This is a genomic window from Embleya sp. NPDC050154 (genome assembly GCF_044460165.1).
GTDB lineage: Bacteria > Actinomycetota > Actinomycetes > Streptomycetales > Streptomycetaceae > Embleya.
Genome location: NZ_JBITJP010000018.1, coordinates 173,014 through 230,684, shown reverse-complemented (window position 1 = coordinate 230,684; position 57,671 = coordinate 173,014). Strand labels below are relative to the sequence as shown.

At 72.6% G+C, this 57,671-nt stretch carries 50 protein-coding genes (2 of these 50 only partly in view); 25 read left to right on the top strand and 25 right to left on the bottom strand.

What is annotated here, in order from left to right:
• The 6 genes in view from ACIBSV_RS33005 to ACIBSV_RS32980 are tightly spaced (each overlapping or abutting the next) and all read right to left on the bottom strand, a layout consistent with a single transcriptional unit that may run on beyond the window.
• Positions 1-690 carry the 5' end (the start) of a methyltransferase domain-containing protein gene (locus tag ACIBSV_RS33005; protein ID WP_395869586.1) on the bottom strand. Its footprint begins 1,200 nt before the window's first position, so 690 of the gene's 1,890 nt are visible here — the first part of the coding sequence; it begins with the start codon at positions 688-690; the stop codon falls past the left edge of the window.
• Complete coding sequence (locus ACIBSV_RS33000; protein WP_395869584.1) at positions 684-1,847, bottom strand: glycosyltransferase; 1,164 nt, start codon at positions 1,845-1,847, stop codon at positions 684-686. The genes ACIBSV_RS33005 and ACIBSV_RS33000 overlap by 7 nt, the downstream gene beginning before the upstream one ends.
• The gene (locus ACIBSV_RS32995; protein WP_395869582.1) at positions 1,844-2,689 is read right to left on the bottom strand and encodes an alpha/beta fold hydrolase; all 846 of its coding nucleotides are present in this window, start codon (positions 2,687-2,689) and stop codon (positions 1,844-1,846) included. Before ACIBSV_RS32995 ends, ACIBSV_RS33000 begins: the two co-directional genes overlap by 4 nt.
• Positions 2,686-2,997, bottom strand: a complete 312-nt coding sequence (locus ACIBSV_RS32990; protein ID WP_395869580.1) for an acyl carrier protein — start codon at positions 2,995-2,997, stop codon at positions 2,686-2,688. The genes ACIBSV_RS32995 and ACIBSV_RS32990 overlap by 4 nt, the downstream gene beginning before the upstream one ends.
• Entirely contained in the window at positions 2,994-7,523 is a 4,530-nt protein-coding gene (locus ACIBSV_RS32985) for a beta-ketoacyl synthase N-terminal-like domain-containing protein (protein ID WP_395869578.1), read from the bottom strand. Before ACIBSV_RS32985 ends, ACIBSV_RS32990 begins: the two co-directional genes overlap by 4 nt.
• Positions 7,520-14,602: an SDR family NAD(P)-dependent oxidoreductase gene (locus ACIBSV_RS32980; protein WP_395869576.1), complete on the bottom strand. Its 7,083-nt coding sequence runs from the start codon at positions 14,600-14,602 to the stop codon at positions 7,520-7,522. The genes ACIBSV_RS32985 and ACIBSV_RS32980 overlap by 4 nt, the downstream gene beginning before the upstream one ends.
• A gap of 509 nt (positions 14,603-15,111) precedes the next feature.
• On the opposite strand from ACIBSV_RS32980, the gene ACIBSV_RS32975 reads away from it, so the two are divergent.
• Entirely contained in the window at positions 15,112-15,999 is an 888-nt protein-coding gene (locus tag ACIBSV_RS32975; RefSeq protein WP_395869575.1) for a LysR substrate-binding domain-containing protein, read from the top strand.
• A gap of 75 nt (positions 16,000-16,074) precedes the next feature.
• Here the strand turns inward: ACIBSV_RS32975 and ACIBSV_RS32970 are convergent, their stop codons facing one another.
• A complete protein-coding gene (locus tag ACIBSV_RS32970) occupies positions 16,075-17,799 on the bottom strand; it encodes a beta-galactosidase family protein (RefSeq protein ID WP_395869614.1) in 1,725 nt (574 codons plus the stop codon).
• A gap of 414 nt (positions 17,800-18,213) precedes the next feature.
• Between ACIBSV_RS32970 and ACIBSV_RS32965 the strand changes: the two genes are divergently transcribed.
• From ACIBSV_RS32965 to ACIBSV_RS32950, 4 genes are all read left to right on the top strand, one after another.
• Positions 18,214-19,614, top strand: a complete 1,401-nt coding sequence (locus tag ACIBSV_RS32965; protein WP_395869573.1) for an ABC transporter substrate-binding protein — start codon at positions 18,214-18,216, stop codon at positions 19,612-19,614.
• Between the two features lie 189 nt (positions 19,615-19,803).
• Positions 19,804-20,670 carry a carbohydrate ABC transporter permease gene (locus ACIBSV_RS32960; protein WP_395869612.1) on the top strand — a complete coding sequence of 289 codons (867 nt, stop codon included), beginning with the start codon at positions 19,804-19,806 and terminating at the stop codon, positions 20,668-20,670.
• On the top strand, positions 20,667-21,581 hold the full coding sequence (locus ACIBSV_RS32955) for a carbohydrate ABC transporter permease (protein ID WP_395869571.1): 915 nt from the start codon (positions 20,667-20,669) through the stop codon (positions 21,579-21,581). The genes ACIBSV_RS32960 and ACIBSV_RS32955 overlap by 4 nt, the downstream gene beginning before the upstream one ends.
• Positions 21,582-21,627: 46 nt before the next feature.
• Complete coding sequence (locus ACIBSV_RS32950) at positions 21,628-22,446, top strand: AraC family transcriptional regulator (RefSeq protein WP_395869569.1); 819 nt, start codon at positions 21,628-21,630, stop codon at positions 22,444-22,446.
• Here ACIBSV_RS32950 and ACIBSV_RS32945 read toward each other — a convergent pair.
• On the bottom strand, positions 22,437-23,312 hold the full coding sequence (locus tag ACIBSV_RS32945) for a ribonuclease BN (RefSeq protein ID WP_395869567.1): 876 nt from the start codon (positions 23,310-23,312) through the stop codon (positions 22,437-22,439). The genes ACIBSV_RS32950 and ACIBSV_RS32945 overlap by 10 nt on opposite strands.
• Positions 23,309-24,538, bottom strand: a complete 1,230-nt coding sequence (locus ACIBSV_RS32940) for a hypothetical protein (protein WP_395869565.1) — start codon at positions 24,536-24,538, stop codon at positions 23,309-23,311. Before ACIBSV_RS32940 ends, ACIBSV_RS32945 begins: the two co-directional genes overlap by 4 nt.
• A 255-nt stretch (positions 24,539-24,793) precedes the next feature.
• Between ACIBSV_RS32940 and ACIBSV_RS32935 the strand changes: the two genes are divergently transcribed.
• On the top strand, positions 24,794-25,294 hold the full coding sequence (locus tag ACIBSV_RS32935) for a hypothetical protein (protein ID WP_395869563.1): 501 nt from the start codon (positions 24,794-24,796) through the stop codon (positions 25,292-25,294).
• An 88-nt stretch (positions 25,295-25,382) separates the two neighbouring features.
• Entirely contained in the window at positions 25,383-25,868 is a 486-nt protein-coding gene (locus ACIBSV_RS32930; protein WP_395869561.1) for a DUF1269 domain-containing protein, read from the top strand.
• A 46-nt stretch (positions 25,869-25,914) separates the two neighbouring features.
• Here ACIBSV_RS32930 and ACIBSV_RS32925 read toward each other — a convergent pair whose 3' ends face one another.
• On the bottom strand, positions 25,915-27,558 hold the full coding sequence (locus tag ACIBSV_RS32925) for a tetratricopeptide repeat protein (protein ID WP_395869559.1): 1,644 nt from the start codon (positions 27,556-27,558) through the stop codon (positions 25,915-25,917).
• An 18-nt stretch (positions 27,559-27,576) separates the two neighbouring features.
• Positions 27,577-28,539, bottom strand: coding sequence for a DMT family transporter (locus tag ACIBSV_RS32920; protein WP_395869557.1), 963 nt, complete (start codon positions 28,537-28,539; stop codon positions 27,577-27,579).
• A gap of 207 nt (positions 28,540-28,746) precedes the next feature.
• On the opposite strand from ACIBSV_RS32920, the gene ACIBSV_RS32915 reads away from it, so the two are divergent.
• Positions 28,747-29,514, top strand: coding sequence for a rhomboid-like protein (locus ACIBSV_RS32915; protein WP_395869555.1), 768 nt, complete (start codon positions 28,747-28,749; stop codon positions 29,512-29,514).
• Here ACIBSV_RS32915 and ACIBSV_RS32910 read toward each other — a convergent pair.
• Positions 29,505-29,981 carry a hypothetical protein gene (locus ACIBSV_RS32910; RefSeq protein WP_395869553.1) on the bottom strand — a complete coding sequence of 159 codons (477 nt, stop codon included), beginning with the start codon at positions 29,979-29,981 and terminating at the stop codon, positions 29,505-29,507. The two genes, ACIBSV_RS32915 and ACIBSV_RS32910, sit on opposite strands and share 10 nt — an antisense overlap.
• A 336-nt stretch (positions 29,982-30,317) precedes the next feature.
• Between ACIBSV_RS32910 and ACIBSV_RS32905 the strand changes: the two genes are divergently transcribed.
• The 6 genes from ACIBSV_RS32905 to ACIBSV_RS32880 all read left to right on the top strand — a co-directional run bounded on the left by ACIBSV_RS32905 (position 30,318) and on the right by ACIBSV_RS32880 (position 36,678).
• Entirely contained in the window at positions 30,318-30,521 is a 204-nt protein-coding gene (locus tag ACIBSV_RS32905; protein WP_020554660.1) for a cold-shock protein, read from the top strand.
• 379 nt (positions 30,522-30,900) lie between these two features.
• Positions 30,901-32,469, top strand: coding sequence for a DEAD/DEAH box helicase (locus ACIBSV_RS32900; RefSeq protein ID WP_395869552.1), 1,569 nt, complete (start codon positions 30,901-30,903; stop codon positions 32,467-32,469).
• Between the two features lie 249 nt (positions 32,470-32,718).
• Positions 32,719-33,957, top strand: a complete 1,239-nt coding sequence (locus ACIBSV_RS32895) for an Ig-like domain-containing protein (protein WP_395869550.1) — start codon at positions 32,719-32,721, stop codon at positions 33,955-33,957.
• Positions 33,958-34,354: 397 nt separating this feature from the next.
• Positions 34,355-34,810 carry a tellurite resistance TerB family protein gene (locus ACIBSV_RS32890; protein ID WP_395869548.1) on the top strand — a complete coding sequence of 152 codons (456 nt, stop codon included), beginning with the start codon at positions 34,355-34,357 and terminating at the stop codon, positions 34,808-34,810.
• A 117-nt stretch (positions 34,811-34,927) separates the two neighbouring features.
• Positions 34,928-35,518, top strand: a complete 591-nt coding sequence (locus ACIBSV_RS32885) for a hypothetical protein (protein WP_395869546.1) — start codon at positions 34,928-34,930, stop codon at positions 35,516-35,518.
• Complete coding sequence (locus tag ACIBSV_RS32880; protein WP_395869544.1) at positions 35,515-36,678, top strand: PrsW family intramembrane metalloprotease; 1,164 nt, start codon at positions 35,515-35,517, stop codon at positions 36,676-36,678. The genes ACIBSV_RS32885 and ACIBSV_RS32880 overlap by 4 nt, the downstream gene beginning before the upstream one ends.
• 446 nt (positions 36,679-37,124) lie before the next feature.
• On the opposite strand, the gene trxA is transcribed toward ACIBSV_RS32880, so the two are convergent.
• Positions 37,125-37,493 carry a thioredoxin gene (gene trxA, locus ACIBSV_RS32875; protein WP_395869542.1) on the bottom strand — a complete coding sequence of 123 codons (369 nt, stop codon included), beginning with the start codon at positions 37,491-37,493 and terminating at the stop codon, positions 37,125-37,127.
• Positions 37,494-37,758: 265 nt separating this feature from the next.
• Here trxA and ACIBSV_RS32870 point away from each other — a divergent pair, with 265 nt between their 5' ends.
• On the top strand, positions 37,759-38,019 hold the full coding sequence (locus ACIBSV_RS32870) for a hypothetical protein (RefSeq protein WP_020554669.1): 261 nt from the start codon (positions 37,759-37,761) through the stop codon (positions 38,017-38,019).
• 56 nt (positions 38,020-38,075) lie between these two features.
• Here ACIBSV_RS32870 and ACIBSV_RS32865 read toward each other — a convergent pair whose 3' ends face one another.
• From ACIBSV_RS32865 to ACIBSV_RS32845, 5 genes are all read right to left on the bottom strand, one after another.
• A complete protein-coding gene (locus ACIBSV_RS32865) occupies positions 38,076-39,020 on the bottom strand; it encodes a hypothetical protein (RefSeq protein WP_395869540.1) in 945 nt (314 codons plus the stop codon).
• Positions 39,021-39,220: 200 nt separating this feature from the next.
• Positions 39,221-40,033: a serine hydrolase domain-containing protein gene (locus ACIBSV_RS32860; RefSeq protein ID WP_395869538.1), complete on the bottom strand. Its 813-nt coding sequence runs from the start codon at positions 40,031-40,033 to the stop codon at positions 39,221-39,223.
• Positions 40,034-40,044: 11 nt separating this feature from the next.
• Entirely contained in the window at positions 40,045-40,578 is a 534-nt protein-coding gene (locus ACIBSV_RS32855; RefSeq protein WP_395869536.1) for a hypothetical protein, read from the bottom strand.
• Between the two features lie 160 nt (positions 40,579-40,738).
• The gene (locus tag ACIBSV_RS32850) at positions 40,739-41,224 is read right to left on the bottom strand and encodes a (4Fe-4S)-binding protein (RefSeq protein WP_395869534.1); all 486 of its coding nucleotides are present in this window, start codon (positions 41,222-41,224) and stop codon (positions 40,739-40,741) included.
• A 43-nt stretch (positions 41,225-41,267) separates the two neighbouring features.
• Complete coding sequence (locus ACIBSV_RS32845; protein ID WP_395869532.1) at positions 41,268-41,573, bottom strand: GNAT family N-acetyltransferase; 306 nt, start codon at positions 41,571-41,573, stop codon at positions 41,268-41,270.
• A 229-nt stretch (positions 41,574-41,802) separates the two neighbouring features.
• On the opposite strand from ACIBSV_RS32845, the gene ACIBSV_RS32840 reads away from it, so the two are divergent.
• Both ACIBSV_RS32840 and ACIBSV_RS32835 read left to right on the top strand, forming a co-directional pair.
• On the top strand, positions 41,803-42,624 hold the full coding sequence (locus tag ACIBSV_RS32840) for an SDR family NAD(P)-dependent oxidoreductase (protein WP_395869530.1): 822 nt from the start codon (positions 41,803-41,805) through the stop codon (positions 42,622-42,624).
• Positions 42,625-42,803: 179 nt separating this feature from the next.
• On the top strand, positions 42,804-43,481 hold the full coding sequence (locus ACIBSV_RS32835; RefSeq protein WP_395869528.1) for a restriction endonuclease: 678 nt from the start codon (positions 42,804-42,806) through the stop codon (positions 43,479-43,481).
• A gap of 275 nt (positions 43,482-43,756) precedes the next feature.
• On the opposite strand, the gene ACIBSV_RS32830 is transcribed toward ACIBSV_RS32835, so the two are convergent.
• The 4 genes from ACIBSV_RS32830 to ACIBSV_RS32815 form a co-directional block, all read right to left on the bottom strand.
• On the bottom strand, positions 43,757-43,969 hold the full coding sequence (locus tag ACIBSV_RS32830) for a zinc ribbon domain-containing protein (RefSeq protein WP_395869526.1): 213 nt from the start codon (positions 43,967-43,969) through the stop codon (positions 43,757-43,759).
• Between the two features lie 23 nt (positions 43,970-43,992).
• Positions 43,993-44,313, bottom strand: coding sequence for an antibiotic biosynthesis monooxygenase family protein (locus ACIBSV_RS32825; protein WP_395869524.1), 321 nt, complete (start codon positions 44,311-44,313; stop codon positions 43,993-43,995).
• Between the two features lie 114 nt (positions 44,314-44,427).
• On the bottom strand, positions 44,428-46,722 hold the full coding sequence (locus ACIBSV_RS32820) for a collagenase (RefSeq protein ID WP_395869522.1): 2,295 nt from the start codon (positions 46,720-46,722) through the stop codon (positions 44,428-44,430).
• Between the two features lie 232 nt (positions 46,723-46,954).
• Entirely contained in the window at positions 46,955-47,239 is a 285-nt protein-coding gene (locus ACIBSV_RS32815; protein WP_395869520.1) for a hypothetical protein, read from the bottom strand.
• A gap of 18 nt (positions 47,240-47,257) precedes the next feature.
• On the opposite strand from ACIBSV_RS32815, the gene ACIBSV_RS32810 reads away from it, so the two are divergent.
• The 3 genes from ACIBSV_RS32810 (at position 47,258) to ACIBSV_RS32800 (ending at position 49,654) form a co-directional block, all read left to right on the top strand.
• Positions 47,258-47,449 (top strand): hypothetical protein, encoded by a 192-nt coding sequence (locus tag ACIBSV_RS32810; RefSeq protein WP_395869518.1) that lies wholly within the window; start codon positions 47,258-47,260, stop codon positions 47,447-47,449.
• 247 nt (positions 47,450-47,696) lie between these two features.
• A complete protein-coding gene (gene adh, locus ACIBSV_RS32805) occupies positions 47,697-49,214 on the top strand; it encodes an aldehyde dehydrogenase (protein ID WP_395869516.1) in 1,518 nt (505 codons plus the stop codon).
• Positions 49,214-49,654 carry a DUF779 domain-containing protein gene (locus ACIBSV_RS32800; RefSeq protein ID WP_395869514.1) on the top strand — a complete coding sequence of 147 codons (441 nt, stop codon included), beginning with the start codon at positions 49,214-49,216 and terminating at the stop codon, positions 49,652-49,654. The genes adh and ACIBSV_RS32800 overlap by 1 nt, the downstream gene beginning before the upstream one ends.
• Positions 49,655-49,709: 55 nt before the next feature.
• On the opposite strand, the gene ACIBSV_RS32795 is transcribed toward ACIBSV_RS32800, so the two are convergent.
• On the bottom strand, positions 49,710-51,026 hold the full coding sequence (locus ACIBSV_RS32795) for a prenyltransferase/squalene oxidase repeat-containing protein (protein WP_395869512.1): 1,317 nt from the start codon (positions 51,024-51,026) through the stop codon (positions 49,710-49,712).
• 96 nt (positions 51,027-51,122) lie between these two features.
• Positions 51,123-52,163, bottom strand: a complete 1,041-nt coding sequence (locus tag ACIBSV_RS32790) for an MBL fold metallo-hydrolase (RefSeq protein WP_395869510.1) — start codon at positions 52,161-52,163, stop codon at positions 51,123-51,125.
• A 310-nt stretch (positions 52,164-52,473) separates the two neighbouring features.
• Between ACIBSV_RS32790 and ACIBSV_RS32785 the strand changes: the two genes are divergently transcribed.
• Both ACIBSV_RS32785 and ACIBSV_RS32780 read left to right on the top strand, forming a co-directional pair.
• The gene (locus ACIBSV_RS32785; protein ID WP_395869508.1) at positions 52,474-53,937 is read left to right on the top strand and encodes an aldehyde dehydrogenase; all 1,464 of its coding nucleotides are present in this window, start codon (positions 52,474-52,476) and stop codon (positions 53,935-53,937) included.
• A gap of 81 nt (positions 53,938-54,018) precedes the next feature.
• Positions 54,019-54,249 (top strand): ferredoxin, encoded by a 231-nt coding sequence (locus ACIBSV_RS32780; protein ID WP_395869506.1) that lies wholly within the window; start codon positions 54,019-54,021, stop codon positions 54,247-54,249.
• 161 nt (positions 54,250-54,410) lie between these two features.
• On the opposite strand, the gene ACIBSV_RS32775 is transcribed toward ACIBSV_RS32780, so the two are convergent.
• Positions 54,411-55,016, bottom strand: coding sequence for a TetR family transcriptional regulator (locus tag ACIBSV_RS32775; RefSeq protein ID WP_020554687.1), 606 nt, complete (start codon positions 55,014-55,016; stop codon positions 54,411-54,413).
• Between the two features lie 197 nt (positions 55,017-55,213).
• On the opposite strand from ACIBSV_RS32775, the gene ACIBSV_RS32770 reads away from it, so the two are divergent.
• From ACIBSV_RS32770 to ACIBSV_RS32760, 3 genes are all read left to right on the top strand, one after another.
• The gene (locus tag ACIBSV_RS32770) at positions 55,214-56,629 is read left to right on the top strand and encodes a glycosyltransferase family 4 protein (protein WP_395869504.1); all 1,416 of its coding nucleotides are present in this window, start codon (positions 55,214-55,216) and stop codon (positions 56,627-56,629) included.
• A 65-nt stretch (positions 56,630-56,694) separates the two neighbouring features.
• The gene (locus ACIBSV_RS32765; RefSeq protein ID WP_395869502.1) at positions 56,695-57,462 is read left to right on the top strand and encodes a class I SAM-dependent methyltransferase; all 768 of its coding nucleotides are present in this window, start codon (positions 56,695-56,697) and stop codon (positions 57,460-57,462) included.
• Positions 57,459-57,671, top strand: partial view of a prenyltransferase gene (locus tag ACIBSV_RS32760; protein ID WP_395869500.1) — the start only. 921 nt of this gene lie beyond the right edge of the window; only the first 213 of its 1,134 coding nucleotides appear in the window; it begins with the start codon at positions 57,459-57,461; its stop codon lies off the right edge, out of view. The genes ACIBSV_RS32765 and ACIBSV_RS32760 overlap by 4 nt, the downstream gene beginning before the upstream one ends.

Below are 57,671 nucleotides of genomic sequence, written 5' to 3'. Positions count from 1 at the left end.
GTACGGTTGCGCCCACATGACCAGGAAGACCAGCGCGCCCCAGAACGGCGTGGTCACGCACGCCCCGGTGTAGGCGGCGGCCTCGCCCAGCCGGCCGATCAGGTTGGGCCACACCGGCACGCCCTCGGCGCGCAGTCGGCGCTTGCGCAGGGCCGGATCCGGCGGCGTCGCCGTCAGCTCGGGGGCGACCGCGTGGCCGGACTCCAGCGCGGCGAACGGACGCAGCCTGGCGGTGAGTTCGATCAGACCGGGCGGATCCAGGCCGACCAGGTCGGCGGCCGGGACGGCGGCCCGGCGCAGCACGTCGTCGTGCACCACGAGCAGGTGGCCCGCGCCGCGGCCGCGGGCGAGCGGGTCTCGGTGGGTCCGGTCCGGGTCCAACCGGCCGAGCAGGGTGAGCAGTTCGTCGGCGGGCAGGTCGCCGGGGACCAGGTCGAGCAGCAAGAGTCCGGCGTGCTCGGCGTGCCCGACGGCGGCGCGCACGGTGGATTCGTCCGGGTGCACCCCGAGCGCGGTCACGCACGTCCACCCGCCGACGGGTCGATCGACGGGCGGCGCGGGTGCTTCGGGTCCGACGGGCAGTACGGGCAGTGCGCGCAGTCGGCGGCGCAGTGTGCGGGTGCCGCCGGCCAGGCCGAGGCCGATCAACAGGGCGAGCCACGGGAACGGTCCGGCGACAGGGCTCAGCACAGCTTCTCCAGACGGTCGGCGGCGGCGTGGGCACCGCCCGCGGCGGCGAACGAGGCGCGTACCCGGTGGGCCCCCGCGCGCAGGTCGGGGCGGTCCAGCACGTCGGTGACGGCGGCGCGGATCTCCGGGACGTGTGCGCGGCCGAAGCGCACCCGGACCCCGGCGCCGGCGGCCACCACCTGGCGGGCCACGATCGGCTGGTCGTCCCGGATCGGCGCGAGCACCAGCGGCAGGCCGAACGCGAGCGCCTCGCACACGGTGTTGTGACCGCCGTGCGTGACCACCGCGTCCAGGTGCGGAAGCAGGTCGAGTTGGGGTACGAACTCGCGGATCAGGACGTGCTCGGCCGGTTCGCCGGCCAGGCGCTCGGGGGCGGCCAGGATCACCTGGAGCCGATCGGCGAGCGGTCGGGTGGCCGTGACCACGGCCGGGTAGAACCGGGCGCCCGCCTCGCGGTTGAGCGTGCCGAGCGAGACCAGCACCCGGTGCCGGCCCGGGTCGAGCCGGTCCCACGGGAAGTCCACCGCCGCCGGCCTGGGCCCGAACGCGGGTCCCACATAACAGTGATGGGCAGGGGCCGGCTCGGTCAGGCCGACCAGTTCCGGCGTGGAGAAGACCAGCACGAGGCGCGCGGAGAAGCGCGGATCGCAGTCCGCCGGCACGCCGGCCGCGATCGCGGCGCCGGCGATGCGGGTGCGAACCCAGTCGGCGACCTTGGGGAAGCCCAGCAGCGGCCGGGTGAACTCGGCCGACGTGGTCGCGGACGTGGCCCACGGCACGCCGGCCCGGACGGCGGCGAACGCGCCGGCGAAGGTTTGCTGGTCGGCCACCACGACGTCCGGGCGGTATGCCGTGACCGCCGCCGTGACCCCGGGCAACATCGCGTGCGCGAGTGGCACCAGAGTCTCCTCGACGAGGAAGCGCAGCGCGGCCACTCCGCGTAACCGCTGCCAGTTCGTGTGCAGCCGGGCGTAGCCGCCTGCCTGGTCCGGGGCATCGCCGGTGGCGAACAGCCGGGCCCCCACCGGAAGCAGGTCCAGGATCTCCGGCGGTCCGCACCACACCGCGTCGTGGCCGCGCTCGGCGAGCGCGGCGGCGACCGCGACGGTGGGGTTCACGTGCCCGGTGAACGGCGGGACCACGAACATGAATCTCATCGGCCGACCTCGGGCCGCGTCGTGGCCGGCTCGTGCCCGGGCAGCCAGTCGAGCAGCGCGCTCAGCACGGGCGCGGTCGCCTCGCGCAGCACGGTGTGCCCGACGCCGGGCAGCACGGTGAGTGTGCAGTCGGCCAGCAGCTCGGCCAACTCTTCAGCGGGTGGGCGGAGTTCGGAGAGTTCGCCGTACAGCGCCAGGACCGGGCAGGCGAGGTCGGCCAGTTCGCTCGGCGTCGGTGCGCGGAGCAGGGTGACGTCCTCGATCAGCGTGGTGCCGTTCAACAGCGCGTCGGCGCCGGCCCGAAGGCGGGCCACCTTGCGGGCGGGCCCGGTCGGCGGCCGCTCCGGGCCGCGATGCGACTCCAGGCCCAGGGCGGCCAGGTTGAGCGTGTTGGCCAACTCCTCGACCCAGCCGCCGGCGTACGGCTCGGCGCCGGCCGGGGTGTCCAGGCACTGCCCCTCCAGCAGCACCAGACTCGCGACCAGGTCCGGCCGGGTACGCGCGGCGTGCAGCGCGAGCAGGCCGCCGAAGCTGTTGCCGACCAGGTGCACCGGAGTCGCCAGGTCGCACGCCTTGAGCAGCGCGGCCAGGTCGGCGACCGCGGTGTCCGGGTCGTAGCCGGTCCTGGGCCGCTCGGTACGCCCGTGACCGCGCTGGTCGTAGAGCAGCACCTCGAACCCCGCGCGGGCGATCGGCGCGGCGAGCGTGTAGTAGAAGCTGGAGAGGTTGTCCAGGACCAGGCCGTGCAGGAAGACCACCGGAGTACGCGGAGCCGGTCGGTCGGCGGGGGCCCGGAGCCGTTGCACGTGAAACCGCAGCCCGTTCGCGTACACCTCGCTCACCGGGCACCGCCGACGGCCTCGGTGCGGGTGTGCGCGGCGATGAACTGGACGAGTCGACCCACGGTCATCGCCATGATCTCCTCGATCTCCAGGTCGGCGAGGAAGGCGATGAAGTCGACCCGGTCCCCGTAGCGCTCCTGGAGTCGCCCGGCGAGGGCGACGAACTCGATGCTCTCCAAAGCGAGATCGTCGTCGAACCCGCTCTCGGGGGTGATCTCGGCGGCGATCAGCAGCTCCTCGCCGACGATCTCGGCGAGCATCTCGGCGACCTCGGCCAGGATCCGGTCGGCGTGCGGGTCCGCGCTCATCGGCTGCTCCCATGTGAGGTGGTGGGGAATTCGTCGGGGTCGAGCGGCCGCGTGCTCGTCCACGCGACCACGTAGCGGTCGATCCGCGTGCCGTCGGGCGCCGGATCCTCGACGTCCCGGGTGCGCACGAGGTGTTCGGCGCCGCCGGGTGCGCGCGAAGCCACCGACACCTCGGCGTCGTGGGTGCCCACGGGCCGGGCCGAGGTCACCACCCGATCCGTCGGGCGGCCGGCCGGGCCGGTGCCGTCCGCCCGATCGGCCGCGTCCTTCGCACACCGAAAGCGCAGCGTCCACAACCGGTGCTGCTCGGGCCGGCCGCCCACGAGCGCGTCCAGCAGCCGGCGTTCGTCGTCGGTCGACGGCGCGCGCCCCGGCGCCGTGGAATCGGGCGACGAGTCGGGCGCCGGGTCGAGGAGTTCGATGGCGATGCCGGCCGCGTTGGCGCTCGCGACGGCCACACCCAGCCGATGGCTGTGCGCGAACGAGAGGTACGGCGAGACCGGCTCGCGGGCGCCGGGCGCCACCACCACGCGCGCCGGCGGCCGATCGGTGCCGGCGGGGGTGATCCGGACCTGCGCCGGATACAGCGGCCCGTGCCCGGACGCCCACAACCACTGTCGCACCGCGTCCTTGGCCGCGACCCGGCCGAGCAGCCAACTCCGGCGCTCCCTGGGTGGCTTGGCGGCGAATTCGGCCCGCTCGGCGGTGTCCAGGTAGCGACGGGTGACCAGTTCCTGCGCCGCGGGATCGGGCCAGCGGGTGCGCAGCAGACACCAGCCCTCGGGTTGTGGCTCGGCGATCCCGGTGGTGTGCGGGGTGAACTTCATCGGCCACACCCGCTCGTCGGCGGCGAATCGGCGGTAGATCCAGTCGCGTACCCGGATCCGGACCGCGCCGGTGGCCGGGTCGACCAGTTCGACGTCGCCGCGCACCGTGGTCGGCCCGATCTCCCGGATCCGCGCGGTGGCCAGCAACCTCGCGCCGGGCTCGGTGGGCGGCCCGTATCCGTCGATCGCGGCCACCGACATCGGGAACACCAGGCGATCGGTGCTCAGCCGCAACTGCATCCAGTGGCCCAGGAGTTGCCCGGCGGCGTCGAGCAGCGCACCGGGAGCGGGCAGCGCACGCAGGACGCCCCGGATGCCGTCGTCGGCGACGGTCAACACCTGCTCGACCCCGGCGAAGCCGGGGCCGTGGAACATCCAGCGATCCCGGTACAGATCCTCGGCGCGCACCGGTGCGGGGCCCTCGCCGGTGAGCGGGGTGCGGTCGGGAGCCGGGGCCGGCCGAGCGGCGTGCTCGTCGGCGAGAAGCACCTCGGTGGACATGTACCGGCCGAACTCGATCCGGACCCGGTCCTCGGCCAGGGGTGTGCGGATCAGTTCGGTGTCGGTGGCCGGGGCGACCGGCAACCAGCGCAGGGACCGTACGTCCCGATACCCGACGACCACCCGCCCCGGCCCGGCCGCCGCGTGGGCCTGTTCGCCCGCGAGCCGGATCAGCGTGGTCATCGGCAGCACCGGGAAGCGGTCCGCCGCGTCCGGCCACCACTCGGGCTGCTCGTAGACGCAGTGGTCGCGGACATAGGGGTGTTCGGCCAGGGAGAACCGGTACGCGCGGCGCTCCGAAGCCCCGGTCGGCGCCGGCGGGGAGGCGGCCGAGGGGGGAAGGGCCAAGTCGGCGACCTCGGTCAGCGAGCGGTCCGCCTCGGCCAGCGCCGCGTGGAAGGCCGCCAGGACGGGATGCCCGCCGACCACCGGGGCGGGGCGGTGCCCGCCCACGAACCGTAGCGGCCCGGCGGCCGAGCCCAGCGCGACCAGCGGCGACCCGAGGTCGAGCCGGACGATCGGCCCGACGGGCGCCGGAGCGGATACCGCAGGCGGCGCCGGCGCCGGGCCGGTCGGGGCCGCCGGGTCGATCGCCGCACCCTCCACCCACAGCGCCGCCGCCGCCCGCCGGAATCCCGCCAGGCCCGGCCGCAGCGTCGAGTGCGCCGCGACGGCCAGCGCGTCGCGCCCGCGCAGCGTGTCGTGCACGAACCCGACCAGGCTGCCCGCGCCCGGCTGGACGAACACCCTTACCCCGTGCGCGTACAGGGCCTCGACCGACTCCCGGAACCGGACCGGTTCGAGGAGGTGGCGGACGGTCAACTCGCGGACCGCGGCGGCGTCCCGAGGGTAGGGGCCGACGGCGGTCGCCGACCACACCGGCACGCGCGGCGCCCGCAGCGGGAGTCGCTCGAACGCGGCGGTCACCTGCCCGAGGTAGGGCGCCCACATCGGCGTGTGGAAGCCGGAGCGGAACGGCAGTTCGCCGCCCACGACGCCGGCGCCGCGCAATTGGCCCAGCACCTCGGCGACCGCGTCGGGCGGGCCGCACAGCACGCTCTGGTTCGGGCAGTTGTCGTGCGAGACGACCACCGGACCGGCGCCGACCCGCCGCCGCGCGAGGTCCGCCCCGCAGCCCACCGCCGCGTAGACCAGGTCCGGCACGGCCAACGAGTCCGGGCGCAGCGAGCCGAGGAAGCCGTCCACCGCGGCGCGCGGGTACATCCCGGCGACGACCATCGCGGTCCACTCGCCCATGCTGTGCCCGGCCAGCAGATCCGGGACCAGGCCCGCCCGTTCCAACTCGGCGGCCAGGAAGCGACCGGCGGTCAACGCGTCCACGGCCCGCCCGACCAGATCCTCGGCACCGGTCAACTCGGGCCGGGGCAGGCCGCACGCGTCGGCCAGGTCGTCCAGGCGCGGCGAGGTCTCGGGTTCCAGACCGGGGAACAGGAACGCGACCCGACCCGGCGTCGGCGCGTACGGGCCCAGCAGCGGGCGCGGGGTGAACCAGATCTCGGCCCGGCCGCGCCACGGCACGCCGCGGTCGAGGACGCGGGCGGCCAGCGCGAGGCGCTTGGGGGTCGGGTCGGCGATCGCGATTCGGCACGGTCCCGCCCGCCCGGTGGGGGCCGGCCGTCCGGCGGTGACCTCGGCCAGCAGCCGGGCCAGCTCGGACACCGAGTCGGCCGCCAGGGTCAGGACGTCGGGCACGGCCGGCCGACCCGGTCCGGTGGGCAGCGCGACCGCCCGGCCCGCGGGCGGCTGTTCCAGCACGGCGTGCGCGTTGACGCCGCCGAAGCCGAACGCGTCGACCGCCGCCAGTCGGCTTCCGCGCGGGTTGACCGGCCACTCCCGGGCCTGCCGTTGAGGCCGCATCCGGGTGCCGGCGAAGGCCGGATGCGGATCCTCGACGTGCAACGTCGGCGGCAGGGTCCGGTGATGCAGCGCGAGCGCGGCCTTGATCAGACCGGCCATCCCGGAGGCCTGCATCGCGTGGCCGATGTTGGACTTGACCGTGCCCAGCGCGACATCGGCCGGGCCGTCGCCCGCGCGCGGTCCGAAGACCTTGCCCAGCGTGGTCAGTTCGGCCTCGTCGCCGACCCGGGTGCCGGTACCGTGCGCCTCGACCAGGCCGAGCAGGCCCGGTGTGGTGGGATCGAGCCCGGCCACCCGCCAGGCCTGCTCCAGGGCCCGTACCTGCCCTTCGACCAGCGGACTCATCAGGCTCGCCGCGCGGCCGTCACTGGAGACGCCCACGCCGCGGACCACCGCGTACACCCGGTCGCCGTCGCGTTCGGCGTCGGCGAAGCGCTTGAGCAGCACCGCACCGGTGCCCTCGGAGATCAGCGTGCCGTCCGCCGCCCGGTCGAACGGCCGGATCCGCTCGCTCGCACTGAGCGCGCGCAACTGGGTGAACACACTCCACAACGTGGCGATGTGGCAATGGTGCACGGCGCCCGCGAGCACCGCGTCGCAGCGCCCGGAACGCAACTCTGCGGCGGCCTGGTCCAGCGCGAGCAGCGAGGTCGCGCAGGCCGCGTCCAACGTGTACGCGGGCCCGCCCAGGTCGAGCCGGTTGGCGATCCGGGACGCGGTGAAGCTGGGCACCAGGCCGATCGACGCGTCCGGCCGCTCCGGGCCGATCGCGTCCCGGAACGCCTCGCGAATCAGGGTCAGTCGGGCATGATCCAACTCCGGGGCCAACTCGCCCAACAGCGAGATCAGTTGGTGCGCGGTACGGACCCGTTGGTCGAGCCGGGCGGTGGCCACGCCCATGTAGCCGCCGCGGCCGAAGACCACGCCGATCCGGGAGCGGTCAGGCAGCCGCGCCTCGCCGCCCGCGTCCGCGATCGCCTCGGCGCCGGCGCGCAGCGCGAGCAACTGGTCGGGTTCGGCACCGGCGACGACCGCGGGCATGATGCCGAAGCGCACCGGATCGAACGTGGCCAGATCGTCCACGAAGCCGCCGCGTCGGCAGTAGAAGCGATCGCTGCGGGCGGGCTCGCCGGCCGTGCCCGGCGCGTAGTAGAGCGCCGGGTCCCAACGGTTTGGCGGCACGTCGGTGATCGCGTCGACGCCGGCCTCGATCAGCCGCCAAAAGCCGTCCGGGTCGGCCGCCCCGGGGAAGATCGCGCCGATCCCGACGATCGCCGCGTCGTCCGGCCGCGGGCCGGGTCCGCCGGTGTGGGCGCTCACCCGGACACCGGCCCGGCCACCGGGACGCACGCGTACACGGCCTGCCGGTCCGCGCCCAGCGCCAACTCGGCGAGCAGCGCGTGCACACCGTGCCCGGGATCGATCAGCGGGACGCCGCGCCGCGCGTATTCGCGGGCCAACTCCGGCGTCACCATGCCGCCGCCTTCGGCTGCCCACGGACCCCAGTCGATGGTCACCACCCGCTCCGCCACCGGCGCGAGCGTGTCGCCCGAGCCCGCCGACCAGTGCCGCGCCAGGGTCGCCAGCGCGTCGTTGGCGGCGGCGTAGTCGCTCTGACCCCGGTTGCCGTACACGCCCGCGACGCTGCCGAACATGGCCAGGAACGCCGGTGGCGCCAGGGTCGGCCGCAGCGCGCGCAGGGCCGCGACCAGGGCCCGCGCGCCGGTCACCTTCGTGCCGAACACGGCTCGGAAGGATTCCGGCGTCTTGTCCACCAGGAGCCGGTCGGCCAGCACGCCCGCGCCGTGCACGATCCCGTCCAGCCGACCGTGCCGCTCGGCGATCTCGGCCAGGACCCGGCGGACCGCGTCGGCGTCGGTGACATCCGCGACGTGCAGCCGTACCGAGGCCGCGTGTTCGGCCAACTCGGCCAGCGTCGCGCGGACCCGACGGCGATTGAGCACCCGGGTCAGCTCGGCCTCGATCCGGGCCGGCTCACGCACCCCGGACGCGATCAGCGCGGCCCGCAGCGCCGGCGCGTCGGTCGCGGCGGCGAGCGCGGCGGGCTCCGGTTCGCCGCCGTCGCCGGTCCGACCGAGCAACGCGATGTGACAACCGGTGGCCCGGGCCAGGCCCAGCGCCGCCCGGGCGGTGATTCCCCGGGCGCCGCCGGTCAGCAGCAGCACCGCGTCCGGACCCAGCCGCTCGCGCAGCAGCGCGTCCCGATCGGCGGAGGAGATCTCCGGCAGCGGCGCCGGCCGGGTGCGCAGGGTCGTCCGGCGGCCGTCGACCAGGCCGAGCAGCACCGGCGCCCCGGGCTCGGGCCGGTTCGTGGTGCGGGCCAGTTCGATCAGGAGACGGTGGGCGGGCCGGGCGGGTTCCTCCTTGGGATCCACGTCCAGGACGCGCACCACGCGGTCCGGGTATTCGAGCGCGGCGGAGCGGGCGAACCCGGCCAGGCCCGCGCCCGGCACCGGGTCGGGTCCGGCGGCGGGCTCCGACGAGCGGCCGAAGTCGCCGCCGCCGGCGGTGCCGAGGAACACCTGCCGTACGCCGCCCACCAGCGCGGCCCGCAGCAGCGGGAAGGCGTCCGGGAGGACCGGGTCCGGGCCGTCGCCGAGCGCGGCCAGGTGGACCAGCGTGTCGACGTCCGACCACGGGACGTGCGACCGCGCCGGGTCCGGGTGTTCGTCGGCGGGTTCGGCCCGATCCCGGGCGCGGACCTCGACCACGGCGCCGTGTGCCTCCAGCAGGTCGGCCAGCGCCCACGCGATCCCGCCGCCGTCCTCGACCAGGACCACCCGGCGACCGCGCAGCGCCTCGCCGGTCGGCGGGTCCGTCGATTCGCCGGGCGGCGGATCATCGATCGGCACGCACTCGACCAGGTGCCGGGTGGGGCGGTCACCGATCGGCGGCGAATCCTCGCGGGAGGACGCGGTGGGCTCGGCGACCTCGGCGGGCCGTGCCGCCTCGCCCGACTCGGAGCCCGCCTCCAGGACGCCGGACACGATCGCGTCGATCGTCTTGACCTTGGCCAGCCGCTCGACCACGGCCTCGTCGACCGCGCCGACCGCACCCGGCAAGCGCAGCCGCAGGGCCAGTTCGCCGATGATCTCGGTGCGCTTGATCGAGTCGACGGACAGGTCCGCCTCCAGGTCCAGCGTCGGGTCGAGCATGTCCTTCGGGTAGCCCGTGCGGGTGCCCACGATGTCCAGCACCACGGCCAACACGTGCTCGCGCGTGATCGGTCCGGCCGGCGCCTCGGCCGGGAGAGCCGATCCCCCGGGCGCCGTTTCCCCGGGCGCCGCCTCCCCGGGAGTCGCCTCGGGGAGGCCCGACGGCACTCGCGCGGGAGCCGGCCACGCCACGGGAGCCGGCGACGGTGCCTCCGGCACGCCGCCCGGAACACCCAGGTAGCCGAGCAGCACCTCGCGCTGCGCGGCGACCGAGGCCCGGGCACCGGCCAGGTATTCGAGCAGCACCGCATCCCGCGCGGAGCCGGTCGGCTCGGCCGTGCCACCGGCCGCAGGCCCCAGGGGCAGCGCGGCCACCGGGGTCGCCGGGCGCAGCCCACCGGGCACCGGGCGACCGTCGGCGGTGCGCACCAGGTGGCCGTCCACGGTCCAGGCCGGGCGGGCACCCGGTTCGACGTCGATCGGCCGGATCCGGCCCGCCAGGCCGCCCGCGACCCGGACCGGCACGCCGGCCACCGCGAGTTCGGCGAGCGCGGTGAGCAGTCGGCGCAGGCCGTCCTCGCCGGGCACGTCGCAGGGCACGGCGGTGTGCGGCCGGTCGCCGAGGATCGCCCGCACCATGCCGGTCAGCGCCCTACCCGGCCCGACCTCGACGAAGATCCGCACACCCGCCCCGTACATCGCCTCGATCTGCTCGGCGAACCGCACCGGCTCGGCCACCTGACGGGCGATCAGCGCACGTACCCCGGCGGGCGTGTCCGGGTAGCGCGCGGCGGTGCTGTTGGACCACACCGGGATCCCGGGCGGGCGTACGTCCAGGTCCGCGAGGGCGGCCGTGAGGGTGTCGGCCGCCGCCGCGACCACGGGACTGTGGAACGCGCACGCCACGGGCAGGCGACGCGCGGACAGCCCGGCGCCGTCCAGCGCGGCGAGCGCCGCGGTCAGGGCTCGTTCGGAGCCGGAGACGACGGTCTGGGTCGGCGTATTGCGGTTGGCGAGCACGACGCCGTCGACGCCGGCCAACACCTCGGCCACGTGGTCCGCACCCGCCGACACCGCCGCCATCGCGCCGGGCTCGGGACCCGCGGCGGCCAGCACGGCCGCCGCCCGGATCTCGCCGAGCCGACCCAGATCGCGCGTGGACAACACGCCCGCCGACCACAGCGCGGCCACCTCGCCGTAGCTGTGCCCGGCCACCTGGTCCGGCCACACCCCGAACCGGTCGAGGAGCCGGGTCAGCGCGACCGCCGCCGCCCCGAGCGCGGGCTGCGCGTGCCGGGTGTCGGTGATCCGGGCGACCTGCTCGGCGCGCGTCGCGGCGTCGAACGCGGCGGGCGGGAACATCGCCCGTACACACTCCGGCGAGATGTCCCGCAGGCCGTCACACAGTTCGGGAAACCGGGCGAACAGGTCGGCGAGCATTCCGGGCCGCTGGCTGCCCTGCCCGGGATACAGGAACGCCACCCGCCCGGCCGGACCGGCGTCGGCCCCGGTCTCGACCCTTGCCCCGGTCCCGACCCCGGCCCCGACTCCGGTGCCGCTCCTGTTCTCGCTCACCGTCCGGTGGAAGATCTCGCCGCCGGGATCGACCGCGCCCGCCCGGGCCAGGGTGAGCTTGACCCGCAGATCGGCGTGATCGGTCGCGACGAAGGCGATCCACACCGGGTCCGGGCCACCGGATCCGACGTCGGTCCCGGTCCCGGCGTCGAGCTCGGTTCCGGACTCGCCGCCGACACCCACCCCGACGCCGACCCCCGCGTCGGCGTCGGCTTCCGCGAGCGCCGCCAGCCCGCGCAGCGGCACCTCCTGCGCCGCGTCCAGCCGAGTCGTCAACCGGTCGAGCGCCGCGTGCGCCGCCGCGAGATCCGCGCCCCGGAAGCAGAACAGCTCGGCGGGCCACGCGGCGTCCGCGCCGCCCGCCCCGGCCTCGCCGGATCGCGGCGAACCGGCGAGCACCGCGTGGAAGTTGGTCCCGCCGAAGCCGAACGCGCTGACCCCGGCGACGCGTTCGCCGACCGGCGTGTGCCACGGACGGGCCCGGTCGTCGAACACGAACGGGCTCGGGTGCGGCGGTCGACGCAGGTGCAGGGTCGGCGGGAGGACCCCGAAGTGCACCGCCAGCGCGGCCTTGGCCAGTCCGGCCAGGCCGGCCGCGCACTTGGTATGCCCGATCTGGGACTTCACCGAGCCCACCGCGCAGGCCCCGGGGGTCGCGCCGTTTTCGGCGAACACCTGGGTGAGCGTGTCCAGTTCGGCGTGGTCGCCGACCACGGTGCCGGTGCCGTGCGCCTCGACCAGGCCGACCTCGGCCGGTGAGACGCCGGCCGCCCGATACGCGCGTTCCAGCGCCCGCCGCTGGCCCTCGGGACGCGGCGCGGTCAGCCCGAGCGAGCGGCCGTCGCTGGACCCCCCGACGCCCTTGACCACCGCGTACACCCGATCCCCGTCGCGTTCGGCGTCGGCGAGCCGCTTGAGCAGCACGCACACCGCACCCTCGCCCAGCGCGATCCCGTCCGCGTCGGCGTCGAAGGTCGCACACCGTCCGGACGGTGAGAGGGCTCGCACCGAGGAGAACATCAGGAAGTCGTTGATCCCGTTGTGGGTGTCCACGCCACCGCACAACACCAGGTCGCTCGACCCGGTGTTCAGCTCCTTGCAGGCCAGATCCAGCGCCGCCAACGAGGCAGCGCACGCGGCGTCCACGGTGTAGTTGACGCCGCCCAGGTCGAGCCGATTGGCGATCCGACCGGCGATCACGTTGGCCAGGACACCGGGGAAGGAGTCCTCCGTGGGGGAGGGCAGCTGTCGATCCAGGTCCTCGGGCAAATCGCCGAACCAGCCCGGGAACAGCGCGCGGAAGCCGTACGCGCCGGCCAGGTCGGTACCCGCCTCGGCGCCGAAGATCACCGATGTGCGCTCGCGCGCGAAGGTCCGCCCCGGTCCGTATCCGGCGTCCGCCAGCGCCCCCGACGCGACGTGCAGCGCGAGCAGTTGGGCCGGTTCGATCGAGGCCAGCGAGGCGGGCGGGATGCCGTACCCGGTCGCGTCGAACCCGATCGCGGGCACGAATCCACCCCACTTGGACGGGGTCCGCCCGGCCGGGACCGCTCCGGGGCCGGCGCCCTTGACCGAACCACGCGCGGTCGCGCCCGGCTCGGAGCTCGGCGCGAAGTAGCGCTCCACGTCCCAGCGTTCGCGCGGCACCTCGGTCACCGCGTCGACGCCGGCCAGGATGTTGCGCCAGTAGCTCGCCAGGTCCGGGGCACCCGGGAGCACACAGGCCATGCCCACGATCGCGACATCCTGCGGTCGGGGCGCGGCCGATCGCGGCGACCCGCCCAGCTCGCGCACCCGGCGGGCCAGCCACGCGGCCGATCCGGTGGTGATCTCGTGGTGCAGCGTGGCGACGTCGGTCGGCGCCGATCGCAGCACCGCGGCCTGGCCCAGCATGAACATCCCGTCCCGACGCTGCACCTCCGCGTCCACCGCGACCAACTCGCCCGCCTCGCGCCGCAGACCCTTGCTGGCGATCCGCAAGCGGCCCAGGTTGAGCTGCTCCAACTCGGCCCAGACCTGCCGGGGCGGCACGCCACGCGCCTCCAACTCACGCCGACTGTCCTCGAACGCGGTCACGAACGGCGTGCCGGCGCAGCGGGTCGCGTGCCCGGGCGCGGTCCGCACCAGCGCGGTCGACGCGCACTCGATCGCCGCGGCCTGGAAACCGGGCAGGATCGCGCCACCTTCCACCGCCTCGCGGGTGAACAGGTACGCGGTGCCCATCAGCACGCCGACCGAGGCGCCCAGCTCGACCAGCGGGGCCGCCGCCGCGGCGACCATCGCGGCCGAACGCGCGTCGTGGATCCCGCCCGCGAACAGCACGTCCAACCCGGCCGCGCCGCCGTGCCGTTCGGCGTACGACAACAACTCGTCCAGTTGCGCCTCCCACAACGGGAAGCTCGCGCGCGGCCCGACGTGCCCGCCGCACTCGGTGCCCTCGAAGACGAAGCGCCGGGCACCCTCGCGCAGGAACTGCGCCGCCAGTCCGGGGGAGGGCACATGCAGATAGGTGCGGATCCCGGCGGCCTCCAGGGGCGCGGCCTGCCCCGGGCGACCACCCGCGATCAACGCGTACGGCGGCCGGGCGGCGAGCACCGCGGCGAGCTGTTCGTCGCGCAGTGCCGGCGGGGCGAATCCGAGTAGGCCCGCGCCCCACGGCAGGTCGCCGAGGGCCTCGGCGGTCTCGGTGAGCAGCGCGCCCACCTCCGGGCCGCGCAGCAGGGACAGCGCCAGGAAGGGCAACCCGCCCGCCCGGGCGACCGAGTGCGCGAACGCGGCCCGATCGCTGACCCGGGTCATCGGCCCCTGTACCGGCCTGGGACCCACACCGCGCCGGGCGGCCGAGGCCACGTGGTCCACGATCGCCTCGCGCACCGCGTGCAGCACCCGGCCGGCCGTGCCGTAGCGGTCGGCGAGCCGGCCCGCCAACGCGCCGTCCTGGCCGACCGGGAGCAACTCCCGGCGCAGTCCGCCCGCGCCCGACACGGCGGCCGGATCGCCCTCCGGTCCGGCCAGCCGCGAGATCGGCAGGTCCGGACGCCGATATACCCGGTGGCCCCGGATCACCACGGTCTCGCTGCCGTCCATCGCGCGCACCGCCGCCGCGACGTCGGCGGGCACCGTACTCTCGGCCACCAGGGCCAGTTGGGTGTCGAGCAGCACCCCGGCGGCCCCGCCCGCGACCGCCGCCGCGGCGGTGTGCGGGCCGATGCCACCGGCCGCCCACACCGGGACCGACACCCGCTCGTCCGCGAGCAACTGCTGGAGCAGTACGAACGTGGTCAGCTCGCCGCACCGTCCACCGCTCTCGGCGCCGCGCGCGATCACCCCCTCGGCCCCGGCCGCGACCGCCGCGTGGGCCTGGTCGGCCGAGGTGACCTCGACCAGGACCCGCCGCCCCGGCCCGACGGTCGCGGGCGCCCACGGCGCATCGGGCGCCAGCAGCACGACGTGCACGTGCGCGGGTAGTTCACGCGGTTCCAGCGGACAGCCCACCGGTACCCGGACCCCGAAGGACGGGACCGCCGACGCTTCGGCCAACTCGCCGAGCGCCGCGTCGCGATCGCGGCCGAGGTCGAGCACCCCGAGCGCGCCGGCCCGGTGCGCGGCGATCACGAGTCGGGCGTTGGGACGACCAAAGGGGCTCACTGCGAGGACCTGATCGCGACGTGGGGACTGCGACGTCATGGGGGCGTGCCTCCGTTCGGAAACCGTGCGGCAGGATGAACGGTGCGGTGGAGAGAACACGCGAACCCGGCTCCGGGCACGGCGAATCGCGGCGTGCACGCCGATGCCGAAGAAACGCGCCCCGCATCCGAAAGCGGTATGAGGTCGAAAAATCGGCCGTAGCCGAATCACTGCGCCGTATCGTCGGTTTCCGGCAACGAGGAGTCAACGACGGCTCGGCCGCCGCGACTTGCCCGAACAGGCTTCGGCAGTCCCGGCTCGGGACCCCGCTCGACCAAGCGGGACACGGGCCGAGCGCCCCGCCGGACCGACCCGGACGCGCGGTCTCCGCACAGTCGATCCTTGCCCGCTCGGCATACACCGATGCCCTGGAGATTCACCCGACCCACCCACACCACCGTTCCACGAAAGGGAATTGGCCGGTTTCGCACCCTGCCGGTATGGGTGGTGTGACCGTTATGGTGCGGCGCGTGACCCTCCAGCAGCTCCGCTACCTCGTCGCCGTCGCGAACTTCGGCACCATGACCGCCGCCGCCGAAGCCCTCTACGTCGCCCAGTCCGCGCTGTCGCGGGCGCTCAAGGCACTCGAACACGAGTTGGGCGCCGAACTGTTCGTGCGCGAAGGCCGGACGGTGGGACTGACCGCCGAGGGCTCCCGGGTGGTCCGGCTCGCCCGGACCGTGCTCGACACCGTCACCGCGATCGAGGACATCGGCCGGGTGGCCGGTCCGGTCTCCGAGCCGACGCTGACCGTCGCCACCACATCCACGCTCGCGATCGGCCGCGTGGCCCGACTGGTCGCGGCGTTCGCGGGAGAGCACCCCGAGGCGCCGATCGAGGTGACCCGGCACGACGCGCGTGGAGCGGTGCTGGCCGCGGTACGGTCGGGCACCGCCGAGATCGGGGTGGCGGACGCGCCCGGGCCCGGCGACCTGCGCACCTACCGGCTGGCCGACGCCGAGGTGGTGCTCGTCTCGCCGCCGGACACGCGGCTGCCGGACCCGGTGCCCTGGAACGCGCTGGACGGCCTCCCGATGGTGCTCCCGGAGCGCGGCAGCGAGCGGCGCTCGCAATTCGAGGCGATGTTCGCCGAGATGGGCGTGCGGCCGATCGGCGCCTGCGAGCACAACGACCGGGTCAACTGGGTCGCCGGCGTCCTCAACGGCGAGGGTTCGCTGATCTGGTACCGGGACGTGGCCGAGGACGTGTTCGGCGACTCGGCCGTGATCCGCTCGCTCGACCCGCCGCTGCGCCGCGGCATCATGCTGGTCTGCAAGGAGAACGCCCGCACCCGCTCGGCGCGACTGTTCGTCGACCTGGCCCGCCGAGCCGGCCATAGCGAACCGGACGCGGACTGAGGCCCGCCGCGCGATCGGCGGCTCCGCGCCCGCGCGAGCTGCCCGTCGGCCCACCCGGCGGGCGACCGCGCCCGCCTACTCGATCGGCGCCGCCGCGGGTTCGCCGAGGTCGGGCGTGTCCGTGAAGGTGACGTGCGCTCCGCCGGGGCCGTGCAGTTCCAGCACGGTCACCGCGTTCGCCCCCGCGCGCAGCACCGGCGCCGGAACGTACAGCGTGCGCTGCGGACCGGTGCTCCAGTAGCGGCCGAGCAGAAAGCCGTTGATCCAGACCAGCCCCTTGGTCCACCCGTCCAGCCGGACGAAGGTGTCCCCGACCGCCTCCACCTCGAAGGTGCCCGAGCGCAGCACCGGTACGCCCGCCGGGATCGGCCCGGCGGCGTCCGGCAACACCGGCCCGCCCGGCGCGTCCAACGGCAGCGGGTACATCTGCCAGCCGAACAGGTTCTGCCGCTCCAACCGCACACCCCGGGTGATGCCCTTGCGGTCGTGCAGGCCGGGCCCGTAGTTGATCCGCCCGCAGTTCTCCACCAGCAGGTCCAAGCGCGCGCCGCCGGCGGGAATGGCAAGCTCGCACGAGGCCGAACCGCCCTCGCCGCGGTCGAGCACCGCGATCGGCACCCCGTCCAGGAACACCTGCGCCCGGTCGGCCAGCCCGTCCACGTGCAGCGGCGCCGCCTCGCGCGGGCCGCTGACCCACGTGCGGTACAGGACGAAGCCGTACGCCTGATCGAGCTCCTCCATGGTCAGCGTGCCGGGCGAGTACACGGGCGCGGACAGGTCCTCGACGTGCGCGAGCAGCGCCGCCGCCGAGGGCAGCGCGACCTCGCCGAGCTTGATCCGGGGCGGTAGGGCCGGCGGCGGTTCGGCCGGCAGCGGCGCGTAGCGCCCGATCACCTCGCGGAGGGCCCAGTACTTCTCGGTGAGCTCGCCGGCCTCGCCGATCGGCGCGTCGTAGTCGTAGCTGGTCACCGTCGGTTGGTAGACGCCCTCGTGCTCGTTGGCGCCGTTCATCAGCCCGAAGTTGGAGCCGCCGTGCGCCATGTACAGGTTCACCGACCCGCCGGCCGCGAGCATGTCGTCGAGCACGCCCGCCGCGTCCGCCGCGTCCCGCACGTGGTGCGGGTCGCGCCAGTGGTCGAACCAGCCGTTCCAGAACTCCATGCACACCGGCGGCCCGTCCGGCGACCAGCGGCGCAGCGTCGCGAACGCCTCGTCCGCGCGCGAGCCGAAGTTCACCGTGGGCAACACGCCGGCCACGGTCCCGCCCTGGAGCATCGGTTCGGTGGGCCCGTCGGAGGTGAACAGCAGTCCGTTCGCGCCGCGCCGGCGCAGCCCCTCGACCAGGTGCCGCAGGTACGCGACGTCGTTGCCGTAGCTGCCGTACTCGTTCTCCACCTGGAGCGCGATCACCGGCCCGCCGTGCTCGGCGAGCAGCGGCTCCAGCAGCGGCATGACCGCGTCGAGGTAGCGGTCCACGGCGGCCAGGTACGGCGGGTGGGCGCACCGCAGCCGCATCCCCGGATCCTTGAGCAGCCACGCGGGCAGGCCGCCGAACTCCCACTCCGCACAGATGTAGGGGCCGGGCCGGACGATCGCCTTGAGCCCGTGCCGCTCGGCCGCGCGCAGGAACGCGACCAGGTCCTTGCCGCCGGTGAAGTCGAAGCGTCCCGGGGTGGGTTCGTGCACGTTCCAGGCGACGTAGGTCTCGACCGTGTTCAGACCCAGGCCGCGCAGCCGGGCGAGCCGGTCGTCCCACTGCCCGGGGTGGACGCGGAAGTAGTGCAGGGCACCGGAGAGCATGCGAAACGGCCTGCCGTCGAGGGCGAAGCCGTCTCGACTCGGGACGAGGCTGGGGGTGGTCAAGACACTCCTCGGGCAGATCCGTGCGGTGGGACCGGATCATCGTGCACGAGGCGCGCGGCCCGGATGTGCACTCTTCTTCACGGTGTCGTGGACTTTTTTGCATACCGCTACCCGTCCTGTCGAGGCTCTCACCAGGGTGGATACTCTCTGGTTCACCTTCCTTGCCATTCGGTGACCACGCACTTGGACTTTTCTTGAGGATCACTGCGACTAAGGCACGAGGGCGGCGGCAACCCGTTGACGCCTTGTCGGGCAGGGCACATGATCGGCGGCCAAGACAGCCTCCACTGCCTCCGACCACGCGCCGGGCTCCGTCGAGCCCTGCCCATTTCCCGAAGGGACGGCCACCTCATGTGGGGTAGCACCCGCGTTCCGCGCTCGTCGTCACCCGCCGCTTCGCGCTCCTCGCGCCGAGCCGGCGGGACGGCCCGGCGCGCCGCCGTCGCGGCCACGATCGCGGCCCTGACCGTGCTCACCGCCTGCGGCTCCGACTCGGACTCCGGCGACCGGACCGACAAGGCGGCACAGGGCGACAAGGCCGGGGGCCAGGGCACCGCCCAGCTCGACTTCTGGGGCTGGAACCCGGCCTACGACAAGGCCGTGACCGCGTTCAACGCCGCGCACCCCGACATCCACGTCAACTACAACAAGGTCGAGCCGGGCTCCAAGGGCGGCTACGCCAAGATGCTCGCCGCGGTGAAGGCGAACAACGCGCCGTGCCTGGCGCAGATGGGCTACGAGACGCTGCCCAGCTTCCTGGTCGAGGGCGCGCTCCAGGACGTGGACAAGGAAGCGGCGGCGGTCAAGTCGAAGTACTCGGCCGGCGCCTGGTCGCAGATGAGCGTCGCGGGCAAGACCTACGGGATCCCGGTGGACACCGGCCCGGTGGCGATGTTCTACCGCACCGACGTGTTCGCCAGGAACGGCCTGACCCCTCCCAAGACCTGGGACGAGTTCGCCCAGCAGGCGGACAAGGTGCACACGGCCGACCCGGCGGTGGCCTACTCGGCCTTCGGTGGCAACGACCCGTGGTGGTACGCGGGCATGGCCTGGCAGAACGGCGGCAGCTGGTTCAAGCCCGAGGGCGAGACCTGGAAGGTCTCGCTCACCGAGCCCGGCACGCAGAAGGTCGCCCAGTACTGGCAGCAGTTGCTGGACAGGAAGGTCGTCTCGTCCGACCCGACCTTCACCCCCGACTGGTACAAGCGGTTCGGCGACGGCAGCGTGGCCAGCTATGTCGGCCCGGTGTGGTTCACCGCGCTGCTGGAGGAGAACGCCAAGGACGCGGCGGGCAAGTGGGCGGTCGCGCCGATGCCGCAGTGGGACGCGAACGGCAAGGCCACCGGCAACATCGGCGGTTCCGGCACGGCCGTGCTCAAGGGTTGCAAGAACACCAAGGCCGCGGTCGCCTTCGCGGACTGGATGAGCAGTGACAGCGCGAGCCTGACCACGCTGGTCAAGGACGCGGGCATCTACCCGGCGGCCACCGCCGGGGCGGACCTGGAGGCGATGCGGCAGCCGTCCGCGTACTTCGGCAACGCGAAGATCTACGACATCTTCAGGGAGTCCGCCGCGCAGGTCCCGGCCGGCTGGCAGTGGGGTCCCACGATGACCCAGGTCTCCGCCGACCTGACCGACCGGCTCGGCAAGGCCGGCGCCGGCAACGGCAAGCTCGCCGACGCGCTGACCGGCGTCCAGGGCACCACGATCAAGGCCGTCCAGGACAAGGGACTGAAGGCCGCCTCGGGCTGACCCGCCGTCACCACCCCGACGTAGCGGGCGGTTCGCACCGTGCCCCGTCGTCCCGCGTCACCTCGCGCGGACGGCGGGCACGCCGCCGTCGGCCCCACCCACCGGTTCCAATCAACCGCACCATCCACCGGGAGCCCGCCCTTGAGCGCACCGATCCCGCGGCGCAAGCGCCGGCGGTCCGCACCCCTGATGTTCCTTACGCCCTTCGGCGTGCTGTTCGCCGCGATGTACGCGGTCCCCGTCGGCTACGCGATCGTCGAGAGCCTGCACAAGATGCAGCGCTCCGGCCTGGGCCTGACCCCGCCGAAGCGGGTGTACGCGGGCTTCGAGAACTACACCAAGGCGCTGCACGACGACGCGCTGTGGCACGGCGTGGGCCGGGTGCTGCTGTTCGGCGTGGTCCAGGTGCCGGTGATGCTCGGCCTCGCGCTGGTGCTCGCGCTGCTCCTGGACGCGAAGTCGGCCCGGCTCAAGGGCTTCTTCCGCACCGCCTACTTCCTGCCCTACGCGATCCCCGGCGTGGTCGCCACCATCTTGTGGGCCTTCCTCTACATGCCGCGATCCAGCCCGGTGGTGAGCGTGCTCGACGCGGTCGGCCTGCCCTCCGACTTCCTCGGCGAGGACGCCGTGTTGTGGTCGATCGCGAACGTGGTCACCTGGACCTGGACCGGCTACAACATGCTGGTCATCTACTCCGCGCTCCAGGCCATCCCGCAAGAGCTGTACGAGGCGGCCGAGTTGGACGGTTGCGGGCCATGGCGCACGGCGTGGCGGATCAAGGTTCCGCTGGTGGCCCCGGCGATCGCGCTCACCACCGTGTTCTCGGTGATCGGCACGCTCCAGCTCTACACCGAACCGCGCGTGTTGCGACCGCTGACCTCGTCCGTGGACGCGGACTACACGCCGATCATGTCCGCCTACCACAAGGCCGTCGAGAACAACGACTACGGCCAGGGCGCCGCCGTCTCGGTGCTGCTCGCCCTGGGCACGTGCGTGTTGTCCTTCGTGGTCCTCAAGCTCTCCGCCCGGCTCACGAACGGCAGGTCCTCGCTGTGACGACGCTGACCACACCGCCCGCGAGCCCGGTCCGCGAACGTACGCCGCGACCCGCGACCCGGGTGGGCAAGGGTCGTACCACGCCCATGCGTTCGCAGGTATTGACCACCTCGTTCCTGTTCCTGGTGGCGACCTACTTCCTGATGCCGGTGTGGTGGCTGCTGGTCTCCTCGACCAAGTCCTCCAGTGACCTGTTCGGCAGCAACGGCTTCTGGTTCGCCGACTGGAACCTGGGTGCCAACCTGCGCCAACTCTTCTCCGAGGACGGCGGCATCTTCCTGCGCTGGGTGTTCAACTCGGTGCTGTACGCGGTCGGCGGCGGCGTGGTGGCCACCCTGCTGGCCGCGATGGCCGGCTACGCGCTGGCCAAGTACCGGTTCCGCGGGCGGGGCGCGATCTTCTCGGTGATCCTGGGCGCGGTGCTGATCCCCACCCCGATGCTCGCGCTGCCGATCTACCTGATGCTCTCCAAGGTGCACCTGGTCGACACCGTCTGGGCGGTGTTGCTGCCCGCCGCGGTGAGCCCGTTCGGCGTGTTCCTGGCCAAGACCTACGCCGAGGCCTCGGTGCCGGACGAACTGATCGAGGCGGCCCGCCTGGACGGTGCGAGCGAGTTCCGGATCTTTCGCACCATCGGCCTGCGGATCATGTCGCCCGCGCTGGTGACCATCTTCCTGTTCCAACTGGTCGCCGTGTGGAACAACTTCTTCCTGCCCCTGATCACCCTCAACGACCAGCACCTGTGGCCGGTCACGCTGGGCCTGAACGCGTGGAACAGCGACCCCAACCAGCCGCACGCCAACCTGGTCGTGGTCGGCGCGCTGGTGTCGGTGATCCCGTTGGTCGCCGCCTTCTGGTCGCTCCAGCGGTTCTGGCGCACCGACCTGGTCGCGGGCGGGGTGAAGGCGTGAACAACCGCCACACGCCCGCCGCCCGCCGCCGTACGATCGGCGCACCATGATCTTCGCGCGCTACCTCACGCCCGCCCGGGAACACCAGCGGCTCGGCCTGGTGTGCCTGGGCGTGGGGTGGCAGCAGGTCACCGCCATGCAGTTCGAGGGCCGGGTGCTGGGCTGCTACCAACTCACCCTGATCACCGGTGGATCGGGCTGGTTCCGCTCGGGCAACCGACACGCGCCGCGGATCCCGGTCCAGGCGCCCGCGGCCTTCCTGCTCTTCCCCGGCGAGTACCACGCGTACAGCCCCGACCCCACCGGCTGGCGCGAGCACTGGGTGCTGTTCGAGGGACCGACCGCCGCGGCGTACGAGGACCTGGGCTTCCTGGACCGGACCGAGCCGGTGATGTCGCTGGGCGGGGTGCGGCCGCTGCGCCAGGGCTTCGACCGCCTGCTGACCGCGGTGGAGCCGGGCGCGCCCAACCGCGAGGTGGTCACCTCGGCGATCGTGCACCAGTTGATCATCGACCTGAAGACGATCCGGGTCGACGAGGACGGCTCGCGGGTGGTCCGCTACTTCGACGAGCACGCCACCGAGCCGCTCACCGTCGGCGAGCACGCCCGCCGACTGGGCCTGGACGAGGCGGGGTTGCGCAGCGAGATGCAGCGCGCGACCGGCACCACCCCCAAGGAGTACATCGTGCGCACCCGGTTGTCCCGGGCCAAACGCCTGCTCCTGGCCACCGACCAGTCCATCCACGAGGTGGCCCGCAACGTCGGCTACGACGATCCGGCCTATTTCGCGCGGCTGTTCTCCCGCCGCGTGCAACAGTCGCCGTCCGAGTTCCGGCGCACCGGACAGACCTCCGGTCAGAATTGACGGGGGTCGATGGTCGACGGCGGCGCGGGTGCCCCGAGCAGGCCGCGCAGCGGCTCCTCCTCGGCCAGGAACGCACCGATGGTGATCGCGAAGACCACCACCGCGCAGGCCACGACCAGCCATGACATCAGGGTCAGCATCAGTCCGAACGGACCGAACTCGGCCACGCTGCGGGCCACCGCCCTGGGCATCACCAGATGTGAGCCGTACTGCACGCCGACCGTGCCCAGCGAGGCCAACAGCGAGCTGGGCAACAGCGGCAACCAGCCGATCCGGCCCTCCAGGAACAGGTACTGGGTCCACCACCAGACCAGCATCGAGGCCACGAACAGCATCGCCACGCCGAGCCAGGGCCCGACGCCGAACCCCTCGTGAAACTGCGACTGGAGCAGCAGCGCGACCAGCCGCACCGACATACACAGCAGCCAGCGCAGGATCAGCCGCAGACTGAAGCCGGTCGCGCGCACGAACCACGCCCGTCGGCACAACCGTTGCAAGGACCGGGCCACCTGGACCGCCATCAGGAGGGTGAACACCGCACTGGCCGCACCGGTCTGTTGGCGCAGGTGCGCACCCGCGTCGTGGACCCGGGCGACCTCGTCCAGCGAGCCGGCCGGCAGGCCGAGCACGGCACGCAGCGAGTCGCGCAACTCCTCGCGCAAGGCTTCCGGTGCGAACGCGGCGAACACGAACAGCGCCGGGACGCCGGCCAGGAACATCTTCGCGGCCAGGGTGGTGGCCGCCTCGATGCTGTTGACGACCAGGAACCTGGTGGTCAGCCGACCCACGAAGGCCATCACCGGCAGGTCCTTCAGCCGGCCCCGCAGTCGCGGCACGAATCCCCGGGCCGGCGCCCGCACACTCACCGGTCGAGCGCGACCGGCTCCCGCGCCCCGGCCGCCGCGATCACCTCCAGTACGGCCACGACAGCCACGACCACCCCCAGGACCAGCAGGACCGAGCCCACCGTCGGGTGGTCCCACAACACCAGCCAGATCCCGCCGAGCACGCCCACCAGGGCGTACAGCGGGCCTCGTCGCGCGGCCACGAACCGGCCCACCGACCCGGTGCCCGCACCGGTCCGAGCCAGCGCGCCGCCCGCCGCGTCGGGGCCGGCGGCCAGCCCGCGCCGGAGTTTCCCGGCCGACCGCGCCGGGCCGACCAGGAACGCCGCGATCACGACCGCGGCCGCGGTGATCGTCAGCGTGAGGGTGGTGTCGCGGAGGAATCGGATCAGCGCGTCGAAGATCGCCGCCCCGGCGTCCCGGGAGATGTCCCGAGGCAAATCGTCCAGGTAGATCCGGCGGGAGACGACGAGCGCGATGGCGAGCACGATCATCGCGAGCACGGTGCCCACACCCGCCCACATGATCACCCGGCGACGCCGTGGCGCGACGCACACGCCCGCGAGGAAGAGCAGCACCACGGCGATCGGCAGCCAGGTCCCGGCCTCGTCGACGACGCGGAACACGTCCTGGCCCTTGCGCAGGCCCTCACGGTGCAACAGCACGAACCGGCGATCGGTGTCCGGGATGCCGGTCGCCAACGGGATGCCCCCGGCCGCCAGATTTTTGCGGACCCCGTCGACCACCGGCCCCAGATCCAGCACCACCTCTCCGCCGGTCGAGGTCACCGCGCCCTCGTCCTCGCCCTTGAGCGCGGCCAGCGCGGACGCGTGGGCGGCGCGGAGCGCCTCGCGCCACACGACGGCGAACGCGTCGCTGGTGACGAAGGCCTGCGCGGCCTGACCGACCGACTCGTTCAACAGGCCCCGGATCGATCCGGACACCGGTCCCGATCCGTTGTTCAGGTCCAGCCCGAGCGCCTCGCGCAGCGCGTTGCTCAGGCCGGACACGTCCACCGCCTGCACGGCGGCGGCGGTGCCCCGGGCGGCGACGGCGTCCTGCACGGCCTCGTTCGAGGACAGCGGCGCCATCGTGGCGACGAAACGATCGGTGTTGCCGATCTCGTCGTCGGCCCACACGGCGACCACCGCGACCGGGGTGAGGACGCACGCGAGGACCAGCAGCAGACACGCCACCGCGAGCCGCAACCGATGCCGGCTCCGGCCCTGCTCGGCTGACTGGGACATCGGAGGCGCCCTCCCGCTCGTGACCGTTCATGACCATTCGTGACGCTGTGTCCCGAGCCGGTTCCATGAAAAACGGACGTCTACTCACAGCGGACGAATGGTGTACGGAGGGGAGGGGGATCATAAAGGTGCAAATCGCCCAATTACGTGTCAAAGTGCGAGAAGCCGTGTTGCAAGGTCGTGGACCCCCACGACGGCAGGCAAGCGGTACGAGGCAACACCGCCCGGCTGCCCGGCCGGGGTTGGGAGTAGGCCATGAACAGCAAAATGGGCAGGTCGAGCGCTTGGTCCGGATGGGTGGCATTCGCCGCCTGCACTCTGCTCGTCCTGGGTGTGCTCAACCTCTTCCAAGGGTTCGCGGCACTGTTCGAGGACGATTACTTCGTCACCGCGTCCGGTCAGCTCCTGGTGTGGAGCTACGACACGTGGGGCGTGATCCTGCTGATCTTCGGCGGGCTGCAACTGCTCGTCGGTATGGGACTGCTCACCGGCGCGACCTGGGCCCGCGTGGTCGGCTCGGTGCTGGTGATGCTGAACATCGTCGGACAGATCGGCTTCCTGGCCGCGCACCCGGCCTGGTCCACCATCGTGATCGCGCTCGACCTGGTGGTCCTGTTCGCGCTGACCGTCCGTTGGGGCGCCGCGCAGGGCTACTCGGAGGACAGCGTTTCCGAATGGCGCGCCCGGGACGAGGCCCAGCGGACCGGGACCGGCGCGCACCGCAGGGACATCGATCGCGACGAACCGATGGCCTGACCCCGCACCGTCCGCACCATCCGCCACGCACGGACCCGCCAGGGCTTTCCGTGCGTGGCGGTTTCCTGTCGATACCGGAGGTTGTCCCGTGTCCACGCTCACCGTCTGGAAGTTCCCCACCGCGCACGGCGCCGCCGACGCCGAACAGACCCTGCTCGCGCTCCAGAAGCAGGAACTCGTGCAGGTACACGACGCGGCCGTGGTGTGGTGGCCCGAGGACGCGAAGAAGCCCAAGACGAAGCAGCTCAACAGCCTCACCGGGATCGGCGCGCTGTCCGGCACCTTCTGGGGGATGCTCTTCGGTCTGATCTTCTTCGTGCCGCTGCTCGGCGCGGCGATCGGCGCGGCGGCGGGCGCGCTCGGCGGCAGCATGAGCGACGTCGGCATCGACGACGACTTCGTCGCCGAGGTGCGCCGGCAGATCACCCCCGGCACCTCCGCGCTGTTCGTGATGACCTCGAACGCCGTGGTGGACCGGGTGCACGAGGCGTTCGGCGGGTCCCAGGCCGAACTGGTGCGCAGCAACCTGTCCGGCGACCAGGAGGCCAAGCTCCGTGAGGTCTTCGCGGACTGACGCCGAGGATCCGACGGCGGGCGGGGCCCGCCGCCGGACGCGGGTGCTACGAGCGCAGCCACATCGCTTCCTGGCCGCGGCCGAGGAGGTCGAGGAAGCGGGCGAGTTGCCCGGCCGCCGCCGGATGCCCCTCGGCCAGGGCACGGCGGTACATCTCCTCCGCCTCGCGGGTGCGGCCCCGGCGCTCCAGGAGCCCGGCGAAGCCGAGCGCGGCGTCCGGGTGGCCCTCGGCGAACGCGCGGCGGTAGAGCTTCTCGGCCTCCTTGAATCGGCCGCGCGCGCCCAGCAGCCCGGCCAGGTTGATCGCCGCGTCCGGGTGGCCCTGCGCGTACACATGCCGGAACAACTGCTCGGCCTCGTCGAGGCGGCCGGAGCCGGCGAGCAGCAGGCCCAGGTTGTTCGCCGCGTCGTCGTGACCGTGCGCCGAGGCGTGCCGGAAGAGCATCTCCGCCTCGGGCGCCCGGCCGAGCCGGACCAGCAGCCGGCCGAGGTTGTTCGCGGCGTCCGGATGCCCCTGGGCGAGCGCGTGGCGGTACAACTCCTCGGCCTCGGCGGCGCGATCGTGCGCGGCGAGCAGGTCGGCGAGATCGTTCGCGGCCTCCGGGTGGTTGCGGGCCAGCGCCTCGCGGTACAGCGCCTCGGCCTCGCTCTCCCGGCCGGTGTCCGCGAGGTGGAAGGCGAGTTGCACGGCGGCGTCCGGATCGCCGGCCGCCGCCGCCCTGCGGAGCTGCGGTTCGTCGTCCTCGGCGGGCGCCTCGACGGCCGCCCGGAGGGGTTTCGCCAAGGAGATGCGGTCGGCGGGGAGCGGCGGGCCGGGCGGAGGCGGGGGCGGCATCATCGGCGGTGCGGCGGGCGGCCGGGGGCGATCGGCGGGGGCGGGCGGCGGCGCCTGGGTCAGCCGCGCGGCGACCGCGGCCGCGCCGGCGGGGCGGTGCGCGGGGTCCTTCGCCAGCAGGTCCAGGACCAGCCGGCTCACGTGCGGCGGCAGCTCGGGGCGGCGCCGCTCCGGCGGCTCGGGGACCCGATCGAGCTGGGCGTACACCGTGGCGGCGACGTCACCGGTGCCGAACGGCGGGGTCCCGGTGAGCAGTTCGTAGAGCACGCAGCCCAGCGCGTACAGATCCGAGCCGGGGGCGGCGGCCTGGCCGCGCAGGCGCTCGGGCGCGGTGTAGGCGAGGGTCCCGAGCAGGTGTGTGCCGGTCGCGGCGACCGGCGCGAGGCGACCGGCCAGGCCGAGGTCGAGCACCCGGACCCGGCCGTCGTCGGACACGAACAGGTCGGCGGGCTTGAGATCGCCGTGCACCAGCCCGGCCCCGTGCGCGTGTTCGAGCGCGGCGCAGATCTGCGTCGCCCACGCCAGCACGCTCGACACCTCGGGCAGCCCCGCGCGCAGCGTCGCCCGCAGGTCGCGACCGGTGAGCAACTCGGTGACCAGGAACGGCGTGCCGTCGGTGTCCTGCCCGACGTCGGACACCGGGACCAGGCCGGGGTGCGTCAGCGCCGCCGCGGCCCGTGCCTCGCGCACGAACACCTCCGCGGCCTCGTCGTCCGGCGGGCCGTGCAGCAGCTTGACCGCGACGTCGCGGGACGCGGTCAGATCCCGCGCGGCCCACACCCGGCCGAGGCCGCCGCGACCGCGCTGCTCGACGAGTTCGTACCGGTCCGTCAGAACCCGACCCACCACTGTCACGACATCTCCCTCGTCCCGTCACCGTCCGGGAAGATCCTGCCCCACCGGCGGGGAATCGGCGGCCTCGCGGTCGGACCCGGCGACCGGCCGCCGGGCACCGCCGCGCGAGACCGCGACGCCGGCCAGGCACAACGCGCCGCCGACGAAGGTCAGCGGGCCGGGCACCTCGCTCAGGAACACCCAGGCCAGCAGGACCACGACGGCCGGCACCGCGTAGGTGGTGCTGCCCATCCGGCCGGCGCTGGTGCGGGCCAGCGCGTACGCCCACGTGGTGAAGCCCAGCGCGGTCGGGAAGATGCCCAGGTAGATCACGTTGAGCGTGGCCGCCGGCGGGGCGTCGGCGGTCTGCGTGACCAGTTGTCCCGCGAACGGCAGGCAGCACGACATGCCGACGAAGCACCCGTACGCGGTGACCTGGAGCGCGGAGGCGTGACGCAGCGCGGGCTTCTGCGCGACCACACCGGCCGCGTAGGACAGCGCGGCCAGCACGCACAGGCCCACCCCCAGCAGCGGCGCCCCGCCGCCGTCGGACATCGAGACGCCGACCACGACCGCGCCCGCGAACGAGACGCCGATGCCCGCCAGCAGTCGCGGCGCGAAGCCCTCCTTGAGCAGCCATCCGCCGAGCAGCGCGATGGCGATCGGGCCGATGTTGACCACCATCGCCGCGGTGCCCGCGTCCACCTCGCGCTCGCCCCAGTTCAGCACCGCCATGTACAGGCCGAACCACAACACGCCGGAGAGCAGGATGCCGGGCCACGCGGCGCGCGGCGGCAGACCCTCGCGGCGCACGAGCAGGATCACCCCGAGCACGAGCGAACCGCAGAGCATGCGCCCCAGGGCCAGCGCCCCGGGCGCGAAGTGCTCGCCCGCGCTGCGGATGGACACGAACGCGGACGCCCAGAACAAGACCGTGACCCCGGCCGCCGCGAGGGCGCGCCGATCGGGACCGGTCGCCGGGCGAAGACGTACATCCGACATCGTGTGGACCCCTCTGCGGTGCCGGTGCGCGGCGTGCGCGCCGGCGGCGGACTCGGTTTCGGGCACGACGGTAGGCGCGGGTCGTTTCGGCGCCCACCGAATCGTCGGCCGCCCGGATCCGGGGGCCGGGCCGCGCCGGCTTGTCCTGGTGATGCAGCATGGTGGTTTCCCGCCGCGTCCCCACGCCGGCACAAGGAGAGTCGCACCGTGAGTCGGAACCCCGCGAGCCCATTGCGCGGACTCGTCGGATACCCGCGCCGCAGCCCGGCGACGTTCGCCGTGCTGATCCTGCTCGCGATCGACGGGATCGTGGTCGGATGGCTCATGTCCGACGCGGCCGCGGATCGCCTCCTGGCGGACATCAGCACCAACCTCGACAACCTCGGCCACCGTCCGCTGCGCGCGATGGCGGGTAGCCTGATGCTGGCCGACGTGCACGGCACGCTGATGGGCAACCTGCTGACCATCGGGTTCGGGATCGGGGTGTGCATGGCGTTCCTGGAGCACCGGATCGGCACGCTGCGTGCGGTGGGGATCACGGTGCTCGGGCACGTGGGTGCGACGCTCGTCACAGCGGTCGTGCTGATCGCGGCGATCCACCACGGGACCTACCCGGAGGACATTCGGTACACGCTCGACTACGGGGTGAGCTACGCCTCGATGGCGGCCATAGCGGCGATCACGCCGCTGCTGCCCGGGCGGCTGCGGCCGTGGTGGGCGCTCGCGTGCCTGCTGTACCCGTTCTCGTCCGCGCAGTGGTACGGCGATCTCCCGGACTTCACCACGATCGGCCACTTCTCGGCGGCGCTGATCGGCCTCGGGTCCGGATTCCTGTTCTCGGGCCGGTTGCGGCCCGCGTCCGAGCGCGCGCCGCGGGCCGGCGAAGCCGTGCTCCCGCCGGCCGCGGAGCCGCTCCCGGAGGCGGCCGGGAACGGCTCCGCGCCGGCCCGCGGGACGCGTTCGGGTCAGGCCTGAATCGGCGGCACCCGCCACTCGATCAGCACCCGGTCCTCCAGCGGCAGTTCCTCCGGGCCGAGTGCGACGTGGTCGATCACGTAGCGGAAGAGCAGCACCACGGCGTCCGACTCCATGTCCGGCAGGGTCTGCCGGGTGGCCCCGAGCACGTCCAGCAGGAGCACCGGGTCGGACTCCAACTCCTCGATCTCCTCAGCCAGTTCGGCATCCAGGTCGTCGGTCGCGGCGAGCGCCGCGATGGACCGGGCGACGAAGGCCGGCTCGGTTTCGAGGCGGACGAGCACCTGCTCGGTGACGAACGCGTCGAGCAGATCGGCGTCGATGTCGACACCACCGCCGGCGCACCCGCACCCGTCGCCGCAGCCGCCGACCGCGCTGACGTCCTCCAGGCTCAGGGGAGTGCCGATGGTGGGCAGGGGGATCGGCTGGGCGGAGGCGTCGGAGGCGGGGAAGTCGGAGGAGGACACGCGAACCCTTCGGGGAAGCTTGCGCCGGGAGGCCGGCGGGGCGGAGGAGCGTCCATGGTCGCACCCGGCGTGCGATCGCGGGATCGGCGCGGCATCGCGCGGGTCGGGGCCGGATTCGCCGGCCGGCACAAGATCGAGATATCCCGCCGGCCCGGTCGCCTGGCGTGCTAACGTTAATTGCTGCTGTGGTTCCCATGGAATTTTCTGTGCGCCTGCTGGTTGTAGCCAACAGGTGCACTTTTGTTTTTCCGGTGTCCAACTCCGGGCGGGGTAATCAGCAACGATTCGGGTTTCGCAGGGTGCGAGATCCCGGTACTGCCCCGAAGGGGAAGATACGTGGCTACTGGCACCGTGAAGTGGTTCAACGGCGAAAAGGGCTTCGGCTTCATCGAGCAGGACGGTGGCGGCCCCGACGTCTTCGCCCACTACTCGAACATCAACGCTCAGGGCTTCCGTGAGCTGCAGGAGGGCCAGAAGGTCTCCTTCGACGTCACGCAGGGCCAGAAGGGCCCGCAGGCGGAGAACATCAACATCGTCTGAACCCGCTCATGGGCGCGGCTTCGGCCGTGCAGCGAGGGCCCGCGCCGCACGGTGCGGGCCCTTCCCGTGGCCCGCGGCCCCATCGGGGTCGACGGTTCTTCGACCGAGAAGGCCACGGTGCAGCACCCCAGGCGGATGCCCGACATCCGCCGATCAGGACCCTGCCCGACGCGACCTCGTCGCCTCGGCCCCGCACGGTCCGGCACATCGGCCGCCGCTCTTCGGCAGGCGCCCGACCGTTGCGCACTATCTCGACGCGAGTGACCCGAGTCACCACGTCGGTTCTTTTTCAGCTAGTTCGGCTCGTTCTTGCGACTCCTTGTGCGGCGTCATGCCGCGGAGACGTCCTCGATACGCGCCGCATCGAGGAAGGTTCTCCATGAATCGCACCCCCCGCTCCAACGACCGATACAGCCGCAGCGGCGGCGGCAGCAGCGCCGGCCGCAGTGGCGGCTACGGCGGTGGCGGCGGCCGCGGCCGCGGTGGCGCCCCGTCGGGCAACCGGCGCAAGCCGATGACCGCCGGCCCCGTGGCCGAGTTCGCGCTGCCGGTCAGCACGACCCCCTCGCTGCCCGCGGTGGGCTCGTTCGCCGAGCTGGACATGCCCAAGCCGATGCTGGCCGCGCTCACCCGCCAGGGTGTCACCGAGCCGTTCCCGATCCAGGCGGCCACGCTGCCCAACGCGCTGGTCGGGCGGGACGTGCTCGGTCGCGGTCGGACCGGCTCGGGCAAGACGCTCGCGTTCGGCCTCGCGCTGCTCGCCCGGATCGCCGGCCGTCGGGCCGAGAGCAAGCAGCCGCTCGCCCTGGTCCTGGTGCCCACCCGCGAGCTCGCGCAGCAGGTCACCGACGCGTTGATGCCGTACGCCAACTCGGTCCAGTTGCGGATGACCACGGTCGTCGGCGGCATGTCGATCGGCCGCCAGGCCAGCTCGCTGCGCAACGGCGCCGAGGTCGTGGTGGCCACCCCCGGCCGGCTCAAGGACCTGATCGACCGCGGCGACGCGCGGCTGGACGCGGTCGGCATCACGGTGCTCGACGAGGCCGACCAGATGGCCGACATGGGCTTCATGCCGCAGGTCACCGCGCTGCTCGACCAGGTGCAGCCGGACGGCCAGCGGATGTTGTTCTCGGCCACGCTCGACCGCAACGTCGACCGCCTGGTCAAGCGCTTCCTGTCCGACCCGGTGGTGCACTCGGTCGACCCCTCGCAGGGCGCGGTGACCACGATGGAGCACCACGTGCTGCACGTGACCGAGGCCGACAAGCACACCGCCGCGACGCACATCGCGGCGCGTGAGGGCCGGGTCATCATGTTCATGGACACCAAGCACGCGGTGGACCGGCTCACCCGGCAGATGTTGCAGAGCGGCGTCCGCGCCGCCGCGCTGCACGGCGGCAAGTCGCAGCCGCAGCGCACCCGCACCCTGGAGCAGTTCAAGAGCGGGCACGTCACCGCGCTGATCGCGACCAACGTCGCGGCCCGCGGCATCCACGTGGACGGCCTGGACCTGGTGGTCAACATCGACCCGCCGACCGACCACAAGGACTACCTGCACCGCGGCGGTCGTACCGCGCGCGCCGGCGAGTCGGGCAGCGTCGTGACGCTGGTCACGCCGAACCAGCGCCGCGAGATGGCCCGCCTGATGATGATCGCCGGCATCGAGGCCTCGACCATCCAGGTCCGGTCGGGCGACGAGGAGCTCACCCGCGTCACCGGCGCCCAGGTGCCCTCGGGCGTCCCGGTCGTGATCTCCTCGCCGGTCTCCGAGGCGCCGCGTCGCGGTGGCTCGGCCGGTGGGCGCGGTCGTGGCCGTCGTCCCGGCCAGGGCGGCGGCAGCGGTACGGGCCGTCGTCCGTCCGCCGCGGCCTCCGGCGCCTCCTCGGGCCGCTCCGGCGGTTCCACCGGCGGCGGCGGCGCCCCGCGCCGGCGCACCGCCGCCGCGTAGCGACGGTCGGGCTCGCCTGCGGCGAGGTGGGCCGCGGTCCTGGACCGCGGTTCGCGACCGTCGCGCGAGCCTTCGAGAACTCCGAAGCCGCGTCCGGGATTTCCTCCGGGCGCGGCTTCGTGCCGTGCCGGGCCGGGCGGTTGCGCCCCAAGGGTGTCGAAACCGTCACACCCCGGACGGGCATGGGGAATTGATCCGCATTGTTAGTGTTGAACGATCCCCGGTCGTCCAAGTTCGTGAGGTCAGCACGTGCGCAAGCCACTGATATCCGGCTCCCGCAAGGGAATTCGCATGGTCGCGCTGCCCCTGGCGGCGGCCGCCGTCCTGCTCGCGGGATGCGGTTCGGGAGGGGCGGACAAGGCGGGGAAGTCGGAGGCGGCGCAGGCGAAACCGGGCTCGGACGGGAATGAGGCCAAGGACACACCGGCGCGGGTGAGCGTGGATCCGATCGACGGGACCCAGGGTGTGGTGCCGGGCAAGCCGATCACGGTGACCGCCGACTCGGGCACGCTGGCCTCGGTGCGCGTGGTGGACGCGCAGAACCGGGCGATCGAGGGCGCGGTGGGGGCGGACGGCCGCACCTGGACCTCGACCACGCGGACCATCCCGGGCGCCGCCTACACGGTGACCGCCACCACGCGCGGCAAGAAGGGCGCGGAGACCTCCGTCACCAGCAAGTTCGGCACGCTCAAGGCCGACACCGTGAACAAGGTCACGCTGCGTCCGGCCAACGGCGGCACGTTCGGCGTCGGCCAGCCGGTGTCGATCATGTTCGACCACGCGGTCAAGGACAAGGCCGAGGTCGAGCGCAACCTCAAGGTCACCACCGCGCCCAACGTCGAGGGCTCGTGGGGCTGGACCAAGGACCAGTCCGGCAAGGACCGGGTCGACTGGCGGCCACGCGAGTTCTGGCCGAGCGGTACCAAAATCACCCTCAACGCGAACCTGGCGGGTGTGGCCAGCGGTCCGGGGACCTACTTCACCCGGGACTACGAGAGCACCTTCACGGTCGGCACGAACCGGGTCGTCGAGGTGGACATCCCCAAGAAGCGGCTGACCGTGATCGAGGACGGCACGGCGGTCAAGACGATCAAGATGTCGGCCGGCTCGAACGAGTTCCCCACCCGCGGCGGCACGCACGTGATCCTGAACAAGAACGCCACCGAGACCCTCGACTCGACCACGGTCGGCCTCGGCGACAGCTACAACCTCCCGGACGTCCCGTGGGTGGTGCACTTCACCTCCTCCGGCACCTTCTTCCACTCGGCCGCGTGGAACACCGCCAACATCGGCGTCGCCAACACCAGCCACGGCTGCGTCGGGATGACCGTCCCGGACGCCGAGTGGTTCTACAACCGCGTCCAGGTCGGCGACCCGGTCGTGGTCAAGGGCTCGAACAACACCGAGGCCACCGAGCCGGGCAACGGCTTCGGCAACTGGCAGCTCACCTACGACCAGTGGAAGGCCAAGAGCGCCCTCGCGAGCTGAGCCGGGTATGCCCGGGGCTCGGCCGAACCGGTCGGGCCCCGGGTCGGTTCACGTGCCGGAATGCGGCACCCGGGCCGGCACGCTCCGCCGGCCGCCCGGCCGCCCCCGCGCTCGGGCAGCGACGGCGTGGCCGCACCCCCCACCGACATCCTGCGGTCCCCGGCGCGCGGTGCGGCAGCCCCCGCAGTCCGACGCCCCGCAGCGTCCGGCCGGCCCATACCGCCTGCCCGCTCCTTCCCCGGGTCGGGCACGCGCCGTCGTGGCGCCGCGTCGGCGGATGCCTCGGCCCGCCGGGCGGTTGGCGAATGGATTCTGCGGGTGGTGTGCAGGACATGTATCTTCTACGAGTCTGTAGATCAAGTTCCGAGCGCGTGTGTGCGAGAGGCAGGGGATCCCGATGGCTCTGTGGGACAAGTTCAAGCAGTCGGCCCAGACGATGCAGGGGCAGCTGGAGGCGAAGAAGAACGAGCTCAAGAGCGGCGGCTTCCGGGACGCGAGCATGGCGATCTGCGCTCTGGTGGCCGCGGCCGACGGCTCGATCGATCCGGCCGAGCGGCAGCGGGTCACCACGCTGATCACCACCAACGACGTGCTGCGCAACTTCGCCGCGAGCGACCTGGAGCAGCGCTTCGAGGCCTATCTGGCCAAGCTCACCGCCGACTTCGAGCTGGGCAAGGTATCCCTGCTCCAGGACATCGGCAAGGTCAAGAAGAAGCCGACCGAGGCGCGCGCGGTGATCCAGATCGGCATCGTCATCGGCGGCGCGGACGGCCACTTCGACAAGACCGAGCAGGCCGTCGTGCGCGACGCGTGCTTCGCCCTCGACCTGGCCCCCGTCGAGTTCGGGCTCTGATCGCACGGGCCCGCGCCGATCACCGGGGCGGGCCCGCCAACCCTTTCGAGGGACCGATTCCGCCCGACGGCCGATGTTCGTCGGGCGGAATTCCCGGTTTCGTCGGACGTTGGTGACATGACCGACGCCCGCTTCCGCACCGGGCCGCGGCGGGCTCGCTGGTGGGGTCCGTTCGCGGTCGCCGCCATCGTGGTGCTGCTCGCCGGCGGGTGGCCGCTGATCGACTCGTGGATCGCCGGCGACAAGCGAGTCCGGGCGGGCACGGTCTTTCGGGTCGGACCGGACGAGGACCATCGCGCGTGGTTCCGGGTCGGCTCCGGCTGGACGTTGGACCAGGCGGCGACCACACCCTCGCGCGTGTTCGTGCTGCGACACGGCGCCGTGGACCTGTCGATCGCGTACATCTCGCTGCCTCGGGCCGAGGACGCGGACGCGCTGTGGACCGGACTGCGCGACACGGTTCGGGTCGGCGACCGGCACGCCCGGCTCGGCGCGCCGGTGCCGCTGACCGCCGACGCCGGGGCCCAGGGCATGGTCGGCACGCTGGACCGGGGCGACGACACCGGACGGGCGGTGATCTATCCCGGTCCCGAGGACGCGTTCGCGATCCGGCTGATCGCGCTCGCGCCACCGGATACCGCCGATCCCGACTGGCTGCCGGTACGGGACGTGATGCGCTCGCTGACCTTCACCGAGGAGGCCGCGTGAGCGCTGTCGTGGTCCGACCGTCCGGCGAGCGTCCCGCACCGATCGCCCTGACGGTGGGACTGCTCGCCTGCGTGTTCGGCCTCGGCGTGATCGGCTACGAATACCGGGACACGGTACGGGTGTTCCCGGCCGCGGCGGCGCTCGCCGGTTTCCTGCTCGTGCTCACCCTGGGCGTGGGCTATCTGCTGCCCCGCCGGATCCGGCCGGTGGTGGCGCCTCCGCACGCGAGCTCACTCGCGTGTGTCGGGTGGGGGATGACCGCCGCGACCGGTTGCGCGATCCTGGCCAACACCGGTCTGGGCGGGATCTGGGCGAAGACCAGGGGGGTCGACTTCGCGGACAGGTGGGGCGCCGCGGTGACCGCGCCGTTGAACGAGGAGACGCTCAAGCTGTGCGGCGTGCTGCTGCTCGCGTTCGCCGCGTCGCGCGCGATCCGCGCGCCGATCGACGGCTGGGTGTACGGAGCCCTGGTCGGCCTGGGCTTCCAGGTGGTGGAGAACCTGCTGTACGCGCTGAACACCATCCTGCTGGACGGTGCGACCGATCCGGGCGCGTCCGTGGACGCGTCGTTCGCGGCCCGGGTCGGGATCACCGGGTGGGGTTCGCACTGGGCGATGAGCGCGGTGGCGGGCACCGGCATCGGCTACCTGGTCGCGCGCGACGGTCGACCGCTCGCCCGCCGACTGGCGGTCGCGCTCGGCTGCTGGCTGCTCGCGATGGGAATGCACGTGTCGTTCAACGCGCCGACGGTGTTCGGATGGCGTGGCACGTTGGTGAAGGTGGCGGCGAACCTGGTGATCGCGCTGCTGGTCTACCGGGCCGCGCGCCGGCACTACCTGGCCAGGTTCCGGCAGGTGGCCGCCGAGGAGGCCGCGAGCGGCGCGATCCGGCCGGAAGAGGCCGCGTTGTTGCCGCGGCGCCATGGTCGGCGACAGGCTCGCTCCGGCCCGCGCCCGCGGCCGACGCGGGTGCTGATCGGGGAGATCGAGGCGGCCCAACTGGCGCTCGTGGCCGCGCGGATTCCATCCGCGGACCCGGAGGCGCCGGCCCGCGCCGAGCGGCTGCGCGCGGAGATCGCGACGCTGCGGGCGCACCTGCGGGCGAGGCCCGTCGCGGACGCGTCGGGATGGCCGGGGCGGACACCGGCGCCGCCTTCGTGAGCGGGCGGTCGGCACCGGCGTCGTGTCCTGTGCCCGGCCCCTCTCGTGTCGCGGGCTCGGCCCCTCTTGCGTCTCACCAGCCCCTCTGGGCTGCCGAGTTCGATGCCGTCCCGGATTCGCGCACGCCGGCGGGGGATCTTTTGCAACTTCGCGGCGGTGGAGTTCTACTTGATGGAGCGAGAGGGGTCCGACGGAGATAGACGCGGAGAAGCGATCGAAGTCGGACCGCGCACCGCGCAATCAGGATCCACGAGAAGTGGATGGGCCCCTCTCGGCCGCATCATCGCGGTCGGGCACACCGCGGCAACCCCGGTCACCGCCACCCCGGTTGCCTGGAGCAGGCGACACGAAAGCCCGCCGGACTCGATCCGGCGGGCTTTCGGGCGTCGGCCGCGCCCTCGGGCCTGGCCGGCCGAGGGCGCCGGTGTGGCCGTCGAGGGTGTCGGTCAGCCGTCGGCGATCTTGCGCTTGACCTCGTCCATGTCCAGCCCCTGCGCCTGCTTGATCAGGTCGACGAGCGCGGCCTCGGGCAGCGCGCCCGGCTGCGAGAACACCACGACGCCGTCCCGGACCAGCATCACGGTCGGGATCGACTGGATCGAGAACGCCTGCGCGAGGTCGGTCTCCGCCTCGGTGTCCACCTTGGCGAACACCACGTCCGGGGTCGCCTCGGAAACCTTCTCGAAGGTCGGTGCGAACGATCGGCAGGGTCCACACCAGGACGCCCAGAAGTCGAGCACGGTCAGTCCGTCGCCGGATACGACCTCTTCGAAGTTCTCCTTGGTCAGTGCGACCGTGGCCATGCGTCCTCCCAAACGTTCGTGCCCCGTGGTTTGCGTCTACGTGGCTGTCAACAGGCGCGGGGGCGAGGGCATTCCTGGGCTTGTCTCGGGCCCGTCCGCGGGACTTCGCGACGACCGCGCGGGGCGTCGACGGGGTCCTGCGGGCGCGTTCCGCGAACACCTACCCAGCCGACCGCCGCACTGCACACGCCCCGTGACCCCAACCGTCACACCCGCACCATAGGCTTGTTCGAACCGGCGCCGACCGCCGGTTACCGTGCAGCCGAGGAGTCCCGCCATGCGCTACACCCGCCGCAGCGTCGTCAGTCTCGCCCCGGCCGAACCCGGGTGGGACGTCGAGGTGACCAAGGCCGGCGAAGAGGCCGTTCTGTGCCCCGTCATCGGCTGGGCCATCGTCGTGCTCGACACCAGCGCCGAGGGGCTGACCGAGACCGCGATCGAGCCCGCGTTCGTCTACGACGGTGCCGTGTACACCCCGGCCGAACTGGCGCACTCGATCGGTGAGCTGGACTACCAGATCATCGAACCGGAGGAGTGAGCGGACCGCGATCGGGTCTGGCCCGGTCGTGGCAGTCCACCTCGCATCGGCTCCCGTCACGCGCTCGGCGGGAGCCGTCGGCATTCCCGGGTCCCGCCCTGCTCGTCGGTCGGATCCGGGGCGGCCGGACCCGCCTTCGTCGCGCGGGTGTCCGGTTCGGGCGTACCGGCCGGCCCGGGCTCGACCTCGGCGAAGCGGGAGAGGGCGATCGCGCCGGCCACGGCCAGCACGAAGCCGATCAGCGCGAGCGGGACGTACGGGCCCGGGCGGCTGTGGTCGCCCAGGAAGACGATGCCGACGGCGGCGGGCAGTACGGTCTCGCCGACGACCAGGGCGGCGGCGACCGCGGTGACCACGCCGCCCTGGAGCGCGACCGTGTACAGCAGGAAGGTCAGCGCGGCGCCGGCGAGCAGCGCGTAGCACGCGGGGTCGCGGACCAGCGCGGACGGGGACAGGTCGGTGATCACGCGCGTGGCCAGCGCGATCAGGCCGAAGCCGAGCCCGGAGAGCAGGCCGAGCAGGCGCGAGCGCCACGGCTCGGTCAAGCGCGCGCAGCGCCGGCCGGCCAGGCCGAGCAGGGCGACGCCGGCCAGGAGCGACCAGCGGAACGCGGCGTGGGTGTGTGCCGGGCCCTCGTGCCCCGCGGAGACGCCGAGCAGGGCCAGGCCGGCGCACACGGCCGCGACCGCGCCCCATTCGCGACTGTGCAGGCGGGCGCCCAGGACCGGGACGGCCAGCACCGCGGTGACCGCGAGGTTGGCCGACTGGGCGGCCTCGACGGCGAAGATCGGAAGTTGCCGCAGTGCGACGAACTGGCAGACGTACCCGACCAGATCGAGTCCGGTGCCGAGGACGAAGGGCCATTGCCCCAGGGCCCGGACCAGCACCCTGGGATCGAGCCCACTAGTGCTCGCGGTGCGCCGCGCGCCCAGCGCCTGGAGCACGGTCGCGACGCCGTAGCAGAGCGCGGCGGCCGGCGCCGCGAGCACGGAGAACAACACGGTTCGACGGTATGTGTCGTTCCGGCCCGCGTGGTGCAGGACGGGCGGTGCGAAGGGGTGACCGGGAATGGTGCCCGGCGCGGCCGGTCGGTGCGGCCTTCCGGTGCGGCCTCTCGGGATGGGTCTCTCGGCGTGGGCTTCTCGGCGTGGGCCCTCCGGGATGCGCCGAACTGCCGGACCGGGCGGCCCGATTCGCCGGCTCAGCGCAGTTCGGCGACCACCGCGTCGTTCAGCACCGGCCATACCTGGGCCGCCCACGGCCCGAACTCGCGGTCGGTCAGACACACGCAGGCCGCGTCCAGCTCCGGGTCCACCCACAGGAACGTGCCGCACGCGCCGAAGTGGCCGTACGTCGCGGGCGAGTTGGTGGTCCCGGTCCAGTGCGGCGACTTGGTGCCGCGGATCTCGAAGCCGAGCCCCCAGTCGTTGGGCCGTCGGGTGCCGTAGCCCGGCAGTACGCCGTCCAGGCCGGGGAAGACCACGGTGGTGGCCTCGCGCACCGTTTCCGGCGCGAGCAGGCGCGGTGCGAGCAACTCGGCCGCGAACCGGCTCAGGTCGCGCACGGTGGACACGCCGCCGGCCGCGGGGGAGTCGCCGATCGTGGTCTCGGTCATGCCCAGCGGCTCGAAGACCGCCTGACGGACGTACTCGTCGAACGGGATGTCGCAGGCCTTCTCGATGGTGGCGCCGAGCAGGTTGAAGCCGGTGTTCGAGTAGATCCGCTTGCGGCCCGGGCCGGCCAGCACGCGGTCCTCGTCGAAGGCCAGACCCGACGTGTGCGCCTGGAGGTGCCGGATCGTGGACCCGGGCGGCCCCGCCGCGTCCCCGGGCTCGATCGCGCCCTCCTCGATCGCGGCGAGCGCCGCGTACGCGGTGAGCAACTTGGTCACCGAGGCGAGTCGGAACGGCTCGTCCACCGGGCCGTGCTCGCCCTTGACCACCCCGTCCCGGGTGATCACGGCCGCAGCGGCTTTCCCGACGGGCCACGTGTCGATCATGCGCAGGCTGTTCACGGGAGTCGAGCCTACGGCGAGGGTACGCGCTCGCCCAACCGAGGGATCAGATCCGCCATCAACGCGGCCAGTTCGTGCGCACACGCGACGAAATCGGCCTCTTCGCCGCCGCCGGGGTCGACCACGTCCTCCCAGTCCGGTTCGAGCTCGACCGAGGCGAGGTCGAGCGCGGCGAGCCGGTGCGCCAGGGGTTCGCCGGCCGGTCCGGTGGCGGGCAGGTCGCGGACGAGACGCCGCAGGGTCGCGGTGCGCGCGGCGCCCTCCGGGTGGTGCCGGCGGATGTACTGCACGTGCTGGTACTCCTGCGTGATCAGCAGGTCGGCCGCGGCCACGTGCGCGTCGGTGAGCTGGGTGCTGCGGTGGCCCGCGGCGCTCAGGCCGAGCCGCTCCAGCGCGGCGCGGGTGCGCCAACTGATCTGTAGGCCCTCGACCACGAAGGTGCCGGCGGTGGCCACGCGCCAATCGGGCCGGGCCGCACGGGCCAGTTCGCCGGCGATCACCGAGCGGGTGGCGTTGCCGGTGCACACGAAGAGCAGCGAGGTCATCCGTACATCATGGGCCGGTCATCGAGGCGGGGCGGGGCGGGCCGCGGTCGGTCCGGGGTGGGTGGGTGTGGGGCTCGGCGGTGCCGGGTCGGGCGGTGCCGGGTCGGGTGGGTGTGGGCTCGGTGCCACCGGGGCGAGGTGGGCGGCCCGGTCGGCTGGGTCAGGTTCCGGGTGGTTCGGCGGCCGGGCGGCCGGGTGGGTCCGATTGGCCCCAGTCGCGGCCGGTCAGCGCGCACCCGGCGCTGCGGTCGCAGAACGGCACGTTGCCGGTCGAGCCGCAGCGGCACAGCGCCGCCCGCGTCTCGTGGCGGTGCGTGCCGTCGGGCATGGTCACCTGGATATGACCGCGCAGCACCAGTGGGCCGCCGTCCACGACGTACACCCGGGTGGGGTGGGTCGGCATCTCCGGCGCCCCGCCGGTGGGCGTGTAGTGCAGCGCGCCGCTGGGACAGTGCCGGATCACCTCCGCGACCTGCTCGGCCGGAACCCGCGTCGGGTCGATCCAGGGCCGCCGATCGGTGTCGAAGACCTCGGGCAGGCCGCGTACGCACTCGCCGGAGTGCAGGCAACGCTTGGCGTCGAAGGTGACGACGATGTCCTCGGCCGGATACTCCTCGCCTCGGTCGGGACCTGGGGCGGTGCTCATCTGAATCAACTCGGATCGGTCGGAGCGGGGACCGTCGGACGGGTCAGTCCGTGACCGTGCTCGGCGGGGCGTCGTAGACGAGGTCGAAGTAGTCGGGGTGCTTGCCGATCCACGCCTTGACGAACGGGCACAGCGGCAACACCTTGCGGTCGCCGCCGCGCAACAGGTCGAGCGCGCCGCGCACGAGCGCACCGCCGACGCCCTTGCCCTCGAACCTCGGGTCCACCTCGGTGTGGGTGAACACGATCAGGGCGTCGGTGGTCATGTACTCGGCGTAGCCGGCCAGGTCGCCGTCGGCCCGGGCCTCGAAGCGGTTCTGTGCGGGAACGTCCTCGACCGCGATGTCCATGTGATCCCCTCGATGTGGTTCGGATAGGCGGATGCCGACCCGACACTCTCTCTCGAATCCATTCGAACGCATACCCGGGTGTGGTGCGACCCAGGGCGACCGTCGCGGTGGCCGGAGCGCTTGATCGTTTCCCGCGCTCCGGTCGGTGCTCCGCCGTTGACCTCGCGCGCGACCTGGGAGAGCATGCGCAGATCTGACGCATCGTCATATTTGCTGGGAGGCACCACTCATGCTCGATCCCGAACCCCTCGCCGGTCAGGTCGCGGTCGTCACCGGCGGAGCCGCGGGCATCGGCGGCGGGGTCTCCCGGCTGTTGGCCCGAGCGGGCGCGCTGGTGCTGCTGAACGACATCGACGCGGACTGGGCCGAGCAGGCCCGGGTGGACATCGAGGCGGCCGGCGGGCGGGTGGAGGTGGTGCTCGGCGACATCCGCGAGCCGGCCGCGGTGGCCAGGCTGCGCGATGCCGCGCTGGCGGCGGGTGGCGCGGACGTACTCGTGAACAACGTCGGCGACTATCGGCCCTCGACCACGTTCCTGCGCAGCACGGAGGAGGAGTGGCGGGCGCTGCACGCGATCAACTTCGAACATGTGTTGCGCGTCACGCACGCACTGTTGCCGCAGATGATCGAGCGCGGCTCCGGCAGCATCGTGAACGTGTCCACGGTCGAGGCACTGCGCGGCATTCCGGGTTGCCCGGTCTACTCCGCGTACAACGCCGCGATCATCGCGTTCACCAAGAGTCTCGCGGTCGACGTGGCGCGCAAGGGGGTGCGGGTCAACGCGATCGCGCCGGACATGGCGAACACGCCGCAGACGACATACGAGGCGAAATTGCGCGATCGTGACCCCGCGCTGATCGGTTCGTGGGTGCCGATGGCGCGGTTCGGCGAACCCGAGGACTACGCGAAGGTTGTGCTCTTCCTGGCGAGTGCCGCATCGTCGTATGTGACGGGTCACCTGATCCCGGTGGACGGCGGTACGACCGCCGCGAGCGGGTGGTACGGGCGGGCGGACGGTCGCGGTTGGACCAACCTGCCGGATGGCGCGTGAGCGGCATTTCGTAGGGTGTTCGGTTGTTGTTCGGGCCGGGAACCGGGCAGGTGTCCCATACGTCGGGACAGCAAGAGGGAACGATGGCGTGGCCGCGGAGTCGGTGGCGCCGATCGGATCGGGACAGCGTGAACGACACGAGTACGACCGGCCACAGCGTCACCGGGGGGACGACGGACATGGCACGTACGACGGTGAGGGCCTACCTCAATCTGGCCATCCTGGTGGCCGGGCTCGAACTCCTCGCCATCGGCATCTGGTTCGTCCTCGAGGGCATCCGAGTCGACCAGGCGGACAGCATGATGGTGGTCTACGTCTGCGCCGCCGCGGTGCTCGGCTCGGCCATCTGGCTGGGCGGATATCGGCCTCGGGCCGACGAGTTCGTCGAACGCTGCGACGACACCGCGCTGCGGGACGCGAAGGCGCGGCTGGACCGGATGGACCCGGCCCGGCTGGCCGAACACGTGGCCGACCTGTGCGAGCGGGACGGGCTGGCCGAGGTGGAGACGGTGCGGGTCGTCGAGGACGCGTACGCGGTGGACATCCACGCGAGGCGCGTCGACGGGACATCGGCGGTGTTGCGGTGTCGCAGTGCGGAGGGGCCCGGGCCGGTGGCGGGGGGCGTGGTCCAGGACTTCGTGAGTGCGCTCGCCGCTCACGCGGGTGGGGATGGGGCTGCTGCGGGGGCCGGCGCGGGCGGGGATGGGTCCGGGGCGTTGTTGCTCGCTACGACGGCCGGGTGCTTTTCGGCCAAGGCGGCGGCGGTTGCGGCGTCTGCGGGGGTGGTGCTTTTGGATCGCGCGGCGTTGGCGCACTGGGAGTGTGACAAAGAGGTGCCGGCGCCTTTGGCTGCGTAGCGGGCTTTTGGCCTCATGCGCCGGCCGGGCTATTTGGCCTCAAGCGCCGGCCGGGCTATTTGGCCTCAAACGCCGGCCGGGCTGGGTGGCCTCAAGCGCCGGCCGGGCTACTTGGCCTCAAACGCCGGCCGGGCTGGGTGGCCTCATGCGCCGGCCGGGCTGATGGGTTTCGGCCGGCCTTGGGGAGTTGGCTGCGCTGGGTTGGCCTCAAGCGCCGGCCGGGCTGAGTGGTGCGGCGGTTGGGGTGGGTGGTTTTCCGCTGGGCTTGGGTGGGGTCAGTTGCAGCAGCCGCCTCCGCAGCAGCCGCCTCCGGTGTTGCCGGTGGGGCGGGGGGTGGAGGCGGCGCCGGTTAGCGCGACCGTGGACAGGAGTTTTGTGGTGTCGCCGTGGCCTTGGGGGCACGTGGCCGGGTCGTTTGCGGCGGACATCGGGCGGTTGAGCTCGAAGGTGATGTCGCAGGTGCGGCAGCGGTAGTCGTAGCGTGGCATGGCGCCAAGGCTAGTACCGGAGGTCAGGCCTTCGGGCCGGTGCTCTGGACGACCTCGAAGGACCACAGCGCCGAGTCGGTGGAAGCCGGCTTCGGCCGTTCGCCGCCGTCGCCCTGCCCGTGCGCGGCCTTCATGGTCCCGGCCATCCACGCCTGGAAGTCCTCCTCGCTGCGCCAGCGCGTGTACACGAGGTACTGGTCGGTCCCTTCGACCGGCCGCAGCAGTTCGAACCACTCGAACCCGTCCTGCGAGTCCACCATCCCCGCACGCGACGCGAATCGCTGCTCCAGGGTCTCCCGCATCTCGGCGGGCACGGTCAGCGCGTTGATCTTCACCACAGACATGCCCCCAGTCTGCCGGACGGTCGGGTGTCGCCTCGCACCGGAGCGGGTGGAGGGGACGGCCCCCGGGCGCGGGGTGGGCAGCGCTCGGGGGCCGTCGTTGGTGGGGGTGGTGGATCAGGGGCGGAGGGGGCCTTCGCAGGTGTAGGTGGAGGTGGCGGCCCGGGCGTTGGTCCAGGCGACGGGTGCGGTGAAGTGGCAGTTCATGTCGGCGAGGTTGTCGAGGGCCGCGCCGGCGCGGATGAGGATGAAGTAGTCGACCGTGGCCGCCATGGCGGTGTGCATGCGGCCCGGATCGGTCGAGTCGATGTTCGCGGTGATCGCGCCGGTGCAGGTGAAGCGGGGGAGCCTGTCGCGGGTCGCGCTGCACGACGTCGGGTTGTTGGAGGTGGCCCCACGGAAGGCCCGGCGGACCTGGTCGGCGCCGGTCGCGGTGAGTTTCCCGGGCGGGGTGTACTTCGCCACCGGCACGATCAGGTTGTCCACGTCGGCGATTTGGCGGTCGAGGTAGGTGTCGAACTCGGCCTGGAAGGTCGGGCCGCTCACCCGGTCGAGGAAGGCGTCGAACGCGGCGACGTCGTTGTTCCGCAGGTGGGTGTACATCTCGGTGAGCAGGTCCGGGTGGTCCCGGCCGAGCATCGAGAAGAACGAGCCGGCGTAGGCGTAGTAGCGGAAGAAATAGCCGTCGTCGTCGTATGTGAAGTGCAGCGTCTCGCGGACGGACGGCCGACTGCCGTACTTCCGCACGTCCGAGATCACCTTGGTGACGAGCGACTTGCGTAGCTGCACGCCTTGGTCGCGGGTCGCGCCCGCCAGGTACTCGGCCATGCCCTCGTCGAAGGCGGTGGTCCGGTTCTCCGCGTACCAGGGGCCCTGGCCGAACGAACCGGGCACCGCCCAGCGGCCGTTGAGGTAGTGGGTGTACTCGTGGCGGAACAACTCCTCCAGTTGGAGGAGGGAATCGCGCGGCACGACGCGTTGATAGGTGTAGAAGGTCGCGCCTTCCTCGATGTACAACCCGCCGTTGTTCGTCGAGTAGCCGTACAGGAACGGCTGGTACGTGTGGTAGTCGGCCATGCTCGCGTACAGCCGGACGGTCAGTTTGTGGTTCGGGTCGCCCGTGAGCGGCAGGTCGGCGCCCACCGTGCGGAAGAACTGCTCCTTGACCTGCTTGGAGGCGTAGTACAACTGCTCGACGGTGGCCCGGTCGAGAGACGTGTGCACCTCGATGTCGCCCCGGTCGAAGGTGTACGTGTTCGGGAACACGGCCGCCTCCACGTCGGCCCGACAGACTCCCGCCGCGTGACAGCGACCGTAGGTCTCCAGCCAGTGCGCGACCTCGCTCCACGGCACCGAGAAGCGGCCGTACCAGCCCTCGGTGTCGGTGAGCATCGTGTTCAGCCCGGTCACCGTCTCGGCGGTCAGACTCGGGATCTGCCCGAGTCGGCCGTACTCGTAGACGCCGTTGCGCAGCAGCCCGGAGGTGCTCGGCGTGTTCAGGTGCCGGTAGCCGACGAACGCCTTCAGGCCGGCGCGGTAGGCCGGATCGGCCTGTACGGCGGCGATGAAGCCCGCGTCGCCGTTGTAGATGCCGTGGTAGGCGAGGGTCTGTGCGGAGAGCACCGCGTTCCGCCGGGCCGCGTCCTGCCAGGCCGCCGTGCTGCCGTCCATGTCGCGGAACATCCGTGTCAGCAGAGGCAGTTGCCGTCCGCGTACGCCGTCGATGTCGGCGCTGATCAGCACTTCGCGCAGCAGCGCGCCCGAGGTGGGTGTGAGGTCGAACGCGTGCGGTGCGGCGCGGAAGGCGTCCGCCGCCGCGTTGATCGCGGCCACCACGGCCGGCCCGCGCAGGTCGATCGCCGGGTTGTCCCAGTCGAGGTAGAGCGCGGCGTGGGTGAAGTACCAGAGTTCGTACAGGTGCGACGCGTTCGTGCCGTCGTAGCCGGGGGCCAGCGCGGTGATCCGGGCCAGTACCGCCTGGAGGTGAGCCGGCGTCAGCACCCGGCCCAACTCGGGGGTGTAGGTCCACAGGAAGCCGCGCAGGCAGTCGGGTCCGACGTCGGCACGGGTGAGGAAGTCGGCAAGGGCCTGCGGGGACAGTGCGGAGAACTCGGCGAGCGTGCAGCCGGCCGGCAGGGCGGCGGCCTGGGCTCGCAGGTGCGCCGGCGGGGCGATCGGGAGGTCCGCCGGGGAGGGGCCCCGGCCGGGCGGCTTCGCGTTGGTCCCGTCGACCGGACTCGGACCCCGGTCGGGGCCGAGCGAGAGTGGCGAACCGATCCGGTCGACCTCGTCGTCCGGATCGGCCGCCGTCGCCGTGTTCGCTTGCCCGACCCGCGAGTTCGTGCTCGGGACGGGGCCGGCCGAGGCCGTCGACGGAGCTGCGATCGGCAGCACGCCGACGGCCAGTGCCAAGAGGGGAACGCTTGTGGCAAACCACTTCCTGCGGCGTGCGTGATTGCTCATGTACGGCCCTTCGGGCACGGGCGGACCACGGTCGGTGGTCCACAGTGAGAACACGACGCTGAGTACAATGGCATATGTCACACGTGACATCCAGATGGATTCACGGTGAATCGTTTCCGACGGGGGCGGAAGTCGGTTCGGAAGTTGCCGCCGTGCTCGCGGCGCTCGGCGGTCGTGTCGGCTACCGGGCGGCGAGTTCGGCGTTCGCCTTGGCGGTGACATGGGCGAGCGCGCGGGCGGTGATCTCCCGGTCGGCGGTCGGAAGGTCGCCGTACAGCCGCTCGGCCACGCCGGCCACGGCGTCCGTGAACCCCTGCCGGAGGGCGGCGCCCTTGTCGGTGAGAGCCGTTCGGGCGCCGTCGACCAGCCCGGCGTCGGCGAGTTCGTCGAGCAGGGTGTGCGCCTGCGACTCGCAGAGGGGAGCGCGCCGGCGGGGCGCTATCGCAGCGCCCCGTTTCGCCGACACCACGAGCAGATCGCCGGCATGGTCGCGGAGTTCGCCCCCGACGCGGACGCCGCCTATGTCGCCGATCTGCTCCTGATGGCGTTCGCACCGGGCCTGTTCGACTTCCAGCGCACCGAGCGCGGCTGGGACGTGGACCGCATCAAGCGCGGCCTCGACGCGCTGATCGCCGGCATCGGGGCCGCCGAAGGGGCCGACGCGCAGCCGTCGTAACCACCACCGTGCCCCGTGGGACGGGAACACGACCGGGACAGAACAGCGATGGGACAGGGGTAGGCAGCCCAGGAGCGGGCCGGCCCGCGACGCCCCCCGGAGCCGGCATTTCCCGCCGATGAACCCGTGACCTTCGGCCCGCCGGCGACTAGCGTCGGCCGCAGGCGCCCCGAGCCGCGACCCGGTCGGGTGTGTGCCGCTGATGGTCCGTCATGCCCAGTGCACGGCAAGGGAAGCGGAGGCTTGCGTGGTCTACAGTCAGCCCGGCCAACCGGACAGCATCGTCAATTTCGAACCTCGGTACGACAACTACATCGGGGGCAAGTGGGTGCCGCCCGTGCAGGGCCGGTACTTCGACGACATCACCCCCGTGACCGGACAGCCGTTCTGCGAGGTGGCCCGTTCCACTGCCGAGGACGTCGAACTCGCGCTGGACGCCGCGCACGCGGCCGCCGACGCGTGGGGGCGGACCAGCGTCACCGAGCGGTCGCTGATCCTGCTGAAGATCGCCGATCGCATCGAGCAGAACCTCGAACGCCTCGCGGTCACCGAGACGTGGGAGAACGGCAAGCCGGTCCGCGAGTGCCTGGCCGCCGATCTGCCGCTGGCCGTCGACCACTTCCGCTACTTCGCCGGGGTGATCCGGGCCCAGGAAGGGTCCATCTCGCAACTCGACGAGGACACCGTCGCGTACCACTTCCACGAGCCCCTCGGCGTGGTCGCGCAGATCATCCCGTGGAACTTCCCACTGTTGATGGCCACCTGGAAGCTCGCGCCGGCGCTCGCCGCCGGGAACTGCGTCGTGCTCAAGCCCGCCGAGCAGACCCCGGTGAGCATCCTGGTGCTGATCGAACTGATCGCCGACCTGCTGCCGCCCGGTGTGGTCAACGTGGTCAACGGCTTCGGCTTCGAGGCGGGCAAGCCGCTGGCGAGCAGCAACCGGGTGGCGAAGGTGGCCTTCACCGGCGAGACGACCACCGGGCGGCTGATCCTCCAGTACGCGTCGCAGAACATCATCCCGGTGACCGTCGAACTCGGCGGCAAGAGCCCGAACATCTTCTTCGCCGACGTGGCCGACGAGGACGACGACTTCTTCGACAAGGCGGTCGAGGGCTTCGTGATGTTCGCGCTCAACCAGGGCGAGGTCTGTACGTGTCCGTCCCGGGCGCTGATCCACGAGTCGATCTACGACCGGTTCATGGCGCGCGCGTTGGAGCGCACCCGGGCGATCGTGCAGGGCAACCCGCTCGACCCGGCGACCATGGTCGGCGCGCAGGCGTCCAACGACCAGTTGGAGAAGATCCTGTCCTACCTCGACATCGGCCGGCAGGAGGGAGCCGAGGTCCTGATCGGCGGCGCGCGCAAGGTGGTCGAGGGCTTCGAGGACGGCTACTACGTCGAGCCGACCATCTTCAAGGGCACCAACGACATGCGGATCTTCCAGGAGGAGATCTTCGGTCCGGTGGTCTCGGTGACCACGTTCGGCGACGACGCCGAAGCGCTGCGGATCGCCAACGACACGCTGTACGGCTTGGGCGCGGGGGTGTGGACCCGGGACGCGACGCGGGCCTACCGGTTCGGTCGGGAGATCAAGGCCGGCCGGGTGTGGACCAACTGCTACCACGCCTACCCCGCGCACGCGGCGTTCGGCGGGTACAAGGCATCCGGGATGGGCCGGGAGAACCACCGGATGATGCTCGGCCACTACCAGAACACCAAGAACATGCTGGTCAGTTACTCGGCGAAGAAGCTCGGATTCTTCTGATGACCGAGTCGCCGCAGACGCCGAGCGTGGCCGACCCGCCCGAACGGCCGGGGACTTCGGTCGAGAAGGTCGCGATCACCGCGGCCGCCGCCGAACTTGTGGTCGAACTCGCGGCCGAGCACGGGCCGTTGCTGTTCCACCAGTCGGGCGGTTGTTGTGACGGGTCCTCGCCGATGTGCTACCCGAGAGGGGAGTTCCTGGTCGGCGACGCGGACGTTTTGCTCGGCTGGGTCGCCGGGCAGCCGTTCTACATGTCCGCGGCGCAGTACGAGTACTGGCGGCACACCCACCTGACCGTGGACGTGGTGCCCGGTCGCGGTGGCGGGTTCTCGGTCGAGGCGCCGACCGGCAGGCGATTCCTGATCCGCTCGCGGGTGTTCACCGACGACGAGGCGCGCCGACTGGAGAGCGACCGGGCGCAGCCGGGGCGCGGGCACTGAACGGTCGGGCCCGGGACGGGATCGCTCCCGTCCCGGGCCCGCCGGCACGGTCGGCTCAGTCCTCGCGGCGGCTGCGTCGCATGCCCAGGATCAGGGTGGCCGCAAGCAGTACCGCGATCACCGCGGCCAGCGTGTCCCGCAGGGTGTGGTCCGCCGGGCCGTCGATCAGGTTGCTCTGGTTGGTCATGTCCGGCGTCGGCGTCGCGGCCGGCCCCGTGGCCTGGAGCAGCTTCGGCAGGTCCAGGCCGCCGAACGTGGTCACCGTGCGGTTGGTCGCCTTGGCCGCCAGGATCAGCGAGGCGAGCCGGACCGGGTCGCTGCCCGCCATGGTCTTGGCGCCCGAGGCCAGCCAGTCGACCGCCGCGCCCGCCTCGGCCGGGTGACCGGTCGCGGACAGCGCCTGGACGGCGGCCACCGTGGCGTCGAAGTCGCTCGGCCCGCCGAAGTGATTGCCGCCCGCCTTCAGCTTCGCGATCAGCCACGCCGCGCCGCCCTGCGCGGCCAACGCCCGGCCCGGCTCGGCACCGGGGCAGACCAGCGGGGTGACCGCGATGGAGGGGGCCGGTACGGCGGGCTGGGTGCCGTATCCGAGCGCGAGCACCGAGCGTGCGGTCACCGTCGGATCGACCGGACCGCCCGGGCGCGTGGCGAACGCGCCCCGGTCCGGCTCGGGCGCGGCGCAGCGCGACTGGGTCGCCTTGAGCGCGTCGGTCGGCGTACGCCCCTGCGGCGACCTCAGCAGCTCCGGCGAGCGGCCGGCGGTGACGATCGCGCTGATCGCGGCCGCCGTCGCGGCAGGGTCACCGGTCGCGTCGGGCGCCGGTGCGGTCGCGAACGAGCCGTCCGCGAGCTGCTTGGACCGCAGCCAGTCGACGCCGCGCGCGACCCGCGTGTCGTAGGTGCGCAGCGCGTGCAGTGCCTCGATCGCGGTCGCGGTCGCGACGGTGTTCTCCCGAGCGGCGTCGCACGGCGCGGCGGGATCGGCTCGATACGCGGTGAAGCCGCCGTCCGCGCACTGCTGCCCGAGCAGCCACTCGATCGCGGTCGGGGCCGGTTGGCTGTCCGTGGAGGCCAGGGCCATGATCGCCAGCGACTGCCGGTAGACCCCGTCCGAGGTCGGATCACTCCGCCCGTACAGCGCGAGCGGCACCGGTCCGGACTGGGCCTTGTCGACCGAGACGCGTTGGACGGCCGACACGGAGGTGGTGATGGTGCGCGGCACCGAGTCGCCCACGGCCGCCCCGAGCGAGCCGCCGGGCGGCGGCGGTGTCGGCGCGGCGGCGGCCACACCCCCCGTCCAGAGCGAGCACAACAGCGTCGTCGTGAGCACGGAGGCCGCCGCGGCACGCCCGCGGCGTCGGGGGGAGGGCATGCAGTGCCTTTCGCTGAACGCTGAGCGGATCGGACCGCGAAACCGACGGTCGACGGTCCCGGCCACCCTACCCGTGCGCCCCCGCGGGCCCGAGGGTCACAGGGCCGTATAGCGCACGGGGTCGCCGCCGGGCTCCGCGCCCGCCCGTCCGCGCTTGACCAGGTGGCGCAGGTGCGCGGCGGCCTCGCTGAGGGCCAGTTGCCGGTTCTGCGCGCCCAACTGCGCCCACGGCCGGTTCCAGTCCATGCCCTCGGCGATCTGCCACAGGGTCAGCGACGCCGCGCACAGGCGCGTGTGCAGCGCCGCGAGCCGGTCCTCGTGCAGCCGGGCCACCTCGGCCGCCCGACCCGCCGCGTCCTCGAAGGCGTGCTCGTGGGCGGGGAGCACACCGGTGATCGGCAGCCTGGCGACACGTGTCAGGGAGGCCAGGAAGTCACCGAGCGGGTCGGCCTCCTCGGCCTCGTCGTACAGCCCGATATGCGGCGTGATCGAGGGCAGCAGGTGGTCGCCGGAGAGCAACCGGCCGTCGCCGCCCTCCAGGTGCAGGCAGACGTGGCCGGGCGTGTGCCCGGGCGTCCACACCGTGCGTACCGTGCGACCGGGCGCGGGTGCGAGTTCGCCGTGCACCAACTCGCGGTCGGGCACCGCGTAGTGCAGACGCGGGCGGCTGCCGGCCGTCGCGGTGCGCAGGCCGGTGAGCGCGTCCAGCGCCTCCTGCGGTGCGCCCGCGAGGGCGAGCACCTCCAGGTGGTGGCGCAGCCAGGCGGAGCGCGGCGCGTTGTTGATCAGTTCGACCTGCTCGGCGTCCGCCGCGTGCAGCGCGACCCACGCGCCGGATACCTCGCGCACCTTCTCGGAGAGCCCGTGGTGGTCGGGGTGCGCGTGGGTGACCAGTACGCCGTGCACCTCCTCGATCGAGGTGCCGACCTCGACCAGGCCGTCCACCAGGGCCCGGTAGGAGACCGGGTCGTCCCAGCCCGAGTCGACCAGGACGGGTCCGGCGTCGGTCTCCAGCACATAGACGAGGGTGCAACCGAGCGGATTGTTCGGGATCGGAACCGGGACGGTCCACACACCGTTGCCCAGATCGGCGACCCGAGGCGTCGGCGGGGTGGGGCGGCTGGATGCGGTGGTCATGGGCGGCCTCCTTCTCGATGTACTCGAAGTGGCGCCAGTCGAACGCCGGGTGCGCGCCCGACTTCGATGATCACCATAGAACACGTTCTCTCATACACCACCGCGCCGATGACTTGAGGGGTCGTCAGATCGAGATCCGGCACGTACGATCCTTACCTGTCAGCCGATGAGACTCCAGTCTCATTCGAGCCGCGAATGCGTTGTTCCCTCATCGGCAAACTGATATCTGTTCTAGTCAGAGTTCTGCTCATAGCCCGCAAGCCCCTGTATCGCGCAGCGTGTGTGCACGCCCGCACCGAGGAGGACCGTGATGACGGATATCGTGGAGCACAGCCAACTGGTCATCGGCGGAGAGCTGGTCGACCCCATTGGCAAGGACACGATCGAGGTCGTCTCGCCCCACACCGAAGAGGTCATCGCGCGTGTTCCGCACGCCTCGACCGCGGACGTGGACGCCGCGGTCGCCGCCGCGCGCAAGGCGTTCGAAGAGGGCCCGTGGCCGCGCATGTCGTTGGACGAGCGGATCGCCATCCTGGAGAAGATCCGCGACGGCTTCATGACGCGGTCGCAGGAGATCGCCGAGGTGGTCGCCTCGCAGAACGGATCGCCGGTCGGCTGGGGCCTGTTCGCGCAGGCCATCGGCGCCGGGATGATCTACGACACGGTGGCCAAGATCGCCCGCGACTACCAGTGGGAGGAGAAGCGGACCGGTCTGCTCAACCCGCTGCTGATCCGCCGCGAGGCGGTCGGCGTGGTGGCCGCCGTGGTGCCGTGGAACGTCCCGCAGTTCGTCACGGCCGCCAAGCTGGCGCCGGCGATCGCGGCCGGCTGCACGATCGTGCTCAAGCCGTCCCCGGAGACCCCGCTCGACTCGTACATCCTGGCCGAGATCTGTCGCGAGGCCGGCCTGCCCGACGGCGTGCTGAGCATCGTCGCCGCCGACCGCGAGGTCAGCGAGTACCTGGTCGCCCACCCCGGCATCGACAAGGTCGCGTTCACCGGTTCGGTCGGCGCGGGCAAGCGCATCATGGAGGTCGCCGCGCGCAACCTCACCCGGGTCACCCTGGAACTCGGCGGCAAGTCGGCGGCGATCATCCTGCCCGACGCCGACCTGGAGCACACCGCCACGACGCTGCTGCCCAACTCGTACATGAACAACGGCCAGGCGTGCGTCGCGCAGACCCGGATCCTGGCGCCGCGCGCCCGCTACGACGAGATCGCCGAGCGCTTCACCGCGTGGGTCGGCGAGCTCAAGGTCGGCGACCCGATGGCTGCCGACACCCAGGTCGGCCCGCTGGTGGCCAAGCGCCAGCAGCAGCGCTCGTTCGACTACATCCGGATCGGCCAGGAGGAGGGCGCCAAGCTGCTCGCCGGCGGCGGCCGTCCCGAGGCGCTGGAGAAGGGCTGGTACGTCGAGCCCACCCTGTTCGGCGACGTGGACAACTCGATGCGGATCGCGCAGGAGGAGATCTTCGGCCCGGTCGTCGCGCTGATCCCCTACGACGACGAGGAGCAGGCGATCGCGCTGGCCAACGACTCGGACTTCGGACTGTCCGGCAGCGTGTGGACCACCGACATCGAGAAGGGCATCGACGTCGCCCGCCGGATCCGCACCGGCACCTACTCGGTGAACACGTTCGGCCTGGACTTCTTCGGCCCGTTCGGCGGCTTCAAGAACTCGGGCATCGGCCGGGAGTTCGGCATCGAGGGCCTGGGCGCGTACACCGAGGCCAAGTCGATTGCGTTGCCCGCGGGCTACGACGCGCAGATCTGACCGTCGCCGCCGGCCCGCCTCCGCGCGGGGCGGGCCGGCGGTTCCAGGCCCTGCCGGGCCGAGCGAAGAAGAGGTGTTCTGATGGGTGATCGCTGGCGCGTCGAGGTCGACAGAAGCGTCTGTATCGGTTCGGGCATGTGCATCGGCAGCGCCCCGGCCGACTTCAAGCTGGACGCGGGCCGGCAATCGCATCCCCGGGCCGAGGAGATGGACGCCTCGGACGCGATCCTGGAGGCGGCCGAGAGCTGCCCGGTCGAGGCGATCTCGATCATCGAGGCCGGCTCGGGGAAGACGGTGTTCCCGCCGGACTAGAGGTCCGGTCCGGAGGCCAGGGCCCGGGGCACGGCCCGCGGCGACGTCGGCGCGCCGCGGCACCGCGTCGGTTCGACGTCGCCGCGGACGAGCCGGCACGGAAGCCGCGGGCCCTGGTCGCCGACCGGGGCCGTGCGGCGTCACGACGGCGACGGGCGCGCTCAGTCCTCGGGGATCAGCCGGCAGACGGTCTCGATGTCGGTGCGGACCTGGGCGATGGAGGCGCGGCCGTTCAGCCACGCGATCAGCGACGAGTGCCATGTGTGGGTGATCACCCGGATCACCGCGAGGTCCTCGGCGGTCGGCTCCCCGGCCGGCTCGTCGCCGCTGATCGCCTCCAGGATCATCGTGGTGGTCTCCCGGCTGACCGTGTCCACCTCGGCGCCGACCGAACGGTCCGCGAACTGGAGCGCGCGCATCATCGCCTCGGTCAGATGCGGCTCGCGCTGCATGCCCTTGAACGCGCGCAGCAGCGTGTCCACCACCCGCTCGCGCGAGCCGGCGCTCCGGGGCGGGCGCCGGCGGAGCTGGGCGTGGAGCTGATCGAGCTGGTCGTACATGGTGGCCACGAGCAGGTGCACCTTGGACGGGAAGTAGCGGTACAGCGTGCCGAGCGCCACCTCGGACAGCTCGGCGACCTCGCGCATCTGGACGGACTCGTAGCCGCCCCGAGCGGCCAACTGGGTGGTCGCACGCAGGATCCGGCGGCGGCGCGCCTCCTGCCGCTCGGTCAGCGGCGCCCGGTCGGCCTTCGTGTACGTGGTCATGTCAGCCCCTCGGTGCGCGGCGGTTCGCCGGCTGGTGTGTTACGGGTCACGCCGTGCTCGTCGCAGTGGGTACCCGGCGGTATCTTGGCTGCTCTCCGACGAGCAGATACTGAAACTTGTTCTAGATTACGCGACTACTATGCTCCGACGAGGGCAGCGATAGGGGGCCATTCGTGATACGGGAGACCGCAACCGCTGTGGATACCCAGGTGGACCCGGCGCGGACCTCCCCGGAGCGACCCTTGCGAATCGCCCTGTTGGCGTACCGAGGCGATCCGTACTGCGGCGGACAGGGAGTCTACGTCCGCCACCTGTCCCGCGAACTCACCCGGCTCGGTCACCACGTCGAGGTGATCTCCGGTCCCCCGTACGCGGTCGTGGACGAGGGCGTGAAGCTCACCACCCTGCCCAGCCTGGACCTGTACCGCGACCCGGACCCGTTCCGGTTGCCCCGGCTCGGCGAGTACCGGGACTGGATCGACGTGCTCGAGGTCGGCGGCATGCTGACCGCGGGCTTTCCCGAGCCGCTGACCTTCTCGCTGCGCGCATGGCGGCACCTGGCGGCCCGGCGCGGCGAGTTCGATGTCGTGCACGACAACCAGACGCTGGGCTACGGCCAACTCGCGCTGCCCCGACTCGGCTTCCCGCTGGTGACCACGATCCACCACCCGATCACGGTCGACCGCGCGCTGGAGATCGGCGAGGCCACCACACTGCGCCGCAAGGCCACGCTGCACCGCTGGTACGGGTTCACCACCATGCAGAAGCGGGTCTCCGCCCGGCTGAGCGAAGTGCTCACCGTGTCCGGCTCGTCCAAGGCCGAGATCATCGACCACCTCGGCGTCTCGCCGAGCCGGGTCACCGTGGTGCCGGTGGGCGCCGACACCGACCGCTTCGCGCCGGACGCCTCGGTCCCGAAGGTGCCCGGCCGGATCGTCACCACCGCGAGCGCGGACGTGCCGCTCAAGGGCCTGATCCACCTGGTCGAGGCGCTCGCCAAACTGCGCGCCGACCACGACCACGTCGAACTCGTGGTCGTGGGCCGCCCCAAGGGCGACGGGCCGGTGCTGCGCGCGATCGACCGGCTGGGACTGACCTCGGCGATCCGCTTCGTGTCCGGACTCAGCGACGACGAACTGGTCGACCTGATCCGCAGCGCCGAGATCGCCTGCGTACCCTCGCTCTACGAGGGCTTCTCGCTGCCCGCCGCCGAGGCGATGGCCTGCGGGACCGCGCTCGTGGCCACCACGGGCGGCGCGATCCCCGAGGTCGCCGGGCCGGACGGGGAGACCTGCCTGGCGGTGCCGCCGGGCGACCCGGAAGCCCTGCGCGCCGCGCTCACCCGACTGCTGGAAGACCCCGAACTGCGGGCCCGACTGGCCGAGGCGGGCCGTGCCCGGGTGCTCGAGCGGTTCACCTGGCGCAACACCGCGGTCCGGACCGCGGAGCGCTATTGGGCCGCAGTCGAGGCCGGTCCCACCGCGCCGACCACGGCCGGCACCGGTAGACGTGGGCTCACCGAGCGCGCGAGCGACGTCCTGCTCGGCCGCTCGCCGTTCGGCCGCCGGCTGCCCCCGCCCGCGTCGCACGGCGCCGGACCCGGAAACCGCTGACCACACCCCACCCTCGCCGGCCGCCCCCGCAACCGGTTCGCGCAATACGAGACGGAGTCGCCGACTTGCTCACCGTGGATTTCTCCCGCTTTCCCCTGGCCCCGGGGGATCGGGTCCTGGACATGGGTTGTGGTGGCGGCCGGCACGCCTTCGAGGCATACCGGCGTGGCGCCGACGTGGTCGCGCTCGACCGGAACGCGAAGGACATCGCCGAGGTGGACGCGATGTTCGCCTCGATGCTGGCCGCCGGTGAGGTTCCCGAGGGCGCGCGTGCCGAGGCGCTCGTCGGGGACGCGCTGGCGCTGCCGTTTCCGGACGACAGCTTCGACCGGGTGATCATCTCCGAGGTGCTCGAACACATCCCGGACGACAAGGGTGTCCTGGCCGAACTGTTCCGGGTGCTCAAGCCCGGCGGCCTGGCCGCGATGACCGTGCCGCGCTACGGGCCGGAGAAGATCTGCTGGGCGCTGTCGGACGCGTACCACGAGGTCGAGGGCGGGCACATCCGGATCTACAAGGGCGACGAGTTCCAGGCCCGGATCCGCGAGTCCGGGCTACGGCCGTACGGGACCCACCACACGCACGCGCTGCACTCGCCGTACTGGTGGATCAAGTGCGCGGTGGGCGTGGACAACGACAAGGCGCTCCCGGTCCGGGCCTGGCACAAGCTCCTGGTCTGGGACATCATGAAGCGCCCGCTGGCCACCCGCCTCGCGGAGAAGGCGCTGGATCCGCTGATCGGCAAGAGCCTGGTGGTCTACGCGACCAAGCCCCGGCCGCACGGCGACACCGCGGCAGGCGCCGACGGCGACCTCGCCGGAGCCCGCGCATGAGCCTCGCGGGTCGCCGTCGCGGCCCCGAGTCGGCGCTCGAACTGCTGGCGCTGGAAGGCGTGTTGACCGTTCGGCAGGTGGCCGAGACGATCGACGGGATCGCCGCCGTGCAACGGCCGGACGGGTCGATCCCGTGGTTCGTCGGCGGGCACCTGGACCCGTGGGACCACACCGAGGCCGCGATGGCGCTCGACGTGGCCGGCCGGCAC

Bases quoted from the DNA above. Each gene is read 5' to 3' on its own strand.
- ACIBSV_RS32935 (WP_395869563.1), top strand. From the start codon at position 24,794: ATGAACAGCAAAATGGGCAGGTCGAGCGCTTGGTCCGGATGGGTGGCA.
- ACIBSV_RS32810 (WP_395869518.1), top strand. From the start codon at position 47,258: ATGGTCGCGGAGTTCGCCCCCGACGCGGACGCCGCCTATGTCGCCGAT.
- ACIBSV_RS32785 (WP_395869508.1), top strand. From the start codon at position 52,474: ATGACGGATATCGTGGAGCACAGCCAACTGGTCATCGGCGGAGAGCTG.
- ACIBSV_RS32990 (WP_395869580.1), bottom strand. From the start codon at position 2,997: ATGAGCGCGGACCCGCACGCCGACCGGATCCTGGCCGAGGTCGCCGAG.
- ACIBSV_RS32825 (WP_395869524.1), bottom strand. From the start codon at position 44,313: ATGTCTGTGGTGAAGATCAACGCGCTGACCGTGCCCGCCGAGATGCGG.
- ACIBSV_RS32940 (WP_395869565.1), bottom strand. From the start codon at position 24,538: ATGTCCCAGTCAGCCGAGCAGGGCCGGAGCCGGCATCGGTTGCGGCTC.
- ACIBSV_RS32790 (WP_395869510.1), bottom strand. From the start codon at position 52,163: ATGACCACCGCATCCAGCCGCCCCACCCCGCCGACGCCTCGGGTCGCC.
- ACIBSV_RS32855 (WP_395869536.1), bottom strand. From the start codon at position 40,578: ATGACCTCGCTGCTCTTCGTGTGCACCGGCAACGCCACCCGCTCGGTG.
- ACIBSV_RS32840 (WP_395869530.1), top strand. From the start codon at position 41,803: ATGCTCGATCCCGAACCCCTCGCCGGTCAGGTCGCGGTCGTCACCGGC.
- ACIBSV_RS32900 (WP_395869552.1), top strand. From the start codon at position 30,901: ATGAATCGCACCCCCCGCTCCAACGACCGATACAGCCGCAGCGGCGGC.
- ACIBSV_RS32870 (WP_020554669.1), top strand. From the start codon at position 37,759: ATGCGCTACACCCGCCGCAGCGTCGTCAGTCTCGCCCCGGCCGAACCC.
- ACIBSV_RS32885 (WP_395869546.1), top strand. From the start codon at position 34,928: ATGACCGACGCCCGCTTCCGCACCGGGCCGCGGCGGGCTCGCTGGTGG.
- ACIBSV_RS32970 (WP_395869614.1), bottom strand. From the start codon at position 17,799: ATGCTCTCCGGTGCCCTGCACTACTTCCGCGTCCACCCCGGGCAGTGG.
- ACIBSV_RS32965 (WP_395869573.1), top strand. From the start codon at position 18,214: ATGTGGGGTAGCACCCGCGTTCCGCGCTCGTCGTCACCCGCCGCTTCG.
- ACIBSV_RS32835 (WP_395869528.1), top strand. From the start codon at position 42,804: ATGGCACGTACGACGGTGAGGGCCTACCTCAATCTGGCCATCCTGGTG.
- ACIBSV_RS32775 (WP_020554687.1), bottom strand. From the start codon at position 55,016: ATGACCACGTACACGAAGGCCGACCGGGCGCCGCTGACCGAGCGGCAG.
- ACIBSV_RS32950 (WP_395869569.1), top strand. From the start codon at position 21,628: ATGATCTTCGCGCGCTACCTCACGCCCGCCCGGGAACACCAGCGGCTC.
- ACIBSV_RS32795 (WP_395869512.1), bottom strand. From the start codon at position 51,026: ATGCCCTCCCCCCGACGCCGCGGGCGTGCCGCGGCGGCCTCCGTGCTC.
- ACIBSV_RS32890 (WP_395869548.1), top strand. From the start codon at position 34,355: ATGGCTCTGTGGGACAAGTTCAAGCAGTCGGCCCAGACGATGCAGGGG.
- ACIBSV_RS32920 (WP_395869557.1), bottom strand. From the start codon at position 28,539: ATGTCGGATGTACGTCTTCGCCCGGCGACCGGTCCCGATCGGCGCGCC.
- ACIBSV_RS32800 (WP_395869514.1), top strand. From the start codon at position 49,214: ATGACCGAGTCGCCGCAGACGCCGAGCGTGGCCGACCCGCCCGAACGG.
- ACIBSV_RS32960 (WP_395869612.1), top strand. From the start codon at position 19,804: ATGTTCCTTACGCCCTTCGGCGTGCTGTTCGCCGCGATGTACGCGGTC.
- ACIBSV_RS32845 (WP_395869532.1), bottom strand. From the start codon at position 41,573: ATGGACATCGCGGTCGAGGACGTTCCCGCACAGAACCGCTTCGAGGCC.
- ACIBSV_RS32780 (WP_395869506.1), top strand. From the start codon at position 54,019: ATGGGTGATCGCTGGCGCGTCGAGGTCGACAGAAGCGTCTGTATCGGT.
- ACIBSV_RS32850 (WP_395869534.1), bottom strand. From the start codon at position 41,224: ATGAGCACCGCCCCAGGTCCCGACCGAGGCGAGGAGTATCCGGCCGAG.
- ACIBSV_RS32830 (WP_395869526.1), bottom strand. From the start codon at position 43,969: ATGCCACGCTACGACTACCGCTGCCGCACCTGCGACATCACCTTCGAG.
- ACIBSV_RS33000 (WP_395869584.1), bottom strand. From the start codon at position 1,847: ATGAGATTCATGTTCGTGGTCCCGCCGTTCACCGGGCACGTGAACCCC.